Below are 57,525 nucleotides of genomic sequence, written 5' to 3'. Positions count from 1 at the left end.
GCCCGACAGCCCCAGCTTTACCCTTGACAGCACCGTGGTCATCCACCCCGAGAGTAATACCGCACTGGAGGGCCTGTACAAGTCCGGCAGCATGTTCTGCACTCAGTGCGAGGCCGAGGGCTTCCGCAAAATCACCTATTACCTCGACCGCCCGGACGTGATGAGCAAGTTCACCACCACGGTCAGCGCCGACAAGCAGGCCTATCCGATCCTGCTGTCCAACGGCAACCCGCTTGCCAGTGGCGAAGAAGATGATGGCCGTCACTGGGTGACCTGGGAAGACCCGTTCAAGAAGCCGGCCTATCTTTTCGCACTCGTGGCGGGCGACCTCTGGTGCGTCGAGGACAGCTTCACCACCATGAGCGGTCGCGACGTGGCGCTGCGCATTTACGTCGAACCGGAGAATATCGATAAATGCCAGCACGCCATGGACAGCTTGAAGAAGTCGATGAAGTGGGACGAGCAAGCCTATGGTCGCGAGTACGACCTAGACATCTTCATGATCGTTGCGGTGAACGATTTCAACATGGGCGCCATGGAGAACAAGGGCCTCAATATCTTCAACTCCAGCGCCGTGCTGGCGCGCGCCGAGACCGCCACTGATGCGGCTCATCAGCGCGTCGAGGCGATCGTCGCCCACGAGTATTTTCATAATTGGTCGGGCAATCGGGTCACCTGCCGCGACTGGTTCCAGCTGTCACTCAAGGAAGGCTTCACCGTGTTCCGCGACTCGCAGTTCAGCGCCGATATGAACTCGCCGACGGTCAAACGCATCGAGGACGTGTCCTATCTGCGCACCCACCAATTTGCCGAGGATGCCGGCCCGATGGCTCACTCGGTGCGCCCGGAATCCTTTATCGAGATCTCCAACTTTTACACCCTGACCGTGTATGAGAAGGGGGCCGAAGTGGTGCGCATGATCCAGACGCTGCTGGGTGAGGAGGGCTTCCGCAAGGGCAGCGACCTCTATTTCGAACGGCATGATGGGCAGGCGGTGACCGTCGACGATTTCGTCAAGGCCATGGAAGACGCCAACGGCGCTGACCTGACCCAGTTCAAGCACTGGTATAGCCAGGCCGGCACGCCGCGTCTGGCCGTTAGCGAGCAGCACGACGCAACGACAAAGACCTACACGTTGACCTTCCGCCAGAGCTGCCCGCCGACCCCTGGGCAGAGCGAGAAGCAGCCATTCGTGATTCCGGTAGCGCTTGGCTTGCTCGATGATGCTGGCGAGGAGATCCCGCTACGTCTGCAAGGTGAGGACACTGCCCTCGGAACGACGCGCGTGCTGGCGGTGAGTGAGGCCGAGCAGGCCTTTACCTTCGTGGATGTCGCCGAGCAGCCGCTGCCGTCGCTGCTGCGTGGCTTTTCCGCTCCGGTGAAGCTGGAATTCCCGTATAACCGCGATCAGCTGATGTTTCTCATGCAGCATGACGCCGATGGCTTCAACCGTTGGGAGGCGGGACAACAGCTGTCCGTGCAGGTGTTGCAGGAACTGGTCGGCCAGCATCAGCGTGGCGAAGCGCTGCAGCTGGATCAACGTCTGCTTGAGGCGCTGCGCAGCCTGTTGCAGGACGAGTCCCTTGATCCGGCCATGGTTTCCGAGATGCTCGCGCTGCCCAGTGAAGCCTACCTCACTGAAATCAGCGATGTGGCTGATGTCGATGCCATCCACGCGGCACGCGATTTTGCCCGAGAGCGCATCGCCACGGAGTTGTTCGATCTGCTCTGGAAGCGCTATCAGGCTAATCGCGACGTTTCGCGGCAGACGCCTTATGTCGCCGAGGCCGGCCACTTCGCCCGGCGTGCGCTGCAAAATATCGCGCTGTCCTACCTGATGCTCAGCGGCAAGCCGGACGTGGTCACCGCCTGCGTCGAACAGTTCGAGCAGGCCGACAACATGACCGAGCGTCTGACGGCGCTGGCCGTGCTGGTCAACTCCGGTTTCGAAGCCGAGCGCGACAAGGCACTCGAAGCCTTTGCCGAGCATTTCAAGGACAACCCACTGGTGATGGATCAGTGGTTCAGCGTGCAGGCTGGCAATACGCAACCGGGCGGGCTGGAGCGTGTCCGGCACCTGATGCAGCATCCGGCATTCACGCTGAAGAACCCGAACAAGGTGCGCGCATTGATTGGCGCCTTTGCCAACCAGAACCTAATCAACTTCCATCGCGCGGACGGTGCTGGCTATCACTTCCTGGCTGATCAGGTGATCGTGCTGAATACCCTCAATCCGCAAATCGCCTCGCGCCTGCTGGCACCGCTGACCCGCTGGCGCAAGTACGATGCCAGCCGCCAAGGCCTGATGAAGGCTGAGCTGGAGCGGATCCTGGCCTCGGGTGAGCTGTCCAGCGATGTTTACGAAGTGGTTAGCAAGAGCCTGGCCTAACCTTCGATTCGCTTTTCAACCCGGCCAATCGGCCCCAAACGATTCCCGCGCCCAGCCGCGGGAATTGTGTTTTGCTTACTGGTCGGTGAGGGGGGCTTTTGAGGTGCTACCCATGGTGCTGCGAAGTGCTATGCCATAAGGCTTGTTTATGGCCTGACATCAGTCGGCGCGGCTTAACAAAACATAACGTCCCGCTAATTGCGGCCGCTTTCGAAAGCCCTATAGCATGGCCCAGCCTGGTACCAAACGCAGGCCTTACCTAATAAGAATAAAGGGGGTATGTATGAGTGAGCCCGTTATGTGGCGCACCCAATTCGGCTGTGCGGCCAAAACGCTCCGCAAACCGAGATTCAGCCATTCGCCACTGGCCAGAACGCTCTCGCTCTGCAGTGTTCTCTCCATCCTGTTTCTCGCTGTTGCTCCTGCTCATGCCCAAAGCGCTGGCGAGCCAGCTATCCGCTATTCAATTGAATCGAATAAGGCCGCGTCCACGCTCATGCTCGATGTCGCGCATGCTGGCAAGCGCCTGGTCGTGGTCGGGGATCGCGGACATATCCTTTACTCCGACGATGATGGCAATACGTGGGTTCAGGCCAAGGTACCGACTCGCCAGTTGCTTACTGCCGTGTATTTCGTCGATGACAAGCATGGCTGGGCGGTTGGTCACGACGCACTGATCCTGGCCACGAACGACGGCGGCGAGACCTGGACGCGTCAGTACGAAAATCGCGAAGGCGAAGTACCGCTGCTCGACGTCTGGTTCGAGAATCCGCAGCACGGCTTCGCCACCGGCGCCTACGGGGTGCTGTTGGAAACCACTGATGGGCAGAACTGGGAAGACGTTGCTGATCGACTCGACAACGAAGACGGCTCCCACCTGAACGCCATTGCCGAGATCAAAGGCTCCGGCCTGTTTGTCGTCGGCGAGATGGGCGGCATGTTCCGTTCCGCCGACATGGGCGAGACCTGGGAGCGAGTCGAATCGCCCTATCAAGGATCGTTCTTTGGCGTCGTGGGTGGTAGCGACCCCGGCGTTGTGGTGGCGTTCGGCCTGCGTGGCAACCTGTTTCGCTCTACCGATTTCGGCGACAGCTGGCAGCCGATCGAGCTGCTCGACGATGGCGACGCCCTCGAAACGGGTCTGGCTGATGGCAACCTGCTACCGGATGGTCGTATCGTCGTGGTCGGCCATGGCGGTACCGTACTCAGCAGCGACGACAAGGGGCGGAGTTTCAAACTGTTCAGCCGCCCGGATAGGCGCTCGCTTTCAGGCGTCGTCACCAACCAGGACGGCAATCTGGTACTGGTCGGACAGAGCGGCGTCAGGGTCGTTTCGCCGAGCGGCGCGAACCTGCCTGTAAAACAACAATAAGCCGGAGCCAACATGAGCAAGCATCAACAGAAACCGGCGTCCTTCCTCGAGCGCCTGATATTCAATAATCGACCGGCAGTGATCCTCGTTTGCCTGTTGATCAGCGTATTTCTTTTCTACCAGGCTGCCCAGGTTCGTCCTTCGACCAGTTTCGAAAAGATGATCCCGCTGGGGCACCCTTACATTCAGAACATGCTTGAGCACCGTGACGATCTTGCCAACCTGGGCAACACGGTGCGGATCTCCGTGGCGGCGAAGGATGGCGACATCTTCTCCAAGGAGTACATGGAAACGCTGCGCCAGATCCATGACGAAGTGTTCTATATCCAGGGCGTCGACCGCTCCAACATGAAATCGCTGTGGAGCCCGAGCGTCCGCTGGACCGAAGTGACGGAGCAGGGCTTCGCCGGCGGTGAGGTGATTCCCCAGACCTATGACGGGTCGCCAGAAAGCCTCGACGACCTGCGTAACAATATCCTCAAATCCGGCCAGATCGGACGTCTGGTGGCGAACGATTTCAAGTCGAGCATCATTGACGTGCCGCTGATGGAGTCCTATTCGGATCCGGATGACCGCAGCAAACAGATCACCCTCGATTACCAGCAGTTTTCCCATGAGCTCGAAGAGAAGATTCGCGACAAGTACGAGGCCCAGAATCCGAATGTGGAGATCCACATCATCGGCTTCGCCAAGAAGGTCGGTGACCTGATTGATGGTCTGGTCGGGGTTGCGCTGTTCTTCTTCGTCGCTATTGGCATCACCCTGGCGCTGCTGCTGTGGTTCACACGCTGCTTCAAGAGCACCATCGCAGTGGTGGTCACCACGCTAATCGCCGTCGTCTGGCAGCTCGGTCTGTTGCATACCCTGGGCTTCGGACTCGATCCGTACTCGATGCTGGTGCCGTTCCTGGTGTTCGCCATCGGTATTTCCCACGGCGTGCAGAAGATCAATGGCATCGCCATGGCCTCGGGCGAAACCGATGATCCGCTGGCGGCGGCGCGCATGGCGTTCCGTCAGCTATTCATCCCCGGCATGGTGGCGCTGGCCTCTGACGCTGTCGGTTTCGTGACCCTGCTGCTGATCGATATCGGGGTAATCCGTGAGCTGGCCATCGGCGCGTCGCTGGGCGTGGCGGTGATCATCCTGACCAACCTGATTCTGCTGCCGGTGGCGATTTCCTATATGGGTATCAGCCAGCGCGCGGTCAAGCAGGCCCGCGAAGAAGCGGCTCGCAACCATCCGTTCTGGCGCCTGCTGTCTAATTTCGCCAACCCGGTGGTTGCACCAATCTCCATCGTCATCGCGTTGCTGGCGGTGGGTGGCGGCCTCTGGTACGGCCAGAATCTGAAGATCGGCGATCTCGATCAGGGCGCTCCCGAACTGCATCCTGACTCGCGTTATAACCTCGACAACGATTTCGTGATCCGCAACTACTCAACCAGCTCCGACGTGCTGGTGGTGATGGTCAAGACCGCGCCTGAAGGTTGTGCCCACTACGACACGCTCGCCGCCATGGACGAGCTGATGTGGAAGATGGAAAACACCGAGGGCGTGCAATCGGCAGTTTCCATGGTCACCGTCGCCCGCCAGAGCATCAAGGGCATGAACGAGGGCAGCCTGAAGTGGGAAACGCTGTCGCGTAACCAGTTCGTGCTCAACAGCTCCATCGCCCGTGCCGAAGGCATGTACAACAGTGATTGTTCGCTGGCACCTGTGCTCGTGTTCCTTAACGATCACAAGGCCGAGACGCTGGAGCACGTGGTATCCGCGGCGCGTGAATTCGCTGAGGAAAACAACCGCGAAGGGCTAGAGTTCGTTTTGGCCGCCGGCAATGCCGGTATCGAAGCGGCGACCAACGAAGTCATCGGTGCGTCCGAAACCACCATGCTCATTGCGGTCTATGCCGCGGTGAGTTTCATGTGCCTGCTGACCTTCCGCTCCGTCGCGGCGACGCTCTGCGTGATACTGCCGCTGGTACTGACGTCCATCCTTGGCAACGCGTTGATGGCCTTCATGGGCATCGGCGTGAAAGTGGCGACGCTGCCGGTGATCGCATTGGGTGTGGGCATCGGTGTCGATTACGGCATTTACATCTACAGCCGTCTGGAATCCTTCCTGCGCCAGGGCCTGACGCTGCAGGAAGCCTACTACCAGACCCTGAAGACGACTGGCAAGGCGGTGATTTTCACCGGTGTCTGCCTGGCGATCGGCGTGTTCACCTGGGTGTTCTCGGCGATCAAGTTCCAGGCGGATATGGGGCTGATGCTGACCTTCATGTTCCTCTGGAACATGGTCGGTGCGATCTGGCTGCTGCCGGCTCTGGCTCGCTTCCTGATCAAGCCGGAGAAGCTGAGTCAGAAGGCGTGAGGTCCAGGCATTAGAGAAGAAGCCGCGGCCCTTGGGTCGCGGTTTTTTTTAGGGTTCGGCCCCTCGCGGACCCAGTAGGCGGCGCGACCTCGCAGCGAATTGATTGGCCCTTGTCAGGCCGTCTGGCTCAGTTGTGTGACGGCCTGTGCCGCCACTTCACCGATCACCAGGACCGCCGGGCTCTTGAGCTTGAAGCTGGTGGCATCAATACACATCGCGCCAAGCCGCGAGCGGCATTCGCGTTGTCCGGGCAGGGAGGCGCTCTCGATCATCGCGACGGGGGTATTTGCTGGCAAACCTCCTTCGATCAACCCGGTCTGTATCTGCTGCAGGCTGCCGACACCCATGTAGACGACCAGCGTGGTGCCGGTTTTCGCCAGCGAGTTCCACTCGGGGCTGCTGCCATCGAGCGTATGCGCGGTAATCAGCGTCACGCCGCGGGCGACGCCACGTTGGGTCAGCGAAATACCGCATTGGGTAGCGGCGGCCAGGCCTGCGGTGATGCCGTTGACCATTTCCGCTTCAATGCCGCGATTGGTGAGCCATTCGGCTTCTTCGCCGCCGCGGCCGAAGATGCATGGGTCGCCTCCCTTCAGACGTACCACGCACTTGCCCTGACGCGCGTAGCGCAGCATCAAGCGGTGGATGAAGGCTTGCGGTGTGGAACGGCAGCCGCCGCGCTTGCCCACTGGAATCACCCGCGCGTTCGGGCAGTGTTCGAGCACGGCAGGATTGACCAGATCGTCGATCAGCACCACCTGCGCCTCGCTCATGGCTCGCACCGCCTTCAAGGTCAGCAGTTCCGGGTCGCCGGGGCCAGCGCCTACCAGCCAGACTTTTGCGCTCATGTTGCACCTCTCGTCGCTATAGCTGTTCGTTTGGTGATCCGCCATCAGGCCACCGCTAACCGTTTCACCAGTAGACGCTTGATCTCGGGTACGCATGATCCGCAGCGGGTGGCGCAACCCAGTTCATTCTTCAAACCATTCAGATCCAGCCCGCGATCGATGCCTGAGCAGATCGCCTTCTCGCTGACGTTCATGCAGTTACACAAGGTCTTGCTTGCCTTGGATTCGCTCTTTCCGGGCGGTGTGCTCACGGGCGCGAGCATCCAGCGGCGCAGAGCCGCGTCGGCTTTGCCATCATGCCAGAGCGTTTTCAGCCAATGGCGGGCAGCGGTTTCGCCGGAAAGGCTAAGGGCAACGATGCGCCCATCCTCGATCCGGACCCGCTTGCCGACTGCACGCTGTGGATCGTCGTAGGTCACCACCGGGCCTTGGTCGAGCCCGAGCATCTGAACGATCCGAGCCAGCTGCGCAGCACCTGGGGCTTCCATACAGGCCGCTCGGATCACCAACGCCGGTCGCTCACGACCGGCCAGGCTGAAGCTGGCGTAGGCGAACCCTTCGAACAGCGGGCGCAAGGCTTCGAAGCGTCGTTGTACCGGCCCTTCGGTCAGGGCAAAGAATTGCCAGGGCAGATCGACATGCTCCACCTCGATACAGGCATGCTTCAGCTCGGGTTGTTTCGAGAGCGGATCGCAGACGGGGAGGGTGAGCGCATTGATGCCTAGTCCTTTCAGGAAGCGATCGCCCCAGTGCATCGGCATGAATGTATGGCCGACCCGCAGGCTGTTGTCCTTTTGCACCGGCACTACGAGACTGCCTCGGCGGCTCTGGATGCTCACCAGCTGGCCATCGAGCAGGCGACGGCGGCGCATGTCATCGGCGCTCATGCTGAGCACCGCTTCTTCCACATGACCGAACAGCCGCGCCGCCGTGCCGGTGCGGCTCATACCGTGCCAGTGGTCGCGCAGCCGGCCTGTGTTGAGGATGAGCGGAAAGCGTGCTTCGCATTTTTCCTGCGGTGCTTGGTAATGTTCGGCGAGGAAGCGTGCCCGACCGGTTTCGGTAGGGAAGATGCCATCATCGTAAAGCCGCGGTGTGCCACGTGTGCTGCCGACTGGGAACGGCCATTGCTGCGGACCGAGTTGATCGATCAATGCGTGGCTGAGGCCGGACAGATCCAGATCTCGGCCCTGGGTAAGCAGCTTGTATTCCTCGAACAGCGCGGCTGGCGTGTCGAAGGCGAACAAGCTGGATAAACCCGGACGCATCAGCTTTTCCAACCGGCAGGCGAAATCGCAGGTGATCGACCAGTCCGCGCGCGCTTCGCCCGGTGCAGCAATCGCTGGGCGTACATGACTGATGCGACGCTCGGAGTTGGTCACGGTGCCTTCCTTTTCACCCCAGCTGGCGGCGGGCAGGAGCAGGTCAGCGTAGCGGCAGGTTTCGGTGGTGAAAAAGGCTTCCTGTACCACCACGAAGGGGCAGGCCGCGAGGGTTTCGTGAATTCTCTGCTGATCCGGCATGGACTGCGCAGGATTGGTACAGGCGATCCACAGCGCCTTCACCTCGCCGCTGCGCACGGCCTCGAAAAGTTCGATAGCGGACAGGCCTGGAGAGTCCGGTAATACCGGGATACCCCAATAGTCGGCCACCTCGGCTCGATGCGCCGCGTTGCCTGCCTCGCGATGACCGGGTAACAGATTGGACAGGCTGCCGGTTTCGCGACCGCCCATGGCGTTGGGTTGACCGGTCAGCGAGAACGGCCCGGCGCCGGGTTTGCCGATCTGGCCGGTGGCGAGGTGCAGGTTGATTAGCGCGCTGTTCTTGGCGCTGCCGGCGGTGGACTGATTGACGCCCATACACCACAGGGACAGGAAGCTGGGCGCGTTGCCAATCATCCGCGCGCAGTTCTGCAATTCGTTAACGCTTATGCCGCACAGGTCCGCCACCATCGACGGGTTGTAGTCGCGCACAAGGTTTTTCAGCTCATCGAAGCCATCGGTGTGAGCATCGATGAATGCGCGGTCGACCCAGCCTTCCCACAGCAGCAGATGCAGGATGCCGTGGAATAGCGCGACGTCAGTACCCGGCAGGGTCGCCAGATGCAGGTCCGCCAGGTCGCAGGTGTCGGTACGTCGTGGGTCGACGACAATGACCCGCATGTCCGGGCGCTTCGCCTTGGCCTCTTCCAGGCGGCGGAACAGCACCGGGTGTGCGTAAGCCATGTTGCTGCCGACGATAAGCAGGCATTCGCTCTGCTCGATGTCTTCGTAGCTGCAGGGCGGTGCGTCCGCACCGAGGCTGCGCTTGTAGCCAACCACGGCCGAAGACATGCACAGGCGCGAATTCGAGTCGATGTTATTGGTGCCGACCAGCGCGCGGGCAAGTTTGTTGAACGCGTAGTAGTCCTCGGTCAGCAGCTGGCCGGATATGTAGAAAGCGACGCTGTCCGGGCCGTGTTCGGCAATGGTATCGGCAAATACGGTGGCGGCATGGTCCAGTGCGCTGTCCCAATCGGTGCGAGTGCGGGCCAGGCCTTTGCCCAGGCGGAGCTCGGGGTAGAGCGCACGCGCGTCCAGGTCGCCGGTCAGGTGAAGGGTCGAGCCCTTGCTGCACAGCTTGCCGAAGTTGGCGGGGTGATTCGGGTCGCCGGCAACATCGAGGATGCGCTCGCCGTCGTGCTCGATCAGCACGCCACAGCCTACGCCGCAGTAGCAGCAGGTCGAGGCGGTTGTCTGGGTCGGCCGTGTCATGCAGTCGCTCCATGTCGTGACGCGGGTGACGTCCTGCCCATCCAGCTCGCCGGCGATGGCAAACGTTGCGCGGTTTTGTCCCGGTACTGCGGGCCGGCATCGACGATGGCCTGCTCCCCGTAACTAGCGGGGTCGAACATCAGATGGTCGCGAATCCGCGACACGTTGCGATGCTCGCAGATCTGCCGGAAGTACCAGCCGGCGTCCGCCGTGTCGCCGTAGAGGCAGGCGCCGACGAGGATGTCATCCTTGATCACCAGTTTCTTGTGCACACCGCCGATGGGGTCGGAGAGGGTGATGGTTTCGGTGCCTTCGCCGCCCATGAAATCGCCGGTGGAAAACAGATCGATACCCGTGACCTTGAGCTTGGTTGAAGTGACCGAGCCGAGGTAACGCGAGAAACCGAGCATTGCCAGATGGTTGGCACAGACCTCGGCCTGTTCGAACAGGGGCGCTACCAAGCCATAGGCCGTACCGCGATGGTTGGCGCACTCGCCGACGGCGTAGATGCGCGGGTCGTAGGTCTGCAACGTATCGTTGACCAGAATGCCGCGATCACAGGGAATTCCGGCGTTCGCCGCCAGCTCGCTGTTGGGACGAATACCGGCGGCCATAACTACCAGATCGGCGTCGATCACCTCGTTATTGGCGAAGCGCACCGCCTGGACGCGGCCTTGCCCGCCGCCAATCAGCTCGGCGGTCTGCTTCTTCATCCTGAAGTTCAGGCCGCGCGCTTCCAACGCCCTCTGCAGCAGGATGCCCGCGGCCTTGTCGAGCTGGCGCTCCATCGGCCACTCACCGACGTGCACCACGGTGACGTCCATGCCGCGCGCCTTCAGGCCGTTGGCCGCTTCCAACCCGAGCAACCCGCCGCCGATGACCACCGCGCGCTTGTGCGTCCTGGCGGCGTTCATCATCGTCTGGGTGTCTGCGATATCACGGTAGCCGATCACCCCATCGAGCTGAGTACCCGGTATCGGCAGGATGAAGGGATTCGAACCGGTGGCAATGAGTAGGCGGTCATATTCGGCTTCGCTACCGTCCGCTGCGGTCACTCGGCGCTTGCCCCGGTCAATCTCGACCACCGTTCGGTTGAGCATCAGGCGGATGTTGCGTTCGGCATACCAGTCGAGATCGTTTAGCACGATTTCATCAAATTGCTGCTCACCCGCGAGGACGGGGGACAGCAGAATGCGGTTGTAATTTGGGTGGGGCTCGGCACCAAACACGGTGATGTCGTAGAGCTCAGGGGCGAGCTTGAGCAGCTCTTCCAGGGTACGGACCCCAGCCATGCCGTTGCCAATCATCACCAGCTTGAGTTTCTTCATGCCGTTCTCCGTGCTGGGTCAGGCTGCCCATGACGGCCAGCCATGCCTTAGAAAATGCCAACAACAAAAAAGGCGTCCCACCGGTTACCCGGTGAGGACGCCTTTGTCCCTGTTCCCGCTATCGCGAGCCGGACCCTCTACGTTGAAGGTGCGGCTTATGTTGAGGATGTCTTTTGCAGAGGTTATGCCAAGTTCGTTAATAGTCGATATTTCAAGCGCTTGCAGAGCCCCATCGATCTTCGTATTGGACTGTTCTCGCACCCATATGAGGCAGCTCGCGCAGCGCTGGTGCAGCCGAGCAGCACGGCTTGCTGGAATTGGGCGTTGACAGCGCCCGTGCCGCTTTCCTATTGTTTAGCCCATGCGCCGATTTAGTCAGCTACTTGCGGGGCGCCTGGAGCCGAGGCTTCGAAATACCGCTAAAGCGCTGGTTCGGTGTCGCCTCCCACCGCTGCCCAGCGGAATTCTCGAGGCGGGATCTCCCACATGAATGCATTACCGCGTACCCCTATACGGCTGGCCCCGATCACCAGCGGGCTGGTTCGCAGCAACCCTAAAATTCTCCTGGCCGGCAACCATCAGCCTTCATTGTTGCGTTATCTCGACGGCTGGGCGAAGCGTTGCGGCCGACCGCGCGCTTTTCTCGTTCAGTTCACTGGCGCCGATGAATCACTGGCTCACTTTGCTGCGGACAGCTTCGACCTTGCTGTTATCCAGGCGCCGACAGCTGAACGCCTCGATGATTGCGTACGCGAACTGACGCGTGTCGCGCGCCAGGGCCTGATTGTTCGACGCTGAGCGAGTGTGGCTTGAGTGTTAGCCGGCTTTACCTAGCCACACCAGGAGCCCCAGATTTAGCAGCAGCGAGAGCAGGGCCAGGGTTCGCCAGAGCTTTAGCGGCTCGCGCTCTAACAGGGGGCGTACGGGTATGTTCGCTACCAGGCGCTCCCCCTGTTCCAGGGTCAACAGCCATTCTTCTGCTGTTTCGAGGCGCTGCGCGGGGTCAGCTGCGACGGCGCGCTTGAGCATTTCATCCAGCCACTGGGGCAGATCGGGTCGATAACGGCTGGCCGGCATCGGTGTGCCGAAACGGGGCCGCTGAAAGGCCTCGATTTCGCCATAGGGGTAGCGCCCGCTGAGCAGGTAATAGAGCGTGACACCTGCTGCATAAAGGTCTTGTTCACGGCTCGGTGATATGCCGCTATAGGCCTCGGGCGCGATATAGCTCGGCGTTCCTGGAAGATGGTGCGGCAGGTCTCGGGACAAGCCCGGACAGTAGGCGAGGCCGAAATCCAGCAGTCGCAGCTCGCCGTCATCGCCCTGATGAAGGTTTTCCGGCTTGATATCGCGGTGCAGGAGGTTGCGCCGGTGCAACATACCCAGCGCCCGGATCAGGCTTGGGGCCAGCTGCAGCCAGTCGGTCAGTGCCATTGGGCCCTGCTGGCTGTACTGCTGCGCAAGGGTCTGGCCGCTGTACTCCCGCTGGACGTAATACAAATGTTGTCGCTGTGGCAGCCCGTGAATCTCGGGAAAGTGGCGCCCGGCGACGCGGCGCAGAAACCATTCTTCCTGCAGCAGGGTCGGCCCGGCTTCGGGTTCATCGTTGCGGTTGGCCGGCAATGTTTTCAGCAGCCAGGGCTGACCGGATTGGTCACGCACGCGGTAGACGAGTGACTGGCGCGATTCGGCCAGCAGCGCCTCGACGGTCCAGCCTTCGAACGCCTGGCCGGGGCGCAATTTCGGTGGCAGTGGCCACGCCGCCAGTTGCGCGAACGAGTCGGCAGGAGCCGCTTCCGGCAGTTCTTCGACCCGCAGCAGCAGAGCGCTGGCGTTGTCCTGGCTACCGGTCTGGTGGGCGAGGTTGACCAGCGTCCTGGCCGCGTTGGGCAGATCAGGCTCGGCACTCAGCACGTTCCGGATATCGCCCTCGGTGATGCTGGCCCAGACGCCGTCGCTGAGCAGCAGGAAGGATTCGCCGAGACGGAGCTCGCCGTCGAGATAATCCACCACCAAATGCTGGTCCAGGCCCATGGCACGCTTGAGCACGTGCTGCATGTACGGCTGTTCCCAGACGTGGTCTTCGCTCAGCCGCTGCAGCTCGCCGTCGAGCCAGCGGTAGGCGCGACAGTCACCGACATGGGCGAGGGTGAAGCGGCGGCCGCGCAGCACGAGCGCCGTCAGTGTGGTCAGCAGAGGCTGCCCGCCGCCGTTGGCCTGCAACCAACGATTATGGGCGACCAACAACCGATCGAGGGACTGCGCGACGGTCCAGGTTTCTGGCGTGGCGTAATAATCGGTGGCCAACGCCTGCAAGGTGGCCCGTGCCGCGAGGCCGCCATCGGCGCATTGACTGACGCCGTCGGCGATGGCAAACAGCGCGCCTTTGCTCGACGCAAGCCCCGGTGTCGGCGTGACGATCCGCAGCGCGTCCTGGTTCTCCTTACGTGGGCCGGTTGCGGTGGCCTCGCCAAACGACAGCTGCAAAGGCATGGCGGCAACACTCCGGATCGCACTAGGGGAATGAGCGGTAAAGGCAGGCCCCATGGCCTGCCTTGGTTAGCATATTCGAGCTCAGACGCGCGCGGCGGTCATCGCGACAGAGCCCCAGGTGGTTCTCCAGCGCCGCTTGACGCCATAAAGGCCGAACCAGGCCAGCGCACCCAGGCTGGCGAACAGCCAGAGGCCCATCTGGTAGTCGCCGGTTGCCTGCTTGACCGCGCCCAGGCCTGCGGTGAGCAGAAACCCCCCTATGCCGCCGGCCATGCCGACCAGCCCGGTCATCACGCCGATCTCCTTGTTGAAGCGCTGCGGCACTAGCTGGAACACCGCACCGTTGCCCGCCCCAAGGCTGAGCATGGCGACGACAAACAGCGCCAGCGCGGCCGTTGAGCTTGGCAGATTGAAGCCGACTATGAACAGGCAGGCGGCGGCGACCGTGTACATCACCAGCAGCGAACGGATGCCGCCAATGCGGTCAGCCAGCGCACCACCGAGCGGGCGCAGTAAACTGCCGGCGAATACGCAGGCGGCGGTGTAGTAGCCGGCTTTGACCGGATCGAAGGCGTACTGGTCGTGGAAGTAGCCGGGCAGGGTGCTGGCCAGGCCGAGGAAGCCGCCAAAGGTCACGCTGTAGAAAAACATGAACCACCAGCTGTCGCGATCGCCCAGCGCTTTCATGTAATCGGCAAAGGACTTCGGCGCGGGACGGTTCGGTGCGTTCTTGGCCACACTGGCGAAGATGACGAGTGTCAGCACCAGGGGGATGAGCGCCAGGCCGAACACATTGCTCCAGCCGAACATGGTTGCCAATACCGGTGCGAACAAGGCCGCTAGCACCGTGCCGGAATTGCCCGCACCGGCGATGCCCATGGCCTTGCCCTGATGCTGCGGCGGGTACCACTGTGACGCCAGCGGCAACGCGACGGCGAAGGAGGCACCAGCCATGCCGAGGAACAGACCAAGTAGCAGCACCTGCTCGTAGCTGTGCACACCGTGGAGCCAGGCCACGAACAATGCGGCGATTACCACAATCTGGCCGAACAGCCCGGCGGTCTTTGGTGAGCTGTGATCGGCCAGCATCCCCAGAACGAGGCGGAGCACCGCGCCGGAGAGAATCGGGGTGGCGACCATGAAGGCCCGCTGTTGCGTGGTCAGACCGAGGCCGGCGGCGATCTGTACGCTCATCGGGCCGAGCACGTACCAGACCATGAAGCTCAGATCGAAATAGAGAAAGGCGCAGAGCAGCGTCGGCGCATGGCCGGCTTTCCAGAAACTCGTATTCATGGACACCTCACTAGACAAGGGCACGCGCCAATTTGCGCGATGGGGATGCGGTGGCCGCCAACCGGTTCGGTATGGCGGAGCAAAAAGACTGCTGCGAGCCGCGGTCGCTGCCGCTCGCGCCCCGGTCCGTGGGGCAAAAAAAAGCGCCGCGAAACCACCGCCATTTCGAGCGGGGCAACGCGACGCCTTTGTCATGTCTGTGAGTAACCGCCTTTGGCTACCTATAAGCACTTAGCAGAAGCTGTGCCAAGAGAAGAAGCCGCGTGGTTATGCGGCTCTGGTGGATGCTTGCGGTGCTGTAAGGGTAAAACGGCGTACGTCTGGTGCAGTGTGCGTCGAAGCGGGGCGTTTCAAACGATGCGGTTGACCTTGGGAAACTTTGCGTCGAACTCGCTGGGCATCGGCACGACGCGCTTGTCCAGGTAGTTGTAGAAAACGAAGCCAGACTTGGCCATGGCGATGAGCGTGTCGTCAGCGGGACGGGTGATGCGGAACGTAATGTCACCACCGTAGCGATTGAAATCCATCACGCCGACTTCAAATAGCAGCACGTCACGCGAGTGGGCTTCGGCCTTGTAGGTAGTGGCGAGGTCGGTGACGATGATTCCCGTGCCGTCCTTGCTGGTTTCGGCGATGCCATAGGCAAACAGGAACCGTGCGCGGGCTTCGGAAATCATCGAGATCATCGAGTCGTTGGCCAGGTGATTGCCGGCATTAATGTCAGTAATGCGTACGGTCAGCTGAGTGGTGAAGCAAAACTGGTCTTCAGGGAATGTCAGGGTCAGGCGGGCCATGGTGCTCTCGTTGCTGGGTTCACTACGCGACATGCGGCCGGCGATTTTACAGACTGGCGCAGCACCGAGGTGTGTTCAGCTGGCTGACGCCGTCGTTGAGGGTGTCGGACCCGGGCGCAGCCGAGGTGCCGGATCGATCGGCGCCAGGCAATGTTGCCGCGCACTCCCTATCAGTGCGCCAGAGCAAAGCATCTTCGCTGTTCTGGTTCGTTGTTACGGGTTCGTAAATGACAGACTCGCCAAGGGCTGCGTGTGGCATATGGGCACTACTGCCCGAGCAGCTCATTCATGGCGATGATTTGTTCAGCCACCTGGATCAGCTTCTGCTGACGGCTCATGGCCTGGCGGCGCATCAGCGTGTAAGCCTCTTGCTCGTTGCAACTGCGCATTCTTATCAGCATGCCCTTGGCCAACTCGATTCGCTTGCGTTCGACCAATTGCTGGTCGCGCGCCTGCAGCTGTGCCCGGATCGCCTGGTCACTTTCGAAACGGGCCATGGCTACATCGAGGATCGGTTTGAGGCGCTGCGCCTGAATGCCTTCAACGATATAGGCGCTGACGCCGGCGCGGATCGCCTGGCGCATGGCGTCTGGATTGTTGTCATCGGTGAACATGACGATTGGCCGCGGTTGATCGCGACTGACCACCACAACCTGTTCCATCACGTCTCGGCTGGGGGAGTCGGTGTCGATCAGGATCACATCGGGGCGAATCACCTCGACCCGCTCGGGCAGGTCGATGGTCAAGCCCGATTCTTCGATCACCTCCAAGCCTGCTTCTATCAGGGCGGCGCGTAGACGGCCAACCTTGCGTGGGGTGTCGTCAATCAGGAGGACGCGGAGCATGGCAGTCTCCCTCAGCAAGGTACGTGGCGCACGGCGGAATCCGCCAAGGCATGCAGGGCAAAACTACGGGCGTAGGCGGCCGGATCGCTCCCGTCCCAACGGCTGCCATCCATGAGCAGGGTGTTGCGCATGAGTGAATCCGGCAACGGGATGTTCAGCGCTGTTGCCGCATCGCGATAGAGGCTGGCCTGTTGCACGCTCTGCGCAACGGCCTGGTAGTCCGGGTCTTCACGCAGCAGGCCCCAGCGGCGCAGTTGGGTCATGAACCAGAGGCCGTCGGAATGGTAGGGCGCGTTGACTTCGCCATCACCGAAGAAGCGTAGCGGGTGGTGGTCCTGCCAAGTGTGGCCCAGCCCGTCCTCGTATTGGCCGAGGAAACGCGGCTCGATGGCCGCCACTGGTGCGTCGACATAGTCGCCGCCGGCGATCAGGCGTGCAGTGCTGCGGCGGTTTTCCTGGCTTTCATCGATGAAGCGGCTGGCCTCGAGGACGGCCATGACCAACGCGCGGGCGGTGTTGGGATACTCCTCGACAAAGCCACGAGTACAGCCCAGCACCTTTTCCGGATGGTCTGGCCAGATCGACTGGCTGGTGGCCAGCGTGAATCCCATGTCCTCTTGGATCGCCTGGGCCCCCCAGGGTTCGCCGGCACAGAAGCCGTCGATGCGTCGTGCTCGCATGTGCGCAACCATCTGAGAGGGTGGCACCACCAGGGTACGTACGTCGCTCAGCGGATGGATGCCGTGTGCTGCCAGCCAGTAATAGAGCCAGAGCGCATGGGTACCGGTGGGAAACGTCTGTGCCAGGACCAACTTTGCACCGCTTTTGCGCACGCGGCTGCTGAGTGCCTCCGGATCGGTCACGCCAGCAGCCTTGAGCGAGCTGGACAGGTTGATGCTCTGACCGTTCTGGGCCAGCGCCATAAGCACCGCCATGTCGACCGGTGCGCTGCCGCCGATGCCCAAGTGCACGGCATAAACCAGTCCGTACAGCGCATGGGCTGCATCGAGCTCACCCTCGATCAGCTTGTCGCGCAGGTTCGACCAGGATGTCTGCCGTTGCAGATTGAGCGTCAGGCCATAGGGTTGAGCGAAGCCTTGGGTGGCGGCGACGATCAGCGAGGCGGCATCGGTCAGGGGCATGAAGCCAAGGTTGACCACACGCTTTTCCGGTGCATCGCTGCCTGCGACCCAGGCCAGCGAATCGGATCGTAATGGGGTTCTGGAATAAATCATGCGGACGGGGCCCTTGACATAGGCGCCATCGCTGCGGGGAAGCAGCGGCTAGCGCGCTTTGAAATCATATGATTGCCAAAGCAAGCCATATGCCAAAGGAGGGCGCGCCAGCCCCATCAGTATCCAGATGGTGGCCGTAACTCACCATTCAACTGGTGAGCTTCATGTCGCCTGCGTGCAGCCCGCAGTTGCAGTTCGCTTCAGCGCGGGTACAGCGGCGGCAAGGCGCCTGTTTCCTGCTCGGTGGTTGCTGGGTGTGCAGTCGGCAGGTTCTGGATGGCCTGCCATAGCGCTTCGCCTTGCCAGCGCTGGCCGGTCTCGCTGTAGAGCGCGCCATTCAGCCCGTCAAGGGCATCGGAGAGCGGGATAAAGCGTGCGGCCATGTCCGCCAACGTTTCCGGTTGCTGGCGTGCCCAGGCATCAAGCGCGTGGCGGGTCGCCTGCGTGTCGTTGGCCAGACAGGCGCGTTTCAGGTCATCGAGCAGGCTGCGCGGGGTGGGACCGCTCTGTACCGTGCGGATCACCGCCGGCTGGCTGCGTGCGCGTAGCCACAGGCCGAATCCGAGCAGGGTGGTCAGAGCCAGCGCAGCGCTGCTTAGCTGCCACGGCCACAACAGGCGTGCTGGGAGCTGCGGCTGAGCGGCAGCGGAGTCTTCGATCGATGGTTGCTGGAGTTCGGGGTTTTCTGCCACTTGGAGTGGTCGTTCGGGCAGCGTGGTGCGCTCCAGCCGGTCCTCGGTTGTGTTCCACCAGACCAGTTGCACGGCAGGAAGCACGAAATCGCCGGCTCGCGTCGCCACGAGTGCCTCGCGTTGCTCGCGGCTGCCACTGACTCCGTTGTCGGTGACGGCATCGTTCAGGCTCGGTTGATCGGGATAGCGACGCAGGCCGGGCACGGACGGCGTCTCGATCGGCGGCAGTTGGGCGCTGGACAGACCGTCGGCCTTCACCAGCAGGCTGCGTGTCAGCGCCTCACCCAGCTGCGCGTCTTGCGGCTGCGGGCTCCAGGCTTCCACCAGTGTCAGGCTGGTTGCCGGAAGCCAGGGGGCGTCAGCGGGATAATCGGCCGGTTTCGGTTTGACGTGCAGCGGGATTTCGGGTGATTTGACCTGGGTGGATTTACCGAAGCGAGAGCCGTAGTAGTCACCGGTGGCGGCAACCGTGGTGGCGCTGAACAGCTGCGCGGGGATGGTCAGCGCTCCGCTCTGCTGGGGGAACAGTGCATAGCGGATCTCGATCACACCGTGGCGAATGCCGTTGATATCTTTTTCATAGGTGCGCGGTTCGCCGAGGCGTTCGACCAGCGCATTGTTCATCTGTAACGGCGAGAGCGTGCTGTCATCGTAGAGCGAAACGGAATGGTAGATGCGCAGCGTCAGCACCACCTGCGCTTGGACATAGACGCTGTCCTGATCGAGGCTGGCGTCGATGAATATCGGGGCCAGCTTGTCGCCGCCCTCGGCGCTGGATTCGCTGACGTTTAGGGTGATGGGTTCACTGCGCCAGTTGCCCAACTGCAGCGGTGGGATGATCACGTAGCCAGTCTGGCGAGGCTGAAGGGTGATCAGCCATTGGGTAACGGCTCGCGCCTCGCCGTTGCTGCCTGAGAGCTGGCTGACCTGGCGGGTGCCGAATACCTTGAAAAGGCTGTCGAGTGGTTGGAGGTCCGGTTTGCCGAACACCGTGGTGTCACCGGTCTCGAGGGTAAGCTCGACGGTTTCGTCCAGGCTCAGCTGAGTGCGGTCGACCCTGGCGATGAGTGACGTGGCGCTCGCCTGGCAAGCGAGCAGGAGCAGGAACACCAGTGTTGTTAGCCGCGTCATCGATTCATTCCTGGCGCTTGCGTTGTTCATAGAGAAACTTGCGGCGCAGCAATTCACCGGGATTGTCGGGAATCTTGCGTAGCCACTGATTCATCGCCTGTTCTTGCTCGGGATCGAGCGCCGCTTCGCCCGCCTGGGCAAGGGTCTCGCCGGTCTCGTTCTGCTCACCCGAATCGGTCGGCGTTTCGGCCGTTGCCTTGCTCGTGCCTTCATTGCTCTGGCCGGGCTCATCTTGCGTGGGGGGCTCGGTTGCTTGTGGTTGGGTGGCCGCCGAGTCTCCTGTCGACGGCCTCTGCTCGGTTTGCCCGGCATCGGGTGGCGCATCCTGAGAGGACTGGTCGTCCGCGCTCTGCTCCTGCTGCGCTTTTTGCTGGCGCAGGATCTCCTCGACGGTGGCCTTGTTGCGACGGGCCGACTCCAGCTCCGGGTCAAGCTCCAAGGCCTGATCATAGGCTTCGATGGCCGCTTCCAATTCTTGGTTGCGGGCCAGCGCGTTGCCGCGATTGTAGTGGTCCGCCGCGGTATCACCTTTGGCGAACTGCTCAGCGGCGCCAGCATAATCACCGGCTTGGTAACGGGCGTAGCCTTGCCACTGCGGATTGTCGAAACGTGCCGCCGCTTCGGCCGGGCGCTGGGATTCCAGCAGGCGCATGCCCTGTTGGTCCGGACGTAACCATAGATCCTGCATGCTCAGCGCGCTGGCCGGCTGCGGCATGAAGACAATGAGCGGCAGGCAGAATAGCCAGCCACGTCGCCCGGCGCACGCGGCGAGCAACAGCAGCGGTAACAACAGCCAGTGCCCCTGATCCAGCCAGGCGTTGAGTCGGGTAATGTCGTCCTTGGATACCTGTTCGCCGTTGCGTGCCAGCAGCCCCAGGGCATCGAAATCCGCGTCATCGAGTCGCGCCTGCTGATAGCGCCCCCCGACCTCGGCGGCAAAACGACGCAAGACGCCGTCATCCAATCTCGGGATCAGGATGGCGCCCTTATCGTCTTTCAGAAAGCGGCCATCCTCCTGGGCGATTGGAGCGCCTTGCTCGGTGCCTATACCGAGTATCAGCAATTGCATAGGGCTGTCGTCGAAAAGCGTGCCAATCGCGGTGCGCTCCTGTTCGCTCAGGCTGCTGCCGATCAGGAGTAACCGGCCGCGCCCGTTTGCGCCTCGTTCAAGGAGCTCGATGCCGTGCGCCACCGCCAGGTCCGCGCGGTGTCCGGGTTCGGGCATCAGGTCAGGCTGAAGCACGTCCAAAAGGTTCTGCGTCGTGGCGATATCGTTTGATAGCGGCACCAGGGTATGAGCGCTACCGGCGAACGCCACGACTGCCGTTTGGGCGTCCTGACGGGCTTGCAGCAGATCGAGAACCTTATGTTTGGCCTGCTCTAAGCGATTGGGACGCACATCGGTCGCCAGCATAGTGGACGTTGTATCCAGCAGTACCACCAGCGGGTCGGCACGTGACAGGCTCGGTTGTTCGACGTGCTGCCAACTCGGTCCCAGCAGCGCCAGGCAGGCGAGCATCCAGGCTGAGCCAAGCACCAGCCAGGGTCGTCTGCTGTTGCGCAGTTTGCCGCGGGTCAGCAATGCAGCATGGAAAGCCTCGGGTAACAGGCGCTGCCAGCGGCCGATCTGCCGTTGCCGATGCCAGAGCCGCCACAACAGCCAGATCGGCAGCGGCACGATCAACAGCCAGAACGGCCGGAGCAGGTGAGGCAGAAGTTCGATCATGGCTGTTTCCGGCGCCTGAAGAGGCGGGGCAGCGCGGCGTGCCAGAGATTGTTTGCGACCAGCATCAGGCTAATCAGCAACGCGGCCGATAGAGGCCAGACATAGAGCGCATCGGCAACGCGAGCCTGCGTCGGTTGCTGCGCAACCGGTTCGAGCTGGTCGAGCGTGGCACCGATGGCTTCTAGTTCGTTGCTCGAGCGTGCCCTGAAATATTCGCCACCGGTTTGCTCGGCGATCGCCCTCAGGGTCGGCTCGTCCAACTCTGCGCCGGTGTTGAAGCCAAAACGCTGGAGCACGCCGCCGGCTTCCGCATCGGCGCCAATGCCGATGGTATGTATCTTTATGCCTTCTCTTGCAGCCAGGCGGGCGGCTAGCAGGGGTTCTATTTCACCGCCATTGTTGGCGCCGTCAGTGATCAGCACCAGCACCCGGCTTTCTGCAGGTCGCTCACGCAGACGCTTCACCGCCAGGCCGATGGCGTCGCCGATGGCCGTGTTGCCGCCGGCGATGCCGATGACGGCCTCGTCGAGCCAGGTGCGCACGGTCTGCCGATCGAACGTCAGCGGTGCCTGCAGGTAGGCCTTGCTGCCAAATAGGATCAACCCGACGCGGTCGCCGCGGCGCTCTAGGATGAAGTCGCCAAGCAGATGCTTGACCAGCTCCAAGCGACTGACTTCGTCGCCCTGCCATTGCATGTCCGGATAATCCATAGATCCGGATACATCCACCGCCAACAGCAGATCGCGACCACTGGTGGGCAGCGGCAGGGGCTCGCCGAGCCATTGTGGCCGGGCGGCGGCGAACAGCAATAGAAGCCAGACCACCAGATACGGAAGCTGCTGGCGCCACGCGGGGAGGGCGACAGCGGCGCGGCGCCCGGCTAGCGATTCCAGTTCACCGAGAAAGCTGACCTTCAGGGCCGCGTCACCGCTGTCTGCAGCCGGCAACAGCCAGCGCAACACCCAGGGCAGCGGTAGCAGCAGAAAGATCCACGGCCAGGCCAGCTCAAACATGCTTGCGAATCCAGGTCTGCACTGCGTGCTCCAGACCCTGAATGGCCTTGTCATCCAGTCGGCATTCGGCGCGGTAGACCCCTTCGACAAGCACCATCCAGCGTGTCAAGCCGGCTGCCGGACAGCGGTTGTCGAGAAACGCCAGCCAGGCGCGGCCGCTGAGCGTGTGCGGATGATCGTCTGGATAGCGGGTGCGACAGAGGCGCTTGAGCACCGCATTGAGTTGTTGCAGCCACTGGTTGGCCGGTTGCCCCCCGTAGGGTCTGTTTAGCCGGGCGACTTCGTCCAGTGCGGTCTGTCGCTGAGGGTCGATCGCCACTTCGGTTTCGATTCTGGCTCGCTGTCGCTGCCAGGGACGCAAACGCAGCAGTAGAAAAATGCTGAGAATCAGCGCGGCCAGGAACCACCAGCCGGGCGCTGGCGGCCATCCGCTTATGGGGGCGGGGGCGATGAGGGGCTCGAGCTGATCGAGGGAGCTCATCGGTGCGCTCCGGGATGCTGCACGCTGAGGTGTTCACGCAGCTGGTCGATCAGATCCCGTTGGGTATCCAGTGGCATCAGCGGCAATCGCAGGCGATCGGCCAACCGCCGCCACCGAACCGTGCGGGCTTCTCCCTGGAGGCGGTAGGCCTTGCGGATGGCTGCATCGTGGCTGTCCAGCTCCAGTCGCGCGCCGAACTGGGCAAAGCGCAGCAGACCGGCAGCAGGCAAGGCGTGATCGAGGGGGTCGAAAACCGGGACCAGTAACAGGTCGACGTGGCGGGCAAGCAGGGTTAGCTGCTGTTCGGCTGCATCGCTCAGCGCGCGCTCGTCACAGATGATTACTGCCAGGCTGCCGGGGCGCAGCACTTCGCGGGCGCGTCTCAAGGCCAGGCCGAAGGCATCCGGATCGTTGTTCTGATCGGCGTTCAGCCCGGCATTGGCGCGGGTCAGGCGGTCAAGCAACTGCAGCAAGCTTTGCTTGCTGCGGCGGGGTTTGATCTCGTGATGTTCACCGTGTCCGAAGACCAGGCCGCCGACGCGGTCGTTGTGGCTCAGCGAGGCCCAGCCGACCAAGCTGGCAGCCTGAGCGGCAAGCACGGATTTGAAGGCCAGTCCACTGCCGAAGAACAGCCGCGGGCTTTGCTCTACGAGAATATAGATGGGACGTTCGCGCTCCTCGTGGAACAGCTTGGTGTGGGGTTCCTGGGTACGCGCCGTCACCCGCCAGTCGATGGTGCGGACGTCATCGCCGGCCTGGTAAATCCGTACCTGATCGAAATCCACTCCGCGCCCGCGAAGCTTGGAGTGATGCAGGCCAACCAACGGGCTGCGACGGTGCGGACTGGAGAACAAGGGCACCTCTCTGACCCGATGACGGATGTCGATCAGTTCGGCCAGGCTCACGTGAATCCCTGCGCCCGGCGAGGAGGGCTCATGGCCGCTGGCCGATGGGGAGGGTTGCATCAGGCCACCGCCACCACGTCGAGGATGCGTTGCAGCACTCGGTCTTGATCAATGCCAGCGGCTTCCGCTTCGAACGAAAGAATCAGGCGATGACGCAGCACGTCGAACAGCATGGCCTGAATGTCCTCCGGGCTCACGAAATCTCGCCCCGCCAACCAGGCGTGGGCGCGGGCACAGCGGTCCAGCGAGATCGAACCACGAGGACTGGCGCCGTAGGCGATCCAGCCGGCCAGCTCGGCATCAAACTTGGCCGGTGTGCGGGTCGCCATGACCAGCTGCACCAAGTATTCCTCTACTGCATCGGCCATGTACAGACCGAGGATTTCCTTGCGCGCAGCGAAGATGGCTTGCTGTGAGACGCGATGATCCGGCGGGGTCTCGCCGTGGATGGCCTCGCCACGGGCCTGCTGAAGAATGCGCCGCTCCACGGAGGCATCGGGGAACCCCAGCTTTACGTGCAACAGAAAGCGATCGAGCTGTGCTTCGGGCAAGGGGTAGGTGCCTTCTTGCTCGATGGGGTTCTGGGTGGCCATCACCAGAAACAGCGGCGACAGGTCATAAGTGCTGCGACCGACGCTGACCTGGCGCTCAGCCATGGCTTCGAGCAGCGCCGATTGGACTTTCGCTGGGGCGCGGTTGATCTCGTCGGCTAACACCAGGTTATGAAAGATTGGGCCCTGCTGAAAGACGAAGCTGCCGGTTTCCGGGCGGTAGATCTCCGTGCCAGTAATATCGGCCGGCAGCAGGTCTGGCGTGAACTGGATGCGGTGGAATTCGGCCTCGATGCCACCGGCCAGCTCCTTGATCGCTCGGGTCTTAGCCAGGCCCGGGGCGCCTTCAACGAGCAAATGACCGTCGGCCAGCAACGCAATCAGCAGTCGCTCGATCAGCCGTTCCTGGCCAAGAATCTGGGTTGAAAGAAACTGTCGCAACGCGACTATTGCTTCACGGTGGTCCATCGCTGAGCTCTTCTGAGGGGCGTGTCTGGGCGGGCGCTCGACAGTCACGACTTTAATTCATTTGCCGAGCGACAGGCTATGCGCGGTTCGGCAACTTCATCACGCCGAAGGGATGCTGATGACGCATCAGAGCGGGGTGGATGCGTCGCCGTCACGTTGCAAGAATTTAAATGTGACGGCTCAGTAACTGGCGTCGCCAGACAAGGGTAGGGCCGCGTTGATGCAATCCCTGCCTGCTGAACTAACGTTGAACTTAAACGTTGCGGGGCCGGTCAGGTCCCCCGACTGCCCTAGTCGAATCCCAAGCCAGAATGGAGCGAACAAATGGCGTTCTTTACAGCTGCCAGCAAAGCCGACTTTCAGCAACAACTGCAAGTGGCCCTGGCGCAGCATGTCGACGAGAAACTCCTGCCACAAGTGGGACTTTTCGCCGAGCAATTCTTCGGAATTGTCGCGCTACCCGAGCTTACCCAGCGACGCATGACCGATCTGGTCGGCTCGACACTGGCCAGTTGGCGCCTGCTGGAGCGTTTCGATCCGGGCAGTCCGGAAGTTCACGTATTCAATCCTGACTATGAGAAGCACGGGTGGCAATCGACCCATAGCGTGGTCGAGGTGTTGCATCCGGATATGCCGTTCCTGGTCGATTCGGTCCGGATGGAGCTGACCCGTCGCGGCTACGCGATCCACACGTTGCAGAACAGTGTATTGCAAGTTCGCCGGGACGCCGATGGCAGCCTGCTCGAGCTCCTGCCTAAAGGAATCGCCGCGGAGGATAGCAGCGCCGAGTCGTTGATTTTCGTCGAGATAGACCGCTGCGCCAGTGCCGCTGCCTTGCGCGAGCTGGAGCTGTCGCTGCATGGCGTGCTCGCCGATGTGCGAATCACCGTGAATGATTTCCCATCGATGAAAGCCAAGGCCGAGGAGCATCATGCTCGGCTGAGCGCTTCACAGCAGCACGCCCAAGCCAGTGAGGGGCAACTGGCTGAAATCATGGATTTCATGCGTTGGCTCGCCGACGATCACTTCACGTTCCTCGGCTATGAGGAATTCACGGTGGTGGATCAAGGTGAGGGTGGCCGCATCGTCTATGACGAGTCATCACTGCTGGGGTTATCGCGCACGTTGCGTACCGGGCTCGAAGAAAGTGACCAGCTGATCATGCCGCCGGCACTGGCCTACCTGCGTCAGCCTCTGCTGCTGTCGTTCGCCAAGGCGGCGACACCCAGTAGGGTTCATCGGCCGGCCTATCCCGATTTCGTCTCCATCCGCGAATTCGACGAACAGGGGCATGTGGTCAAGGAATGTCGCTTTCTCGGTCTGTTCACATCCTCCGTCTATACCCAGAGCGTGCGTCGAATCCCGTACATCCGCAGCAAGGTTGCGGAGGTTGTGGAACGCTCCCATTTCGAAGACTCGGCGCACCTGGCCAAGGAACTGATTCAGGTGCTCGAAGTGCTGCCGCGCGACGAGTTGTTCCAGATGACGATCGATCAGCTTTTCGATACCGCGATCGCCATTGTGCAAATCCAGGAGCGCAACAAGCTGCGGCTGTTTCTGCGCATCGATCCTTATGGCCGCTTCTGCTATTGCTTGGCCTACGTCCCGCGCGACAGCTATTCGACCGAGACGCGGTTGCGGATTCAGCAGGTCTTGGTCGATCGGCTGGAAGCCAGCGACTGCGAGTTTTCCACTTACTTCTCCGAATCCGTACTGATTCGCGTGCAGTTCCTGTTGCGTCTGGATCCGAACAAGCAGGTGCAATTCGATCCGGTGCAGCTGGAGCGGGAAGTCGTGCAGGCTTGTCGAACTTGGCAGGATGACTATTCCAGCGTAGTAATCGAACGCTTTGGTGAAGCCCAGGGCACCGGCATCCTCGCCGACTTCCCCAAGGGGTTCCCGGCCGGCTACCGCGAACGTTTCGCCCCGCATTCGGCCGCGGTGGACATGCAACATGTGCTCAGCCTGAGCGAAGATCGGCCGTTGGTGATGAGTTTTTATCAGCCGATCACGGCGGCTGAAAATCGCCTGCACTGCAAGCTGTATCACTTGAATACGCCGCTGCCCTTATCGGACATGCTGCCTATCCTGGAGAACCTCGGCTTGCGCGTGCTCGGGGAGTTTCCGTTCCACCTGCGGCACAAGGACGGGCGCGAATACTGGATTCATGATTTCGCCTTCACCTATGCCGAAGGTCTCGAAATCGATCTGATGGAAATCAACGAGCCGTTGCAGGATGCGTTTATTCACATCCATAACGGTCAGGCGGAAAACGACGCCTTCAACCGATTGGTATTGACCGCAGGACTGACCTGGCGCGAAGTAGCGTTATTGAGGGCGTACGGTCGCTATCTCAAGCAGATTCGTGTGGGCTTCGACCTGGGCTACATCGCCAGCGCACTGCTCAACCACACCGATATTGCCCGCGAGCTGGTGCGCCTGTTTAAAACGCGCTTCTATCTGGCGCGCAAGCTCGGCGAAGAAGATTTGGCGGACAAGCAGGCGCGGCTCGAGCAGGCGATCATTGCGGCTCTGGATGATGTCGCAGTGCTCAACGAGGACCGCATCCTGCGGCGCTATCTCGCGCTGATCAAGGCGACGCTGCGGACCAACTTCTACCAGGCCGACGCCAGCGGCAAACCGAAGAGTTATTTCAGCTTCAAGCTCGATCCGCGGTCGATCCCGGAAATGCCGCGCCCGGCCCCTAAGTTTGAGATTTTCGTCTACTCACCTCGGGTCGAAGGCGTGCATTTGCGTGGCGGCAAGGTGGCGCGCGGCGGGCTGCGCTGGTCTGATCGTGAAGAGGATTACCGCACCGAAGTGCTGGGCCTGGTGAAGGCTCAGCAAGTGAAAAACGCCATCATCGTACCCGGCGGTGCCAAGGGCGGCTTCGTACCGCGTCGGCTGCCGACCAGCGGTTCGCGTGATGAGGTACTGGCCGAGGGCATCGCGTGCTACCGGATATTCATCAGCGGGTTGCTGGATATCACCGATAACCTGAAGGATGGCAAGGTCGTTCCGCCGGTCAATGTGCTGCGCTACGACGAAGACGATCCTTACCTTGTGGTGGCCGCCGACAAGGGCACCGCGACCTTCTCCGACATCGCCAACGGCATCGCCGCCGAGTACGACTTTTGGTTGGGTGATGCGTTTGCCTCCGGTGGCTCTGCGGGTTACGACCATAAGAAGATGGGCATTACCGCCAAGGGCGCCTGGGTCTCGGTGCAGCGCCACTTCCGCGAACGCGGCATAGACGTTCAGCGCGACCATGTCAGCGTGATCGGCATCGGTGACATGGCCGGTGATGTCTTCGGTAATGGCTTGCTGATGTCCGAAACCCTTCAGCTGGTGGCCGCGTTTAACCACTTGCACATTTTCATCGACCCTGACCCGGATGCAGCGCGCAGCTTCATCGAGCGTAAACGTTTATTCGATCTGCCGCGCTCATCCTGGGCCGACTACGATGCTTCTCTGATCTCCGCCGGTGGTGGAGTCTTCTCTCGCTCGGCCAAACGCATCGAGATCACCCCGCAGATGAAGGCTCGGTTCGATATCGAAGCGGACCAGCTCACCCCAGCCGAGCTGATCCATGCGTTGCTCAAGGCTCCGGTGGATTTGCTCTGGAACGGCGGCATCGGCACCTACGTCAAGAGCAGCCTGGAGAGCCATGCGGATGCGGGAGATAAGGCCAACGACGTGCTGCGCGTCAATGGCAACGAAGTACGGGCGAAGGTAATCGGCGAGGGCGGTAATCTTGGGATCACCCAGCTGGGCCGGGTCGAATACTGTCTGCATGGCGGTGCGGCGAATACCGATTTCATCGATAACGCCGGCGGGGTCAACTGCTCCGATCATGAAGTGAACATCAAGATCCTGCTCAACGAGATCGTGGGTGCCGGCGACATGACGGGCAAGCAGCGCAATCAGTTGCTGTTTGAGATGACCGACGCGGTAGCCGAGCTGGTGCTGCATGACAACTACAAGCAGACCCAGGCGCTGTCGCAGGCGGAGCACCGAGCTCGCGAGGGCGGAGGGGAGTACAAGCGCCTGATTAACGCGCTCGAGTCCGATGGGCTGCTGGATCGCGCCCTCGAGTTCCTGCCCAGCGACGAAGCCTTGGCCGAGCGCGCGAACCTGGGCAAGGGCCTGACGCGCGCAGAGCTATCGGTTTTGATCTCGTACAGCAAGATCGATCTGAAAGAAGCGCTGCTGCAATCCCGCGTGCCGGACGATGCCTACCTCGCGCGGGAAATGGAAAGCGCGTTCCCACAGCTGTTGGCCGAGCAGTATCGCGAGGCGATGCTGCAACATCGCCTCAAGCGCGAGATCGTCAGTACGCAGATTGCCAACGACCTGATCAACAACATGGGCCTGACCTTCGTCCAGCGGCTCCGAGAGGCCACAGGCGTGAGCGCTGCGAACGTTGCCGGCGCCTATGTGATCGTTCGCGATGTGTTCCACCTGCCGCATTGGTTCCGCCAGATCGAGGCGCTGGATTACAAAGTGCCGGCGCAATTGCAGCTCAATCTCATGGAAGAGCTTATGAGGCTGGGCCGCCGCGCGACTCGCTGGTTCCTGCGTAACCGACGTAACGAACTGGACGCGGCGCGTGATGTCGGGCATTTCGGGCCGCGTGTTGCGGCACTTGGTTTGAAACTCGATGCGCTGCTGCAAGGTGGTACGCGGGAGCTCTGGCAGGCCCGTTACGAACGTTACACCGAGGCAGGCGTTCCCGAGCTGCTGGCGCGAATGGTGGCGGGCACCAATCACCTGTACACGCTGTTGCCGATTCTCGAAGCGGCAGATGAAACCGGTCAGCCACCGGCTGAAGTGGCCGCGGCTTATTTCGCCGTTGGCGGGGCGCTGGAGCTGCCTTGGTATCTGCAACTGATCACCGGGCTTCCGGTCGAGAATAACTGGCAGGCGCTGGCGCGGGAGAGCTTCCGTGACGACCTCGACGGCCAGCAGCGTGCTATCACCGTGTCGGTGCTGCAGATGAGCGACGCACCTGAAGATCTGGATGCTCGGGTTCAGCTTTGGCTGGAACAACGGGAATATCAGGTCGAGCGGTGGCGTCGGATGCTGGTCGAGTTGCGCAGTGCCAGCAGCGTCGATTATGCGATGTACGCCGTCGCCGGGCGCGAGCTCCAGGATCTGGCGCTGGACAGCGCACGGCGTTAGTGCGGGATCGGCCGCCGGGTAACTCTGGCGGCTGCGGATTGAAAAACGCCGGTGCTTTTGCACCGGCGTTTTTCATTCAGCTGTCGGTTATGCTGCTAGGCATGCGCACCGTTGGCCGTTGGTATGCGAGCTGGCAGATCCGAATCAATCCGCGCAGGCCATCCGGTTACCGAGGCGGAATCGGGTGATCTGTGGCAGGTCGTGCAGGTAGCGAACCATGTCCGGTGCACCGGCGAACTTGAGACCTTCGCCAAGGGCGTTGGCAGCGGGCTGTCGCTTGTCCAGCAGGAGCAGTTCGGAGTTGTTGGCGTTGCGCAATAGCGTCAAGCGCGCGTAAGGAATCTTCGCATCGAGCAGTAAACTCATGAATTCACGATCATCCCAGGCCTGTGCCGGCATGGTTACGGCGTGGTATTCATTATCGAGAGCATGCAATCCACCTGCGTCGAGTCGATAGTCGATCAGCTCGCAGGGCAGGTTTACTTCAAGCCCACGCAGTCGGGCATAAGCGATGGCGCAGGCGAAGGCTTCTGCATGGTGCTCGCCCGACCAGTAAATGCGTTCGCCGAGCCAGCTGGCCTGGCGAAGCTCGATGAGTGCCTGGCTCTGGAAATCGGGCAGGGCTGCAGTGATGGTCCGCACGAAATCGTTGTAGCTGATTACGCGTAACTGACGGCAGGCCTGGGTGGCGGCAAAGGCTTCGAATGTCGGATAGGTCGTTCCATCGGCGCTCTGGCCTCCGAGGCCGTCGATCTGCCGTAGATCGAGCGCTGAGTGGTTGCTTTGCTCCTGGCGCACAAGCCGGGTCAGGGCGGCGCGAGCTCTGGCTTTGTCTTCCTGAATCGGACCGGAAAGCGCGCTTCTGGGCAGGTCGACGAATCGCTGCAGGCAGGGCCCGTCGTGCCAGAAGATGCTTGGCGTCGACTCGGAGAGCGGAGCGAAGGGCAAGCGGATCTGACTGGCGCGCTCAAGAATCTGGCGCGGCGATCTGCCGCTCAATCCAAGGCGTTGGGCAAATCTGGCGATTCGGGAAGTCACGGGCGGCATCGGCTCGGGCAAGCTCATCATTGTGGATGAACGCGTAGGGCAAGGGTCGAAGTGTGGCAGAGCCGACGGTGCTGTGCACCGAGTTTGCCGAGCTTTTGTTCATAGATGACAGTTTTTGACACCTTCGGTGTGCCATTGGAAGAGTGTCGGTATGGCAAAATCGCTGTGCTGATCATTGAGGAGCCTCCATGCCAAGCCTCGTGCTGGATATCGTGCTGCCCGCCGAAAAACTGCTGGCGGTTTATCAAGGGCGCGCCAATCGTATCCTGATCAAGAGCCGGGAAGGGACGAGCGTCAGCTTGCCGGCACATCATCTGCGACCCTTTCTGACAATGGCCGGCGTGTTTGGTTCATTCGAATTGGAGTTTTCTCAAGAGGGCAAGCTAATTCGATTGCGCCGGCTCGATTAGGGGTTTCGATCCGTAGTGATACGACAACAAGGTTTGGCTCTACCCTCTGAGCATACCGCCTGCCTGCTATACTCCCGCGCCACACTTTCCAGGATTTAGGCTGCGTATGTATAACCTGGCCCGCCAGTTGCTGTTCAAGTTCACGCCCGAGACTTCCCATGAGCTGTCGCTCGATCTAATCGGCGCGGGCGGCCGTCTGGGACTTAACGCCATGTTGAATAAGGCCCCAGCCAATTTGCCGGTGCGGGTGATGGGGCTGGATTTCGCCAACCCGGTGGGCTTGGCAGCCGGACTGGATAAGAACGGCGAGGCGATCTGCGGCATGTCTCAGTTGGGTTTCGGCTTTGTTGAAGTAGGCACAGTGACCCCCAGGCCACAGCCAGGTAATCCGAAACCGCGCATCTTCCGCCTTCCCGAAGCCCAAGCCATCATCAACCGCATGGGATTCAACAACCATGGCGTGGATGCGCTGCTGGAGCGGGTCGATGCGGCTCGTTTCAAAGGCATTCTGGGCATCAATATTGGTAAGAACTTCGACACGCCGGTCGAGCGTGCTCAAGATGACTATCTATTGTGCCTGGACAAGGTCTATCACCAAGCGAGCTATGTCACCGTAAACGTCAGCTCGCCGAATACCCCAGGGCTGCGCAGTCTGCAATTCGGCGACTCGCTCAAGCAGTTGCTCGGCGCGCTCGGTCAGCGCCGTGAAGATCTAGAAGTGCTGCATGGCAAGCGTGTGCCGTTGGCAATCAAGATCGCGCCGGACATGACTGATGAGGAAATCGTGTTAGTTGCTGAGGCGGTCTTCCAGGCCGGGATGGACGCCATCATCGCGACCAACACGACGCTGGGGCGAGAAGGCGTTGCGGGGCTTGCTCATGCCGACGAAACTGGAGGGCTTTCAGGTGCTCCGGTGCGCGAGAAGAGTACTCATACCGTCAGGATACTGGCTGAAACGCTGTCCGGTCGCCTGCCCATCATCGCCGTTGGCGGCATCACGGAAGGGCGAAATGCGGCGGAAAAGATCGAGGCAGGGGCGAGTCTGGTGCAGCTGTATACCGGTTTCATTTATAAGGGGCCGGCATTGATCCGTGAGGCGGTGGATGCCATCGCTGCGTTGCAGTCTCGGAAGGATATGAATCGCTGATCTGTTTCCCGGTGGGGCTCCCTGAGGGAGCCCCGGGCTTCAAGCCCGCCGCCCGGGTGGGGCGTGCCAGTTGAAGTCGGTGTGATCGTATCAGCCGACCGCGTGAAGTTCGTTCAGTCGATGAAGACCGGCCGCGCCAGTCAGACCATCCCAGTTGTCGCCGCGACCCTCCCGCCAGCCGTTAATCCAGGCTTGGCGCACCTCCGGATGAGAAAAGGGACATAGATCGCGAGATTTACCGTGTATGCCATGCTGATAACCGCGTAGAAATGCTCGTTCCATCGGATCACGCTTGAGTCTTCTCATTGGGTATTGCCCTCAGTGGTTGACTGGTGTTCCTGTTGACCTCATGGCGAGATCGGCAGATAGACTGCCAGCGAAGCCCGCTGCCGGCGTGGCGGGGTTCTACCAGCATCGTTGCGATGCCGGACTGAGTCGAGTTCTAACCCAATGGCTCCGAGGCGGGAATGATCGTTTTGTCATAAGCAAGTAATCAAACCGTAGTGCTGCCCATAAGGCACGCGAGACGCGCTCTCGCGGTGTCTATCACCCGCTCTGTTGCGTCTGCTTCTCGACGAGAACAGTCGAGCCGCGCAAATATCGAAACGAGATCCGAAATGGCACGCCCAAACGGATCGAACAATTCTGGACATGCCATGACTGATCGCCACGAACTTATCCTCACCTGCCCCAAGGGGCTCGAAGGCCTGTTGCTTGAAGAAGCCGTCGGGCTCGGCCTCGAGGAGGCCCGTGAGCAAACCGCCGCGATCCGCGGGTTCGCCGGCATGGAGGTCGCCTATCGGCTGTGCCTGTGGTCGCGTCTGGCCAATCGGGTGCTTCTGGTGATCAATCGTTTCGCTACGGTAAATGCCGAAACGCTATATGAGGGGGTTCAGCAGGTCGATTGGTCGGAACACCTCGAGGCGACTGGCAGTCTGGCAGTCGAATTCAGCGGTCACGGATCGGGTATCGACAATACTCACTTCGGCGCGCTCAAGGTCAAGGATGCGATCGTCGATCGCCTCCGCACGGCCACAGGCGAGCGGCCCAGTGTCGACAAGCTTAATCCGGACCTTCGTGTTCACCTGCGTCTGGACCGCGGGCAGGCGGTCCTGTCCCTGGATCTCTCGGGTCACAGCCTGCACCAACGCGGCTACCGTCTTCAACAGGGCGCGGCGCCGTTGAAGGAGAACCTCGCAGCGGCCGTGCTGATTCGTGCTGGCTGGCCTCGCATCGCTGCTGCGGGTGGCGCGCTGACGGACCCTATGTGCGGCGTGGGCACCTTCCTCGTCGAAGGCGCCATGATCGCGGCCGACATCGCACCCAATTTGCGCCGTGAGCGCTGGGGCTTCAGCGCCTGGCTCGGGCACGTTCCGGCATTGTGGAATCGACTACATGCTGAAGCGCAGGCGCGTGCCGAGGCGGGGCTGGCCCGGCAGCCCCTATGGATACGGGGTTACGAGGCGGACCCGCGATTGATCCAGCCGGCCAAGAACAATATCGAACGTGCCGGCTTGGCGAGCTGGATCCGTGTGTATCAGGGCGACGTTGCGACCTTCGAGCCGCGGCCCGACCAGAACCAGAAGGGACTGGTGATTTGCAACCCACCTTACGGCGAGCGTCTGGGCGATGAGGCGAGCCTGGTCTATCTGTACCAGAACCTGGGTGAGCGCCTGCGGCAGGCCTGCCTCGGTTGGGAGGCGGCGGTTCTAACCTCCGCACCCGACCTCGGCAAGCGCATGGGCATCCGCAGCCACAAGCAATACGCCTTCTGGAACGGCGCGCTGCCGTGCAAGCTGCTGCTTATCAAGGTCGAACTGGATCAGTTCGTCACAGGCCAACGCACGGCGCCCGCTGAGCGCCAGTCCGAAGAGAAGCCCGCCGTAGAGCTGGCGCGCCTCAGTGAAGGCGGACAAATGTTTGCCAACCGGCTGCGGAAGAATCTGAAGCTGCTCGGCAAATGGGCTCGCAAGGAAGATATCCAGTGCTATCGGCTATACGACGCCGACATGCCTGAATATGCCTTGGCCATCGACCTGTATGGCGACTGGGTGCATGTTCAGGAGTACGCTCCGCCACGCTCGATCGATCCGGAAAAGGCCCAGGCGCGCCTGTACGATGCCTTGGGTGCGATTCCCCAGGCGTTGGGCATCGCGCGCGAGCGCGTGGTAGTCAAGCGGCGCGAGCGCCAGAGCGGAACGCGCCAGTATGAGCGCCAGGCCAGTCAGGGCGAGTTTCTTGAGGTCAGGGAGGGTGACGTCAAGCTTCTGGTAAACCTCACCGATTATCTCGACACCGGGCTGTTTCTCGACCATCGCGCGATGCGCCTGCGCATCGCGCGGGAAGCGGCCGGCAAGCGCTTTCTGAACCTGTATTGCTACACCGCGACCGCCACGGTGCATGCGGCCAAGGGCGGCGCTCGCAGCACAACCAGCGTTGACCTATCGAAAACCTACCTGGACTGGGCTCGGCGAAATCTGGCGCTGAATGGCCTGTCCGATCGGCAACGTCTGGAACAGGCCGATGTGATGACCTGGCTGGAAGAGGACCGGGGCGAATACGACCTGATTTTCATCGACCCGCCGACGTTCTCAAACTCGAAGCGCATGGAGGGCGTTTTCGACGTCCAGCGTGATCATATTGCCTTGCTCGACCTGGCAATGGCGCGATTGGCCGCGGGCGGTACGCTGTATTTTTCCAACAACTTCCGCAAGTTCGTGCTGGACCTTGGCATCGCCGAACGCTACGCCGTCGAGGAAATCACCGGTGCCACACTGGACGAGGACTTCCGGCGCAACAGCAAGATTCATCGCGCCTGGAAACTGCAAGCGCGCTGATGGCGGTCCGGTGGAGGGCGCGGTTGATACGTCGTGCTGTGGCGATAAGCAGCGGGGCGGCGCGCTCCCGGTAGAGGAGCGGCTGGCTAACCGGTGCCGACGCCTCCCAGTCATCGGCACCTTTAAAAGCTAGCGTTGTGCCGTGCTTTCGTTCCCTGGGCGGTTGTAGAGGCTTACCAGCACCTGATCCAACACCGAGGAGGCGCCCCACGGACGCGGATGGTTGAGAATTGCAACGACTGCCCAGGTGTTGCCATCGTTATCACGGCTATAACCGGCAATTGCCCGCACTGTGTTCAGGGTCCCGGTCTTGATATGCGCCTTACCGGCAACACCGGTGTTGCGTAGACGCTTGCGCATGGTGCCGTCCACCGCTGCGAGCGGCATCGATGAAATGAACTCCGCCGCGTAGGGGCTCTGCCAGGCCGCCTGCAGCAAGCTGGCCAATTCCCGCGCGCTGACGCGTTCGGCGCGCGACAGGCCCGAACCGTTCTCGATAACTAGATGCGGTGATATCAATCCTTTTTTCGCCAGCCATTGGCGAATCACTCGCTGCGCGGCCATGGAGTCGTCGGCATCCGCTTCGTTGCGAAACTCTGCTCCCAGGCTGAGGAAGAGCTGCCGCGCCATGGTGTTGTTGCTGTACTTGTTGATGTCGCGAATGATCTCGACCAGGTCCGGCGAATAGGCGCGAGCGATCATTCGCGCTTCCTTGGGCACCGGGGCGACTCGATCGTTGCCGAGAATACTACCGCCCAGCTCTTTCCAGATTGCGCGGACGGCGCCAGCGGCATAGCGCTGATGGTCGAGAAGGGATAGGTAGGTTTGGCCGCTGCATCCGGCCGCCAGCTTGCCGCTCACCACAACGGTAACGCCTTCTGCGTCCTCGATCGGGTTGTAGCGTATGTCAGGCCAGCCCGGGCATTTGGCTTTTGGCAAGGCCTGGATGCGATTGTCGACGCGAACCGTGGCGATTGGCGGCTCGACCACTACGTTCACCTTGCCGTTATCGTTGCGGGCGATGAAGCGAAGCGCCTTGAGGTTGACCAGCAGAGAATCGGGGCCGACCAGGAAGGGCTTGTTTTTATCATTGCCGTCATCATCGAATATTGGCAGCGACGGTTGCACGAAGTGGCTGCGGTCGAGAATCAGGTCACCGGTTACGGTCTGAACGCCATTGGCGCGCAGATCGCGCAGCAACAGCCAGAGCTTTTCCATGTTGAGCTTGGGATCACCGCCCCCTTTAAGGTAGAGGTTGCCATTCAGCGTGCCATTCTCGATGGGTCCGTCAGCATGGAATTCCGTTTTCCATTGATGATTAGGGCCAAGCAACTCCAGCGCCGCATAGGTGGTGACCAGCTTCATGGTCGAGGCAGGATTCACCGACACGTCGGCGTTCACGAAGGTCGGCGACGCGCTGCTGTTAAGTGGCAACATGACGACGGACAATGCGCTGCTCTCAATCTTGTTCGCCTTAAGCGCCTGTGCAACGCGGGGTGGTAGGGTCTGATTGACCGTTTCAGCAAAGGTCGAAAATGCCAGCGGCAATGTCAGCGTGGCGATGGCGACACGGCCAATGAATGTGCGGATGACTCTGCCCTGATCGGTTGCGGCAGACAGACTGAAAATCAATGACATGAAAGTTCCCTACAGCGTTCAGGGAAGAATGGCGGGCCATTATGCCCACGTCCGAGAAGTGACGTACTTCTCATCCGACAAGCGTAGTCGGCGAATCCGATACCCTGCAAAAGAACCCGACAGTTGCCGTTGTTTTCAACGGATCGGCCAACAGACCGACGCCTGTAATCGCACAAGCGCGGCGTTGCTGTTAGAGTGCGCGCCGTTATCACGTTAGAAAAAGGACCGATTCAATGGCTACCAATCGCTCGCGTCGCTTGCGCAAGAAACTCTGTGTCGACGAATTCCAAGAATTGGGCTTCGAAGTCAACTTGACCTACCGTGACGGTCTTGATGCCAAGGCAGTGGACGAGTTCCTCGAGGCCTTTCTGAACGAGGCCATCGAAGCCAACGGTTTGGGCTACATCGGTGGTGAGGATTACGGTTTCGTATGCCTGGCCAGCCGTGGTTCGGTCAACGACGAGCAGCGCGGTCAGGTCGAGGCGTGGCTCAATGGGCGCAACGAGCTTGCCGAGTTCAACGTAAGCCCGTTGATGGACGTCTGGTATCCGGAAAACGAGATCAACGCTAAGGCGTGATCGAGTCGTTCCTGTCCTGATCGGTTGCGGCTGTTTGTCCGGATTTGCGCGATGCAATCCGGGCGATCAGCCGACGTAGCAAATGCATTAGCAACGTGACGGTCAGCGCCACGCCCACGCCGATAGCCGCGTTGATCAGGCGTAATTGCGGTAATTCCCAATCTTGCGCCAGGGTCTCGGCCAGCAGCACGAAGCTCAGCGTTGTCTGCAGGACGAAAAGCCCGTAGTGATGTGCCTGGAATGCCCGACTGAGCATCACTAGCGGCAGCATGATCATCACCATCACCGGCGGATCGGCCAGGCTATGGCCCATGTAGATCAACATCGCCGCTGCACAGAAAATACCGATGCCGGCTTGCAGGGCGCGGACGAGGCTAAGTTGTAGGTCCATCTGCAACGTGGTGAATACCGCTAATGTCAGCCAATAACCTCGTGGGAGCCCGGCCAGGTTTACGATCAGGCCGCCGGCCGCAGCGGCCAACATGTAAGCCAATGCGTGCAGACGCCATTGACGGATTGGCGTACGCCGCGCGCGACGACGCAATACTTTGACCAGGCTGAGCACTCGAGGCATGTATGGCCACATGCGCAAGCCATGCATGCCGCGTAACCCGAAGGCCAGCAAGGTGACCCACAGGCCCCCCAGCGCAAACAGCGCGGCAATCGCCTGCGGATTATTGAAGTCGCCTATGCCATGCTGACCCTGGCCAAGGCACAAGCAAATGGCCAGGCCGATTCCGAGCTTGCCCGCCTCGCTGCCATAGCGTTGCAGCCATGCCAGTAACAGGCCATAGAAAGCGAATAGGCCTAGGCTGATCAAGGGGTGGGTCGCTGACCAGAAGCCGAGGCCGGCGCTACCGGCACCAAGACCTATCAGCAACAACATTCGCAGCATGCCGAGGCGGTGAAGCGGGTTGGCCTTGGCCGCCTGGAATGCGCCGACCGTCGCCCAGAGAAAGCCGGCATGGCCACTGAAAAGCCCGAGCAGAAGCGGTAACGCACAGCCCAGGCCGGCGACGGTCGCCGCGCCCCAAGCCGGGCGGCCAGGTTGCCAACCGATGAGCTTCCACAACGGCTTCTTCATCTGGATCACGTCGGGCTCGAGCGTCCGGTCATTTCACCAGCCATCTCGGTCGCGTAGCTGTCGGTCATGCCGGCGATGAAGTCGATCATTCGCACAAAGGATTGATACAGTGGCCAGTCGGGATTCGGCGCATTGCTGCCGAGCAGGTCGAGTATGCGGCGGTTCTTGAATGACGGTGTACGTCCGCCGTGTTGCTCCAGCGCAGCACCACAGAAAGCGTTGAGTAATATCTCAAGTGTGGTGTAGGCGCCGATTTCGTGCAGCGTCTTGCGTTTGTCCTGAAAGATTTTCTCCCGCGCCATAGCCTTGGCTTGCACCACGCATTGTTTGGCTGGGCCATGCATATGCTCGACCAGATCTCCGGCCAGGTTGCCCGCCAATAATGCCTGCTGCTGCTCAACGAAGGCGCGCGCAGCTGCATTGGTGAGATGCTCGATGGCCTTTCCTCTGAGAATCGCCAGTTTGCGTCGGCGCGAATCCCGGGGGCCGAGCTGCCGATAGGTTTCTGGTAGGTCGTCGCCCACGAGGTTCAGCAGGAGGGCCTCGACTTCGGAATAATCGAGCAGATCCATCTCAAGACCGTCCTCAAGATCGATGAGGCCGTAGCAGATATCGTCAGCTGCTTCCATCAGATAGACCAAGGGATGGCGCGCCCAGCGTTGCTCGTCCAGCTTTGGCAGTCCGAGTTTGGAGGCGATCTGTTCAAGCAGCGATAGCTCGCTCTGGTAACAGCCGAACTTGTGCTTCTTGTAGCCGAGCGCCTCAGCATGACGCGACGTCCACGGATATTTCAGGTAGGTGCCAAGCGTTGCATAGGTAAGCCGGGTGCCGCCGTCGAACTGGTGGTATTCGAGCTGCGTAAGTACTCTGAATCCTTGAGCGTTACCCTCGAAATTAAGAAAGTCGGCTCGCTCGGCATCGCTCATGTCATCTAGCCAGCCACGCCCGGCAGCCTGTTGAAACCAATGGCGAATGGCGTCCTCACCCGAATGCCCGAACGGCGGATTACCGATGTCATGGGCGAGGCAGGCGGACTGAATGATCATTCCAAGGTCGGCCGGATTGCACCATTCCGGCATATCGTCGCGCAGCACTTCGCCCACGCGCATGCCGAGCGAGCGCCCGACGCAACTGACCTCCAATGAGTGGGTGAGGCGTGTGTGGATGTGATCGTTGCTGGAAACCGGATGTACCTGGGTCTTGCGTCCAAGCCGGCGAAAAGCACCGGAAAAGATGATTCTGTCGTGGTCCTTGTGGAAAGGACTTCGACCGAGTTCTTCATTGCTGTGAACAGATTTTCCGAGCCGTTCGCGGTTTAGCAGGGTATGCCAATCCAAAGAGCAATCTCCTGATGTCGCCAGTTGCGGCCGGTTTGCCGGTTCAGTAGCGTGGCCGACAGCGGACGCGGCGGCGAGTCCTTTTTACGCTTCGTGCGCATAATGTCAGCCTACAGCACCTGCTGATCATTAGGCATGCACAATGTCGCATGGACTGGCCGTCAGCTGCGTCCGCTACATGTCGGCTTATCGTAGGCTAGTGGCGAAGCCTGCGAACAACCGGGTACAGCAGGAGGCCTAGCCGGGCGAGTTTGCCTACCTTGCCGAGGCGACGACCGAAGAAGGTCAGTGCCAGGGTTGTCGCGATCATCAGCGGTCCCTTCGGCACATGATGCTCGGAAGCGGCACTGCGATTCGCGACCATCCCCTTGATCCGCTGGAATGGATGGGCGAGCGGCTGCGAATGATAAAGCAGTTGTTGGCGATTCATCTCCATGCGCAACCGGACCAGGTCCTTGCGCATGGCTAAATCGCTGGAGCTACTAAGGGGAAGGCTCATGGCAATAAACGCTCCCTATTGCGGGCCAGTTCTTCTACTGTCGCCTGGAAAGGCGAAGCACTCTCCTTGGCGAGGCGGATTGCGCGGCTGATGCATACCGCAAGGACAGCGCCGTATAGCACACAGAGCACCAGAATTGCCGCGATAGGGTTGCTGTCCCAGAAGGCAATCACAATCGCGGCTGAGAGTCCTACCAGAATCAACAGCCCGAGTATCAGGCTGATACTGGCGAGTAGAAAGAGCTTGAACACCCGCGCTCGTTCTTCCTGAATTTCGATTCCGACCAGTTCCAGATGCCCTTGTACGAGGCCGGCAAGCGCACTACCCATCTTCTTGATGGAGGGCGCTGTGGCTTCGTCGGCGTGCTTGGTTTCCATTGGATCCATTCCCCACATCAGCGGCGGGTGATCAAGCCGAAGAGAAAACCGACACCTGCTGCGATACCGATCGATTGCCATGGATGCGTATGAACGTACTCTTCAGTGCACTGAATAGCCGCCTGGCTTTGCTCGCGCAACGAGCCTTCCTGCTCCTTGAGCATTTGACGAGCGCGGCTCAGATTGGCGTTGATCTTGCCGCGTAGCTCTTCAGTCTGGGTACCGGCGGTGTCCTGCGTATGTTTGAGCAGGCGCTCGGTATCGCCGATCAGCGTATGGAACTCTTCGATGAGCGCATTCTGCGCGGCCTGAAGGTTGCGGCGATGTGCTGATTTATCGAACAGTGGTGCGGTGGTTCCCGTCGTTCCCGTCGTTGCGTCGGGAATCGGGGTGTTGTCGCTGGTGCCGAAAGTCGATTCGGTAGACATCTGCAGCTCCTCTTGAATTCTCCAGGGACGACAGGTCCCAGTGCCTAGAGTTTCGAGCATGCTGTTAGCACAAGGTTCCCGCTTCGTTTGAGTCGATTTGCTGACCCTAACGTTTATCTCGTGCGCCAGCCTTCGTATGGCTTCGCGAAATGGTAATGCGCAGAAAAGAAAAAACCCGCCGAAGCGGGCTTTCTCATCTACTGCACTTGCATGCCGTAGCCGCTATTACATCAGCGGGATCGTGTAGCTGACGATGAAACGAGTCTGATCGACCTCGCGACCTTCGCCACGGTAGGTACCGTTACGCAGTTTGACACCCAGGTTCTTCAGGGCGCCGCTCTGCATGACATAACCGATGTCGGTGTCGCGCTCCCACTCGCTGCCGTTGCCGGCGCCGGTGCCGGTGTCCGTGCCTTTCAGGTAACGCGTCATGAAGGTCAGACCTGGAACGCCCATAGCGGCGAAGTTGTAGTCGTAGCGGAGCTGCCACGACGTTTCGTCCGGATCGGCGAAGGTCGGGTCGATCATTACATAGTTGACCAGGAACGCGTCGCCGCCAGCGATGTAGGGGTAGCCGGTGTTACCGCTCATGTCCTGATAGGCTGCACCGAATGCATGGCCACCCAGGCTGTAGGTGAACATGGCACCGAAGGCTTTGTTGTCGACATTGGTGTTGCCGTCGTCAGTGGAATGGGCGTAACGGATGTCGCTCTTGAACGATTGCTTTTCGCCCAGCGGCAGCACGTGAACCAAGTTGAAAATGTGCTGCTTGTAGTTCTTGTCGAGATTGCCGTAGTCGTAAGAAGTAGTCAGTTGCTTGTTCCACTGATACTTCAGACCGGCGAAATCGAACTTATCGGAGGCTACACCACCAGTACTACCCGCACTGGACATTCCAAGATCAGCAAAACCGGCTTCGCTGCGGGAGCTTGTTTCGGTCATCCGGCCAAGGTTGACGGTTAGGCCGTCAATTTCCTGAGAAGTTAACATGCCACCGCGGAAAGTCTGTGGCAGCAGACGTGAGTCGCTCGGCAGAATGGTCGGCAGCTTTGGAATCATCTCGCCGACTTTCAGCGTGCTCTTGGAGATACGCGCTTTTGCAGCACCGCCAATACGTCCGTAGTCGTCCGGTGCATAGCCATCATCATTGGTGGGCAGAAGGCCGGTGCCGGTGCGATCTGGGCTGGAGTCGAGCTTCAGACCCAACAGGCCGATCGCGTCGACGCCGAAACCGACGGAGCCCTCAGTAAAGCCCGATTCATACTTGAGGATAAAGCCCTGTCCCCACTCTTCGAGTTTGGACTGCGAGGCGCCGTCTTGACGGTTGTCACCGTTGAAGTAGAAGTTACGCAGTTCCAGGTTGGCTTTGCTGTCTTCGATAAATGCAGCCTGAGCCATGGTTGGAATGGCCAGTGTTGCTCCCAGAGTGGCTAGGGCCACGCCCCGGGCGATTGGGGTCTTGAGCATTTCTTATTTCTCCTCGTTGGATGATGCTCTGAAGTCGCTCTTACGGCGCCATGCAATTAAGCACTACATAGATATATAAGCCCTTAGACTTTAGTCTTTGAGGCTTATAGGGAAGCGTCAGCTGAATCGCTCGGCAGTTGTGTTTACTTCAATCCGATGCAGGCATCAAGTGTTGCTGCCGATGCGCGCGTACACATCCGGCCCGGCGGCTCTGTGACCGCTTGGGTTGGCGCATCCTAGCTGTTTGCCAGCGCCGCGTCGATTCCCTAAATCAAACTGTCGTTTGAGTGAGTTGAAGGTCACATTTTTTCTTTTTACTGCGCCGGAAAGGAATGATCGGCGACTGACAGCCGCATCATGACGAGCCTGCTAGAATTGCACGGCCAGTTTCGATGAGCCGTACTTATGCATCTTCCCGAATGCCAACTGTTTGGAACGCTGGGCTGCCACCTATGTGAGCAGGCTGAGGCGGTGGTTCTGCCATTGGTGGAGCGTGGGTTGTTAGTAGAGCTGCTGGATATAGCTGATAGGCCAGAATGGGTCGTTGATTATGGCTTGCGTATACCTGTATTGCGGCGAGTCGACACGGGCGCGGAGCTGGACTGGCCGTTTGAAGTAGAGCAGGTCGTATGGTTTTTGCGGCGCTAAGTGGGGTTGTCTGTTGCAATCGCCGCTGGCGATGACCTAACTGACATCGCTGGCACACGACATAGGATTGCGCGGTATTTGCGTATAGAGAGGTAGGCCTGGCTGTTCGGGCCCCGAATACTCTTGGCCCAGAAATAAAAAAACCGGCCAGTGGCCGGTTTTTTTGCATCAGACTTTTCAGTCCAATGCCGGGAGTTTGGTCGGAGCGACTGGATTCGAACCAGCGACCTTCTCGTCCCGAACGAGACGCGCTACCAAGCTGCGCTACGCTCCGAAGATGGCGCGCATTTTACATAAAAACGTTTGCTCCACAAGAGCTTAGAGAGCGCTTTTCACGGCGCCGGGCGAGGTGCCTGGAGCCGTTAGTGCGGGTTATCATAGTTCCTGAACAGTACGAACCTGATCCTTGTTGACCCTCCCTGGCTTGCCGTCGATGCCTTCGAACTCGTAGAAGCCGGCTTCATCGTCGTACTCGGGGTGGTCAAGCGTCTGAATTTCGCGACCATCGTTGAGCGTGATCACGCTGGGGTTTGAGCAGCCTGCAAGGAGGGCTAGGCCGGCCAATAATGCAAGGGCGGGTCCGGTTGCTGCGCGCATGGTGATTCTCCTCTGATGGTTGCGTCTGTGACGGTGGCCAGCAGCCCTAAGTTCCCGAGGGAGGCGCTTGCTGGGCAAGCAGTTCGGGGGAGTTCAGATTGGCTAGTCGGGGATCATCCATGGCGAGATCCAGGGCTCCCGCTTGTAGCGCGAGCAATATCTTGCGGTTGCTTCGCTCCCCGGATTGCCAGGCGTTCTCGATAGTATTCGCGAGCATGACCGGAATGATGCAGAAAAGCGGCTCCCATTGCGTGCCTCGTCGGGTCATTACGGGAATGTCCGGTTCCGCTCGAGCCTTCTCGTACAAGTCTGTTATCAATGCCTCGTCGATCAAAGGTGCGTCGCACGGCAATACTATGAGCCACCGATGACGCGCCACTGCCAGGCCGGCGCGTATACCGGCAAGTGGGCCCGGAAAGTCCGCTTCATCATCGGCAACCAACCGATCCGCGAAGGCTGCGTAAGACAGCTGATTGCGGTTGCAGGAAACGAGCAGATCATCCGTCAGCTGCCGTGCAATACGGTGTGGCCACGCCACGAGCGGCTTGCCGTGCCACTCGACCAAACCCTTGTCCTGTCCGCCCATCCGCTGCCCGCGCCCGCCGGCCAGTAGCAAAATCGAGCAATCCTTAAGCCTGCCTTGCTGCATCAAGTGCCCCATCAAAAGCCTGTGATATAACATTCGGCAACTAAGTCCAACAACCGGGAAACCCGAATGAGCCACCTCGCAGACCAATCCTTTGTTCCGTTGAATATCGCTGTCCTGACAGTCAGCGACACTCGCTCCGAGGAAACCGATACCTCGGGGCAACTGCTCGTCGATCGCGCGCTGGCTGCTGGACATCGGCTCGCGGCGAGGGTACTGCTCAAGGATGATCTATATCGGATCCGCGCGCAGGTCGCGAGCTGGATCGCTGAAGACACGGTGCAGGTGGTGTTGATTACGGGCGGGACGGGGTTCACCGCGCGGGACAGCACGCCGGAAGCGGTTGGTTGTCTGCTGGACAAGCAGGTCGACGGCTTCGGTGAGCTGTTTCGCCAGATCTCAGTAAGCGATATCGGCAGTTCCACCGTCCAGTCGCGAGCACTGGCCGGGTTATCGAACTCAACACTGGTGTGCTGCCTGCCTGGCTCGACCAATGCCTGTCGCACCGCATGGGATGGCATTCTTGCCGAGCAGCTCGACGCGCGCCATCGCCCCTGCAACTTCGTGCCTCATCTCAAGCAGGCCGCGCCCTGCGAGAGCCGTTCATGATGGCGGGGGAGTCGACGGTGCTGATGCCGATGGAGCAGGCGCTCGAGGCATTGCTCCGGCAAGCGGAAGCTGCACCGATCGAGGACGTCGAAAGCGTTTCGATAGACGATGCTGTTGGCCGAATACTGGCTGAACCGTTGGTCGCGCCGCTGGACCTGCCGCCATGGCCGAACAGCGCCATGGATGGTTATGCCATCCGTGAAGCTGATCTGCATGCGCAACCGCTACGCGTCAGCCAGAAGATCTTCGCCGGGACCCAGCCGGAGCCCCTGGAGCCTGGTAGCTGTGCACGCATATTCACCGGCGCGCCGATGCCGGAGGGTGCCGATAGCGTGGAGATGCAGGAAAACGCCGAGGTGCTCGACGATGGCCGAGTGCGCTTTGTCGAGTCGGTACGAAAGGGGCAGCATGTCAGACCTCAGGCTGGCGAGGCGCGGGCGGGGGAGCAGGTTTTAGCCGCCGGCGTGCGCCTGGGACCAATTGAATTAGGGCTCGCCGCTTCACTGGGAATGCCGCGACTGAAGGTGAGCCGCAAGCTCAGGGTCGCTCTGCTTTCGACCGGTGACGAGCTGGTCGAGCCGGGTGAAACGCCACAGCCAGGCCAGATCTATAACAGCAATCGCGTGCTGTTGCGTCATTGGCTTCAGCGCCTGGGGTGCGATGTAAAGGACGTCGGAATCGTACCCGATGATCTTTCTCAGGTTCGCCAATACCTGACGGGCCTGCATCAGATTGATCTGATTCTATCGACAGGAGGGGTGTCGGTTGGTGAGGCCGATTATCTCGGTCAGGTGCTTCGGGAAGAGGGCGAGTTGACGCTGTGGAAGTTGGCGATAAAGCCGGGCAAGCCGCTAACCTGCGGCAATTATCGTGGTGTTGCGGTCATCGGATTGCCTGGAAATCCTGCGTCTACGCTGGTCACCTTTGGTCTGCTGGCACGGCCTTATCTGCTGCGGCGAATGGGTGCTTCAGAGATCGAACCGTTGAGCTTCCTGGTCCCGGCGGGCTTCAGCTGGGCTAAGCCAGGCAAGCGCCGCGAATATCTGAGGGCGCGTCTCGAAGCCGGCAGGGCTGTTCTGTATGCCAACCAAAGTTCTTCCATTCTTCGCAGTGCCGCCTGGGCGGATGGGGTGGTTGAAGTGCGCGAGCATAGCCAGCTCGAGGAAGGCGAATCCGTGCGCTTTATTTCATTTGCCGAATTGCTCGGCTGAGCGCTCGCATCGTTCGCGTTTGAATCAGGCGCCGATGCATTACGTCGGTCAATACCGGCGGCTCGGCGTCGACAATAAACTGATCGCATTTTCCATTGTCTACCTTTCCCATCTGCGCCAGCTCTGGCTGCGGTGTGTCTGGTATTGCCCATAACAAGGAGAATGTGATGCAGGAGAGAAACGCCTGGGTCGATTACGCCAAAGCCATTGGGATCATTCTGGTGGTCTACGGACATGTCGCGCGCGGGGTATTCAATGCCGGCTTACCTATGGATGAGGGTACCTACCTTCTCGTCGACAGCATCATTTACAGTTTTCACATGCCGCTGTTTTTCTTTCTGTCGGGGTTGTTTTTCTACGACTCTTTGATGAAACGAGGAAAAGCCGGGCTAATCGTCAACAAGGTAGACACAGTCGTTTACCCCTTTATCGTATGGTCTTTGCTGCAGGGCCTAATCGAAGTGGCGCTATCGAATTACACGAATGGAGAGGTCACGTTAGGACAGGTGTTCTCACTGCTCTGGTCACCGCGTGCGCAGTTCTGGTTTCTCTATGCGTTGTTTCTGGTCTTTGTCGTCTGTTCTTTTGTCTACGCCAAGGCCGACCGCCGCTACTTCTTGCCGATATTGTTAGCGTTCGGTGCGCTTTACGTATTCAAGCAGGACCTGGCGATGGGCGATTTCGGCAGGTTCATTTTCGGTAACGCCGTGTTTTTTGCGCTCGGAATCTGGTTTAACGAGATCAGGACATTTTTTCTCGCCCGTTATGTTCCGCTCACCTTGCTGTTCGGCGCTTTGTTCGTGGCTGGCCAGTATCTGTTCCACATTACCTTTGGCTTGAACTGGGAAGTCGGAGGCTTGCCGGTGCTTGCGCTGGCGACCGCTTCGATCTTTTTCATGATCGCGCTATCAATGTGGCTGGGCAGGATCCGCATGCAATGGCTGCTATTCATCGGAGCCTCTTCGATGACTATTTACCTGATGCATATTCTCGCAGGGAGCGGAGTGCGGGTAATTCTCAGCAAATTCATGGGTATTGATTCGATTCCGGTCCATCTGCTGCTTGGGACGCTGATCGGGCTCGTTGCACCCCTGGTGGCCCAGGTCATCATCAAACGCTACGACCTCTACTTCTTGCTGTCCCCACCTAAGTGGTTCTCTGCGACGAGTCTGCGAACACGGAGGGCAGTGGCGCCCTGAGCCGTTTGTGGCCCATGCCAGCGAAGGAATGCTCCGCAGCTTCGACAGTCACAAGATGAGCTTGGCATCGGTGAAAAGCGCCCGCCAGCAGATCAGGAGGTTTCTTCTTTGGGATGCTCGCTTTCGACACGGCGGCGCCGCCGCTTACTGGACGATTTACGGCGCCGCTTCGACGGCTCCGGCTTCTGCCGCCTTAACTGGGTGGCGCCGAGCCCAGTCAGGATCCCGACTATATTGACCGTCATGTCAGCCAGCGAGGGGGTGCGAGATGGGGCAAGCGCCTGCAGTAACTCTATCGATGTGGCGCCGACGAATATCCAAATGAATAACGAGCCAAGCCGGGCGCGTGGGAACGCCAGGTGGGCGGCGTACGTCAGAACGCTAAAGCCAATCCAGTGATAGAGCTTATCCGCGCCCAGGTAGAGCTGTGAGGTTGGTGAGTCTTTCAAAGCCATGACGGCGAGAAATAGCAGGGCAAACCCAAATAGCGCCATGTTGCGTGCGTGTTGGTACTTCAATGCGGGCTCGCTCGTCATTCGGTCGTATGAGCTCGACACGACCTTCGCGAAAAGGGCTGCCATGGCTTCTGTCATGGCAATAGGCTTTCATTAGCCTACTAGCCGTTTCGCTTGAACTTCAACCTTAAACCGACTTTTATGATTGTTTATGCGACCAATGGCTGAGTGAATTACCCACAGTTAACTCGTTGAATTTCCAATGCTTCATTCGTCGTCAGTGTTAATCGTTGAGCGTTGTACTCAAGCGTGACGATGTCTCCGGGGCGAAGAATGCGAGCGACGGCAGCCCCACTTTGGCGACGTGCCTGGTCGAGAAGCGCAGGGCTTGCCCGCTCCCCGATAAGCTTCTGCAGAGCAGAGGCGTTGCATTGTCCTACTGACTCTCCTGGCGTTTGCACCGGTTCCGATGGTGATGATTGACAGCCGAACAGAATGGCGCTGTACAGCATCAACGCGGTTGAGCGAATGGCTTGCATATGGCTTTCCTTTGGCTAGGTGTATCGGGTACGAAATAGCCGTTGTCGGTAGGTGAACGGATTGATGACTTAAACCATAGCGCGCAAGGGAACTGGCGGAACAGCGGCACCGTCTTACTTCTGACGGCCCGTCGCAAATTGCGCTGGGCTACCGAACAAAAAGATAAGGAGTTCCGCCATGTTCAATTCGCCCATAATGAAGCGTGTGGCCAGCCTGTTGGCCGTGATGCATTTCATGCTGTTTGCACAGATCCCATTGGCCCAGGCGGCAATGATCGGCACCCCGGAAGTTATCGCCGAGCAACAGCAACAGGTAGATCGCCAGCAATTGCTGACAATGCTTGATGATGAAGATGTACAGAAGAAGCTGGTGGCGATGGGAGTCGAGCGTAATCAGGTCGAGCAGCGAATCAACAGCCTGACGCCGGCGGAGCTCGCTCAATTCAACCAGCAGTTGGATCAGGCGCCGGCTGGTGCGGGTGTAGTCGGTATCATCGTTCTGTTTTTGGTGATTTTCATCATCACCGACCTGCTTTGCGCCACTAACATCTTCAACTTCGTCAACTGTATCAACCGTTGATTCGGCGACTGGCCCTGCTGCTCGCGGTAATCCTCCTCGGGGCGTGCGCGCGGGCTCCGATCGTTCCGGTTGGGTCTGCGGGGCTCCCGGGGAGCGTTGAGCTGGATGCGGTTCCTTTCTTCCCTCAGGAAGACTATCAATGCGGGCCCGCTGCGCTTGCAACGATGCTGACCCAGCGGGGCGTCGACACCAGGCCGGAGCAGCTCGTCAAGCGCGTCTATCTTCCGCAGCGTAAGGGCAGTCTGCAGGTTGAAATGGTCGCTGCCGCCCGCGCCCACGATCTGCTGGTCTATCAGTTGGAGCCACGGCTAGAGGCTGTGCTGTCTGAAGTGGCGGCCGGAAACCCGGTGCTAGTACTGCAGAACCTTGCCTTCGATCGCTGGCCTCAGTGGCATTTCGCGGTTGTGGTGGGGTACGACCTGACGGCTCAGACCCTTGTGTTGCGGTCCGGAACCACACGACGCAGGACCGGGAGTTTTCGTCAGTTCGAGCGAAGCTGGGCCAAGGGAAATCGCTGGGCTGTGGTAACGGTTGCGCCCGATCAACTGCCCCGTACCGCCAAGGAAGCGGTGTGGCTGAAAGCTGCAAGTGATCTTGAACAAACCGGCCACGACGATACTGCTCTAAAGGCCTATGAAAAGGCTGCAGAACATTGGTCCAGCGGCTTGTCCTGGCTCGTGCTTGCCAATGCTCGGTACGCGCAAGGCGACAAGCTGGCGGCGGAGCGAGCCTTGCGAACCAGCATTCAGCGTGACAGTTCCTTCGCGGCAAGCTGGTTCAATCTATCGCAGGTGTTGGCGGAACGGGGTTGCCAAGCCCAATCATCCGCAGCGCTTGCATGTGCGGCCCAGCTCGCCCCTGACGACAAGCGATTCAAGGCAGAACTACCCTCGGGACGTGACGGGGCCAGCATGTGTGAGGCGTCTCCGGCGTGCCCGGTTCAGTGAGGCATCAGAACCCGACTTTGTCCCGCAGGCTGTAGTAGAGCGCGCCGAGGGCGCTCAGCGGCGCGCTGAGCTTCTGCCCGCCGGGAAACGGGTAATGCGGCAAGCTGGCAAAGGCGTCGAAGCGCTCGGCCTGTCCCCGCAACGCCTCAGCGATAACCTTCCCGGCGATATGGGTATAGGTAACGCCGTGGCCGCTGCACCCTTGCGAGTAGTAGAGGTTGTCATCAAGCCGGCCGACCTGCGGTAAGCGAGACAGTGTCATCAGGAAATTACCGGTCCAGGCGAACTCTGTCTTGATGCCCTGCAGCTGTGGAAATGTCTTGAGCATCTTCGGGCGGATGATCGACTCGATATCGGCCGGATCTCGCGCGCCGTAGACCACTCCGCCGCCATAGATCAAGCGCTTGTCTGCGGACAGGCGGAAGTAATCCAGCAAATAGTTGCAGTCCTCAACGCAGTAATCCTGCGGCAGCAACGTCGCCGCGAGCTCCGAGTCGAGGGGTTCCGTAGCGATCACCTGGGTGCCGCAAGGCATGGATTTGGCGGCCAGCTCCGGAACCAGGCCTCCGAGATAGGCATTTCCGGCAACAACCACAAACTTCGCGGTCACCTGGCCATGCTGGGTATGTACTCGCGGGATGTTTCCTCGGTCAATGCGGGTTGCCGCGCTTTGTTCGTAGATGACGCCGCCGAGCGATTCGACCGCGGCCGCTTCGCCTAGCGCAAGGTTGAGCGGGTGGATGTGACCGCCCCCGTGATCTAGCATTCCACCTATGTATCGCTCGCTCGCCACGACGTTTCGAATGCCGTCGTGATCGAGTATTTCCAACTGACCGTAGCCGTAACGCTCCCAAAGGGCCTTCTGCGCCTCAAGGTGGTGCATCTGCTTGGAATTGAAAGCGGCGAATACGCCTCCGTCCTTCAGGTCACAGTCGATGCCGTAACGCGCGACTAGCTCACGAATGATTTGCCCGCCCTCGAATGCCATCGCCCCAATCAGGCGTGCTTCATTGCTTCCGGTGCTGCGCTCGACCGTATCGATATCGCGGCTGTAGCTGTTGACGATTTGTCCGCCGTTGCGCCCGGAAGCGCCGAAGCCGACCTTGGCAGCTTCCAATATGACGACGCGAAAACCCTGCTCAAGAAGAAACAGTGCGGTTGATAGCCCGGTGTAGCCGGCGCCGATCACGCAGACGTCTGTCTCGACATTACTGCTCAGAGCGTCGCGAGCAGGTGCCGGGTTCGCTGACGCTGCGTAATAGGACGAGGGGTAGGGGGTGTGCGACATTCTGATTGCCCTGTTCCGAATATTTGACGAGATGCTATCTCGACAAGCCCCTACGATGCTATAGCGACGCCAGAGGCGTTCCCTCATCCAAAAATTACGAATATCAGTGGCTTAGCTAAAAAAGCGCTTGACTCTCTCAGGCGTATCTCTAAAATGCGCGTCCATCGGAGGCACATAGCTCAGTTGGTTAGAGCACCACCTTGACATGGTGGGGGTCGTTGGTTCGAATCCAATTGTGCCTACCAATTCGAAAGCCGCTTAGCGCGGTACATAGAGGGGAATCCTAGCGGGTTCCCCTTTTTGTTTGTCCCTAGAAAACCTTCACAATTTACAGCCCCTTTTCACACTGGGCAATGTGAACGTGTGAAGGGCATCCCCTCATTCACACCGATCTAGTGTGAACGTCAATACCTAAGTCTTTGTTCTGTATGGGAATATCCCCACCTAGTGAAGGTGGTCCTCACTTCGTTCGCCCCGGATTCGCTACGCTCAGGTGCTCTAACCAACTGAGCTATGTGCCTTCGATGGGGAGGCCCTACAAGCTCGTATACGAGGCGTTAGACCTGATGCCTAGGCGATGCCATAGGCGAGGCACCACCAGCCCTTATGCGTGATTTCTGGGGCTTGCCCTTGATGGCTGTCTAGGGATGTGGGGAGGGATTGTCGAGGGGGTAGGAGGGGGGATGGGGGGTGCTGCTCTATGTACATTGCAGCTTGAGAATTTCTAGCAAAAATGGCTAGATGCTTGTGATGCTTAAATGCTATCAGGCAAGGGAATGACAATGTTCAACCTCATCAAGTCTATGCTACTTGCCCGAAAGGGAAAGGCATTCGGTAACGAGGTGGCTGATTACATCGGGATGCATCGTAGCCTTTACCATGGGGCGATGGAGGAGGGAGGATGCCGGCTACACATGATTCAGCTAGCTTCGTATAAGGCCGGTGGGATGAGCGTTGGAGAGGTCGCGCACCTGTCAGTCCCATTTCTTCTTCCAGGGCTTCGTAATCTGGAAGAGAGGTTCGGATCACAAGAGCTGATTCTTGATGCTAGGCGTCACGTTTATGGGTTGATGAAAAACCACATGGTGAGTATCGTCTCTTAGCAAGAGGGAAACGGCCCTGTTAGCTCGGTGAGCTAGCGTCTGTATGTCTGGAGAGCAGGCGGGATGTGGTGAGTAGATGCAGAAGCGAACCTTAAATGCGTGTAGTGAATGCATGAAAGCCATAGCCACAATGTGAGGATGGTTGGTAGAACTCACCAGTGAGCCATTGACTAATAAATGGCGCCTTCATCCTGATGGGTTGGTTATCAGGACGGGAACCACTACCGAATAGCGGGCAATGTTGAGCTGATGTCTAAGCTCCCATTGAAGAACGGGACCATTGGTAACAGTGGTTCACCCTCACAGGGCAACCGGAATCCTTCCGGAATTTATCTAGGCGAATGTGGTGAGCATTGCTTAGGTGTAATGCATCTCTATTGCCTAAATAAATAATTATGCTTGCTTAGCATAAGAGGCAAGCCTAGCAATATCAGCAGAGAATTCTTGTTCTATCTTAGCTTCGATAGCTATCTGCTTTGTCACTTCTGTTTTACTAGGTCTGCCTACTGGTCTACTAATGCCCATAGCCTTAAGAAGCTCCCTCACTGCTGTGATGTTATCTTCACAAGCTGCATTCTTAAGCATCTCAATAGCCTTGTCTTGCCAATAGAGTTTGTGCTCTCTATCCCATCCTTGTTCGTTAGCATACGCTTCTAGCGTTACTAAAGAGACATCCCATTCTTTAGCTAAAGCTACAAGCGACTTAGCTTCTATGTATCTCTGTTTTCCATTATCTGGAATATTCATAAATTATCCTTGTATTGTGGTAGAGCAGAAGCATATGCCTGCCGGCGGCAGAAGCATGCATTAAAGATAAGAAGCAAGAAGCGACTGATGTCTAAGTATGTATAGGTGCTGTCGCTTTTGATCTTCTTTTAAATGCATGCTCTTAAACGCCGTAGGCATGCTTTTGCTTTTAAGTATTGCTAGTAGTATATATACATTCCTTTAAGGGGGATGCTCTACAACCCGCATGGTTGCTGGGCTAAATCTAATTCACGCACCAAAAAACAGCAAAAGTTGGTGCGTAAATTATTCTGCTAGTTTTCTAGCCATTTCTCTAAGAGTGATTTCATCCTAAGGCTAGTGATAAGAAGATGCATTTCTTCGTGCTTTCTGATTGATCCTCGGAAGATAAATTGAATTAAATGTCCTAGCGCATACCTATCGGTGTCTATCTCAATACCTAGATTCTTGTAGTGATTTAGAATGGATGTATTGGGGAAGACGTTGTATGCATAGAAGCAATTCGTTCTGTCTGCATAGTCATTAGTGGCTCTAGTATTCCAAGCTATGAAGGTTCGATGCTTGTTGCTGTCTAAGCCTTCAAGGTCAGTTTGCCATCTACGATTAGCCATCACCTTAAGCTGCTTATAAGGATCGGAGCCAATAGGAGCAGTCCAGAAGAAATCTCCTTTAGGCATTTTGGTCCGCTTAGTATTTTCTAAGCTATGACCTAGTGCTTTAAGCTCATCATCCTTGGCATTCTCAAACCATGTATAAGAGAAAGTATGTGGTGTATACAATCCCCGGTCATCAGTTTGTAGCTCTAGGATTTTCTTAGGAATAGGCAGTAGGTGTAGCTTATCCCTAATAATTGCTTTGATCTCTTGTTCTGAGCGTAGACCTTCGGGGTAGTGATAGGAATAGCTCAGCTTGTTAACTTTAAACCATGCTGCCATTAAGCTCCCTTCGAACTGGTAGGTAAGAACGGTAGTGGTCTTGGCTGCATTGATAACATTAGGTGGTGTTCGAGCAATGAATATGTTTCCTCCGTAAAGCCACAAGCTACCAGCATCACACTTGTTCTTTACTGAGACATCACGTCCATTATAGTTGGGATATTTAATGTGGTCCCATTCCACCTTTCCATTATTCGCTATGCTAATCATGCCTGCTGCTTCTAGAGCAGTGATGTCTTGATGGTGGTATTCCTTCCAGACTTCAATCATGTCTAGCGTCTCATCAATGATTAGATGGTAGTCATTCTCATAGATGAGTTGGATGGTCTCTCGATCAATGTCTTCAAACAGTGCATGGGTGCATGCGATGTTGTGACCCGCTGAGAGGAGGGTTTTGAGGTGGGATGATTTGGTCTGTGAGTTGGTGCCTGGGGCCTTGAAAGCAAGGTCAGGTAGCTCCGTTTGTATCCTTCCTTTGGTCCTCCCGTCTCCCACCTCCGTTAGGTAAGGAGACACGAACAACCAACGCTTGTCGCTATTCTTCTTTATGTGGTCAAAGACCCAAGTTGTCTTTCCCGCCCCACATATGGCGTCAACTATTCTTATCAATACTTTCCTTTATGCATAAGTTATCGGCCTCCTAGCTGGAGCTAGAAAGATGGATGCTGATAGGTAGAATTACAATAGGTGTTTCAGGAGGGAGGTGAGCAGGTAGGCTATTGAAACTAATAGAGCTAGCGTAGCTGGAAGTAGTAGATGCTTAAGCATTCTTGCTCTTCACATTGTGAGCAGGCTTACCGCGAGCTTCCAGCTTGTCGATGATGGAATGTAGAATGCTAGCGGAGGTAAACACACCATTGAGAGGTGATGTGGTATTGATGTTAATGCATTCATACAGTCCCCTTTGATTCATCGAGTAGGTGATTCCTTTGTATTCCTTAGGCTCATCCACTAAGGCACTATTCCTTTTAGCAATGTGCTTATCAAGCTGCTCCGTCTGAATGCGTTTCTCTTCTAGCATTTCTTTCTCTGCATCAGATAGATAGCTGCTCATGCTCGACTCCCTACACCATATTTCTTATAGATGTTATCCTTAATGGCTTTCATCAGCTCAATCTGATTGGCTTCGGTTGCTTTAATGCCAGACACAACAGATGCCTTGATACTTTCAATGTTTCCCTGCTCATCGTATTGAATGTTAGAGGGCTTGGTCTTGGTGCGTCTGGAGGCTTCAATAGCAATCTGAGCATCAATGCCTTCTCTGATGTAAGGATCATTCTTGTACAGCTTCTTGATGTTGTCTTCCTTAAGCTGCCGCATCAGTTCGATGGCTCCCTTAGGATCATGCATGACAGACTTGCGTTCTGTCTTCTGTGTAGGCATAGGAGGAGCATCCTCTACAATCTCCCATCCTTCCTGTTGAGCAATGTTATAAATGTCAGAGGGGCTGCGTCCTGTAGAGCGAGCAATCTCGAAGATATCTGTAGGGTTAATTTGCTTAGTCATTATGGTTCCTTAGGTTAGCGATCAATAACACGATATTGATTGACATCGTTACATTTAGATTTGTTAGGGTTCTTCTCGATCAGTCCTGCTGACTGAAGACGAGCTAGGATTCTCACGACAGAACGTCTAGCCATGCCGGTAGCTTCTGAGAATTTGTTAAGGCTAATAGATGACCAGCCTTCTTCATCTGCTCCATTCCTAATCATTAGGTAGATGAGCTTGGATGTAAGCGTTGCTAGGTGTTTATGCTGTACTGCTACAATTTCTTTCATTGTGATCATGTTGTTTCCTTTTGTTATGGATTCCCCCTACATCCCCCATTGATGGGACAGCACAGGGGAAGGTGCTGGCCTGCTGGTTAGTGTGGTTGAGGGTATGTGCTTTGCAGGTGATATAGGGACAGAAGTACACCTGATATTTATATATACTGAAAATCTAGTATAAAGGGGACATGTATAGGTAGGGGTGGGTGTCACTATCTTGGCTGTCTATAGCTTAAGATAGGATGCTAAAGTCTTGTTCGGGAATGAGTGTCAATACTGTCGATGCTCTGTCTACCTGTGCCAATGCCTAAGTCCAAAGCAAGTGGGGTAGAGGTTGGAACCTATTGCTTGGTTGTGCGGCTAGCTCCTGTAAGCTTCTGTGCTGGGTGATGGCTATAGTATCCTGCTCTTTACATTGCTCATAAAAGAAAGGCCCCTTGCGGAGCCTTATAGGAGCTTATAGCTATGGTTGCAGATGCTAGTCTATTAGATGTAATACATCCTTAGCATTTAGATGTGAATATCTAGCCACTGATCTTGTGTCTCTATGTCCAGACACTATCATTATCTGTGCATTGTTAAATCCCTTCTTGGCTACGTTAGTTATCCTTGTGTGTCGTAGCTGATGCAGCCTTACGGAGCTGTCTAGCTTAGCTTTCTGTCTAGCCCTCCTGACGGCAGTAGAGACGCTGTGAGGGGTGATATTGAATAGCCTTCCCGTTGCTGTGCGTTTAGATTTAGCAAGGCGTATAGCGTCTTGTAGAAGCTCTACAGCTCTCAGTGTAAGAGGAACAGACCTTGTTCCATTTTTACCATCAACAACATCTGCTATCCGTTCTTCTAGGTGCACATGCTCAATGGTTAGCTTTACTATCTCTGACCTACGCATAGCGGTTTCATAAGCAAGCTCTGTTATCAACCTCATGGCTGGGCTTAGATGCTCAAGCACCAGAAACAATTCTCCCTTGCTCACCACCTTGTCACTGGACTTAGATGCTTGGGGGAGGGCTATGTCTGCTAAGGGATTGGCTATGTCTATCAGCAGCTCACGCTTAGCCCATCGGTAGAGACGGGACATGAAGGCTAGCTGTGTTCTGCATGTAGCAGGCTTAACGGTCTTGAGACGTTCAAGCTTGTATGCATTGATCTGCTGAGGGGTGATGTCTTGGATGGGCTGAGGGAAGGCTACGGACAGATGCTCCACCATCTGTAGAGCATGGTGATAGCTTCCCCTTCCTAGGAGGCGGGCTTGGCAATAAGACATACCAAGGGAATAGATGGTGTGGGACTTGTGTTCCTTCGTTAGGGCTTCCTGCTGCTTAGCCCAATGCTGGGCTGCTTCCTCTGTCGGGAAGGTCTTAGACTGAGCAGGCTTCCCCTTCACCCTTACCTGTGCGTTCCAGTTTCCTGAGGAAAGCTGACGTATCGTTGCCATTTAGAAACCTCCTGTGTGAATGGATGGTTCCTAGGGGCTGCGCCGTGTATAGTGCGCGTCGCTTTAAGCAGCCTGCTTGACATGGTGGGGGTCGTTGGTTCGAATC

The 57,525-nt window shown here is 58.9% G+C and carries 48 protein-coding genes, 2 tRNA genes and 1 pseudogene (1 of these 51 only partly in view); 16 read left to right on the top strand and 35 right to left on the bottom strand.

Going from position 1 to position 57,525, the window contains the following annotated elements:
* The 3 genes from pepN to H3028_RS18870 form a co-directional block, all read left to right on the top strand.
* Positions 1-2,389 carry the 3' portion of an aminopeptidase N gene (gene pepN / locus H3028_RS18880; RefSeq protein WP_181298761.1) on the top strand. 269 nt of this gene lie to the left of the window's left edge, so 2,389 of the gene's 2,658 nt are visible here — the last part of the coding sequence; the start codon falls outside the window, past its left edge; it ends in the stop codon at positions 2,387-2,389.
* Between the two features lie 283 nt (positions 2,390-2,672).
* A complete protein-coding gene (locus tag H3028_RS18875; RefSeq protein WP_181298760.1) occupies positions 2,673-3,761 on the top strand; it encodes a YCF48-related protein in 1,089 nt (362 codons plus the stop codon).
* Positions 3,762-3,773: 12 nt separating this feature from the next.
* A complete protein-coding gene (locus H3028_RS18870; RefSeq protein ID WP_181298759.1) occupies positions 3,774-6,128 on the top strand; it encodes an RND family transporter in 2,355 nt (784 codons plus the stop codon).
* A gap of 113 nt (positions 6,129-6,241) precedes the next feature.
* Here the strand turns inward: H3028_RS18870 and cobA are convergent, their stop codons facing one another.
* The 3 genes and pseudogenes from cobA to H3028_RS18855 all read right to left on the bottom strand — a co-directional run.
* The gene (cobA, locus tag H3028_RS18865) at positions 6,242-6,976 is read right to left on the bottom strand and encodes a uroporphyrinogen-III C-methyltransferase (RefSeq protein ID WP_181298758.1); all 735 of its coding nucleotides are present in this window, start codon (positions 6,974-6,976) and stop codon (positions 6,242-6,244) included.
* 44 nt (positions 6,977-7,020) lie between these two features.
* Positions 7,021-9,729 carry a nitrate reductase gene (locus tag H3028_RS18860; protein ID WP_181298757.1) on the bottom strand — a complete coding sequence of 903 codons (2,709 nt, stop codon included), beginning with the start codon at positions 9,727-9,729 and terminating at the stop codon, positions 7,021-7,023.
* A gap of 35 nt (positions 9,730-9,764) precedes the next feature.
* A pseudogene (locus H3028_RS18855) lies at positions 9,765-11,057 on the bottom strand (NAD(P)/FAD-dependent oxidoreductase); the annotation flags it as partial.
* Positions 11,058-11,543: 486 nt separating this feature from the next.
* On the opposite strand from H3028_RS18855, the gene H3028_RS18850 reads away from it, so the two are divergent.
* Positions 11,544-11,855, top strand: coding sequence for a class I SAM-dependent methyltransferase (locus H3028_RS18850; protein WP_181298755.1), 312 nt, complete (start codon positions 11,544-11,546; stop codon positions 11,853-11,855).
* 18 nt (positions 11,856-11,873) lie between these two features.
* Here the strand turns inward: H3028_RS18850 and H3028_RS18845 are convergent, their stop codons facing one another.
* The 11 genes from H3028_RS18845 to H3028_RS18795 all read right to left on the bottom strand — a co-directional run bounded on the left by H3028_RS18845 (position 11,874) and on the right by H3028_RS18795 (position 24,681).
* Positions 11,874-13,547, bottom strand: coding sequence for a bifunctional protein-serine/threonine kinase/phosphatase (locus H3028_RS18845; protein ID WP_181298754.1), 1,674 nt, complete (start codon positions 13,545-13,547; stop codon positions 11,874-11,876).
* An 81-nt stretch (positions 13,548-13,628) separates the two neighbouring features.
* Positions 13,629-14,840, bottom strand: coding sequence for a nitrate/nitrite transporter (locus tag H3028_RS18840; RefSeq protein WP_181298753.1), 1,212 nt, complete (start codon positions 14,838-14,840; stop codon positions 13,629-13,631).
* Between the two features lie 350 nt (positions 14,841-15,190).
* Positions 15,191-15,634 (bottom strand): thioesterase family protein, encoded by a 444-nt coding sequence (locus tag H3028_RS18835; protein ID WP_181298752.1) that lies wholly within the window; start codon positions 15,632-15,634, stop codon positions 15,191-15,193.
* A gap of 266 nt (positions 15,635-15,900) precedes the next feature.
* Positions 15,901-16,479 carry an ANTAR domain-containing response regulator gene (locus H3028_RS18830; protein ID WP_181298751.1) on the bottom strand — a complete coding sequence of 193 codons (579 nt, stop codon included), beginning with the start codon at positions 16,477-16,479 and terminating at the stop codon, positions 15,901-15,903.
* 11 nt (positions 16,480-16,490) lie between these two features.
* Positions 16,491-17,714: a CmpA/NrtA family ABC transporter substrate-binding protein gene (locus H3028_RS18825; protein ID WP_181298750.1), complete on the bottom strand. Its 1,224-nt coding sequence runs from the start codon at positions 17,712-17,714 to the stop codon at positions 16,491-16,493.
* Positions 17,715-17,914: 200 nt separating this feature from the next.
* Positions 17,915-19,537, bottom strand: a complete 1,623-nt coding sequence (locus tag H3028_RS18820) for a BatD family protein (RefSeq protein ID WP_181298749.1) — start codon at positions 19,535-19,537, stop codon at positions 17,915-17,917.
* A 4-nt stretch (positions 19,538-19,541) separates the two neighbouring features.
* On the bottom strand, positions 19,542-21,263 hold the full coding sequence (locus H3028_RS18815; RefSeq protein ID WP_181298748.1) for a VWA domain-containing protein: 1,722 nt from the start codon (positions 21,261-21,263) through the stop codon (positions 19,542-19,544).
* The gene (locus tag H3028_RS18810; protein ID WP_181298747.1) at positions 21,260-22,276 is read right to left on the bottom strand and encodes a VWA domain-containing protein; all 1,017 of its coding nucleotides are present in this window, start codon (positions 22,274-22,276) and stop codon (positions 21,260-21,262) included. Before H3028_RS18810 ends, H3028_RS18815 begins: the two co-directional genes overlap by 4 nt.
* Positions 22,269-22,757, bottom strand: coding sequence for a DUF4381 domain-containing protein (locus H3028_RS18805; RefSeq protein WP_181298746.1), 489 nt, complete (start codon positions 22,755-22,757; stop codon positions 22,269-22,271). The genes H3028_RS18810 and H3028_RS18805 overlap by 8 nt, the downstream gene beginning before the upstream one ends.
* Positions 22,754-23,722, bottom strand: a complete 969-nt coding sequence (locus H3028_RS18800; protein WP_181298745.1) for a DUF58 domain-containing protein — start codon at positions 23,720-23,722, stop codon at positions 22,754-22,756. Before H3028_RS18800 ends, H3028_RS18805 begins: the two co-directional genes overlap by 4 nt.
* Positions 23,722-24,681 carry a MoxR family ATPase gene (locus H3028_RS18795; protein WP_181298744.1) on the bottom strand — a complete coding sequence of 320 codons (960 nt, stop codon included), beginning with the start codon at positions 24,679-24,681 and terminating at the stop codon, positions 23,722-23,724. Before H3028_RS18795 ends, H3028_RS18800 begins: the two co-directional genes overlap by 1 nt.
* A gap of 324 nt (positions 24,682-25,005) precedes the next feature.
* On the opposite strand from H3028_RS18795, the gene H3028_RS18790 reads away from it, so the two are divergent.
* Positions 25,006-29,862 carry an NAD-glutamate dehydrogenase gene (locus H3028_RS18790; protein ID WP_181298743.1) on the top strand — a complete coding sequence of 1,619 codons (4,857 nt, stop codon included), beginning with the start codon at positions 25,006-25,008 and terminating at the stop codon, positions 29,860-29,862.
* A gap of 144 nt (positions 29,863-30,006) precedes the next feature.
* Here the strand turns inward: H3028_RS18790 and H3028_RS18785 are convergent, their stop codons facing one another.
* Positions 30,007-30,930 (bottom strand): DUF6685 family protein, encoded by a 924-nt coding sequence (locus tag H3028_RS18785; RefSeq protein WP_181298742.1) that lies wholly within the window; start codon positions 30,928-30,930, stop codon positions 30,007-30,009.
* A gap of 167 nt (positions 30,931-31,097) precedes the next feature.
* Here H3028_RS18785 and H3028_RS18780 point away from each other — a divergent pair, with 167 nt between their 5' ends.
* Together H3028_RS18780 and H3028_RS18775 are read left to right on the top strand one after the other, a co-directional pair.
* Positions 31,098-31,319, top strand: a complete 222-nt coding sequence (locus H3028_RS18780; RefSeq protein WP_181298741.1) for a DUF2835 domain-containing protein — start codon at positions 31,098-31,100, stop codon at positions 31,317-31,319.
* A 106-nt stretch (positions 31,320-31,425) separates the two neighbouring features.
* The gene (locus H3028_RS18775; protein ID WP_181298740.1) at positions 31,426-32,466 is read left to right on the top strand and encodes a quinone-dependent dihydroorotate dehydrogenase; all 1,041 of its coding nucleotides are present in this window, start codon (positions 31,426-31,428) and stop codon (positions 32,464-32,466) included.
* A gap of 90 nt (positions 32,467-32,556) precedes the next feature.
* Here H3028_RS18775 and rmf read toward each other — a convergent pair whose 3' ends face one another.
* Positions 32,557-32,772 (bottom strand): ribosome modulation factor, encoded by a 216-nt coding sequence (rmf, locus tag H3028_RS18770; RefSeq protein ID WP_021207445.1) that lies wholly within the window; start codon positions 32,770-32,772, stop codon positions 32,557-32,559.
* Positions 32,773-33,122: 350 nt separating this feature from the next.
* Between rmf and rlmKL the strand changes: the two genes are divergently transcribed.
* The gene (gene rlmKL, locus H3028_RS18765; RefSeq protein ID WP_181298739.1) at positions 33,123-35,303 is read left to right on the top strand and encodes a bifunctional 23S rRNA (guanine(2069)-N(7))-methyltransferase RlmK/23S rRNA (guanine(2445)-N(2))-methyltransferase RlmL; all 2,181 of its coding nucleotides are present in this window, start codon (positions 33,123-33,125) and stop codon (positions 35,301-35,303) included.
* A 129-nt stretch (positions 35,304-35,432) separates the two neighbouring features.
* On the opposite strand, the gene dacB is transcribed toward rlmKL, so the two are convergent.
* Entirely contained in the window at positions 35,433-36,941 is a 1,509-nt protein-coding gene (gene dacB, locus H3028_RS18760; RefSeq protein ID WP_181298738.1) for a D-alanyl-D-alanine carboxypeptidase/D-alanyl-D-alanine-endopeptidase, read from the bottom strand.
* 233 nt (positions 36,942-37,174) lie between these two features.
* Between dacB and H3028_RS18755 the strand changes: the two genes are divergently transcribed.
* Positions 37,175-37,519, top strand: coding sequence for a YggL family protein (locus H3028_RS18755; protein ID WP_181298737.1), 345 nt, complete (start codon positions 37,175-37,177; stop codon positions 37,517-37,519).
* On the opposite strand, the gene H3028_RS18750 is transcribed toward H3028_RS18755, so the two are convergent.
* The 6 genes from H3028_RS18750 to H3028_RS18725 form a co-directional block, all read right to left on the bottom strand.
* Positions 37,509-38,603 carry an FUSC family protein gene (locus tag H3028_RS18750; protein ID WP_181298801.1) on the bottom strand — a complete coding sequence of 365 codons (1,095 nt, stop codon included), beginning with the start codon at positions 38,601-38,603 and terminating at the stop codon, positions 37,509-37,511. The genes H3028_RS18755 and H3028_RS18750 overlap by 11 nt on opposite strands.
* A gap of 5 nt (positions 38,604-38,608) precedes the next feature.
* Positions 38,609-39,940: a deoxyguanosinetriphosphate triphosphohydrolase gene (locus tag H3028_RS18745; protein ID WP_168424806.1), complete on the bottom strand. Its 1,332-nt coding sequence runs from the start codon at positions 39,938-39,940 to the stop codon at positions 38,609-38,611.
* Between the two features lie 196 nt (positions 39,941-40,136).
* Positions 40,137-40,439, bottom strand: coding sequence for a hypothetical protein (locus tag H3028_RS18740; RefSeq protein WP_181298736.1), 303 nt, complete (start codon positions 40,437-40,439; stop codon positions 40,137-40,139).
* Positions 40,436-40,816, bottom strand: a complete 381-nt coding sequence (locus H3028_RS18735) for a phage holin family protein (protein WP_181298735.1) — start codon at positions 40,814-40,816, stop codon at positions 40,436-40,438. The genes H3028_RS18740 and H3028_RS18735 overlap by 4 nt, the downstream gene beginning before the upstream one ends.
* 17 nt (positions 40,817-40,833) lie before the next feature.
* On the bottom strand, positions 40,834-41,244 hold the full coding sequence (locus H3028_RS18730; protein WP_181298734.1) for a YqjD family protein: 411 nt from the start codon (positions 41,242-41,244) through the stop codon (positions 40,834-40,836).
* Between the two features lie 225 nt (positions 41,245-41,469).
* Positions 41,470-42,711, bottom strand: coding sequence for an OprD family porin (locus H3028_RS18725; RefSeq protein WP_181298733.1), 1,242 nt, complete (start codon positions 42,709-42,711; stop codon positions 41,470-41,472).
* A 405-nt stretch (positions 42,712-43,116) separates the two neighbouring features.
* Here H3028_RS18725 and H3028_RS18720 point away from each other — a divergent pair, with 405 nt between their 5' ends.
* Positions 43,117-43,359: a glutaredoxin family protein gene (locus tag H3028_RS18720; RefSeq protein WP_181298732.1), complete on the top strand. Its 243-nt coding sequence runs from the start codon at positions 43,117-43,119 to the stop codon at positions 43,357-43,359.
* Between the two features lie 197 nt (positions 43,360-43,556).
* Here the strand turns inward: H3028_RS18720 and H3028_RS18715 are convergent.
* The 3 genes from H3028_RS18715 to mobA all read right to left on the bottom strand — a co-directional run bounded on the left by H3028_RS18715 (position 43,557) and on the right by mobA (position 44,605).
* A tRNA-Pro gene (locus H3028_RS18715) sits at positions 43,557-43,633 on the bottom strand.
* Between the two features lie 101 nt (positions 43,634-43,734).
* On the bottom strand, positions 43,735-43,956 hold the full coding sequence (locus H3028_RS18710; protein ID WP_168424811.1) for a YgdI/YgdR family lipoprotein: 222 nt from the start codon (positions 43,954-43,956) through the stop codon (positions 43,735-43,737).
* Between the two features lie 46 nt (positions 43,957-44,002).
* Positions 44,003-44,605, bottom strand: coding sequence for a molybdenum cofactor guanylyltransferase MobA (mobA, locus tag H3028_RS18705; protein ID WP_181298731.1), 603 nt, complete (start codon positions 44,603-44,605; stop codon positions 44,003-44,005).
* 66 nt (positions 44,606-44,671) lie between these two features.
* Between mobA and moaB the strand changes: the two genes are divergently transcribed.
* From moaB to H3028_RS18690, 3 genes are all read left to right on the top strand, one after another.
* Positions 44,672-45,211: a molybdenum cofactor biosynthesis protein B gene (gene moaB / locus H3028_RS18700; RefSeq protein WP_181298730.1), complete on the top strand. Its 540-nt coding sequence runs from the start codon at positions 44,672-44,674 to the stop codon at positions 45,209-45,211.
* A complete protein-coding gene (glp, locus tag H3028_RS18695; protein WP_181298800.1) occupies positions 45,211-46,422 on the top strand; it encodes a gephyrin-like molybdotransferase Glp in 1,212 nt (403 codons plus the stop codon). The genes moaB and glp overlap by 1 nt, the downstream gene beginning before the upstream one ends.
* Before the next feature lie 167 nt (positions 46,423-46,589).
* Positions 46,590-47,621 carry an acyltransferase family protein gene (locus H3028_RS18690; RefSeq protein ID WP_168424884.1) on the top strand — a complete coding sequence of 344 codons (1,032 nt, stop codon included), beginning with the start codon at positions 46,590-46,592 and terminating at the stop codon, positions 47,619-47,621.
* A gap of 92 nt (positions 47,622-47,713) precedes the next feature.
* On the opposite strand, the gene H3028_RS18685 is transcribed toward H3028_RS18690, so the two are convergent.
* Together H3028_RS18685 and H3028_RS18680 are read right to left on the bottom strand one after the other, a co-directional pair.
* Complete coding sequence (locus H3028_RS18685) at positions 47,714-48,214, bottom strand: VanZ family protein (RefSeq protein ID WP_181298729.1); 501 nt, start codon at positions 48,212-48,214, stop codon at positions 47,714-47,716.
* Positions 48,215-48,309: 95 nt separating this feature from the next.
* Positions 48,310-48,615, bottom strand: a complete 306-nt coding sequence (locus H3028_RS18680; protein ID WP_181298728.1) for an I78 family peptidase inhibitor — start codon at positions 48,613-48,615, stop codon at positions 48,310-48,312.
* A 178-nt stretch (positions 48,616-48,793) separates the two neighbouring features.
* On the opposite strand from H3028_RS18680, the gene H3028_RS18675 reads away from it, so the two are divergent.
* Complete coding sequence (locus H3028_RS18675; protein ID WP_181298727.1) at positions 48,794-49,195, top strand: PA2779 family protein; 402 nt, start codon at positions 48,794-48,796, stop codon at positions 49,193-49,195.
* Positions 49,192-50,142, top strand: coding sequence for a PA2778 family cysteine peptidase (locus H3028_RS18670; RefSeq protein WP_181298726.1), 951 nt, complete (start codon positions 49,192-49,194; stop codon positions 50,140-50,142). The genes H3028_RS18675 and H3028_RS18670 overlap by 4 nt, the downstream gene beginning before the upstream one ends.
* A 4-nt stretch (positions 50,143-50,146) precedes the next feature.
* On the opposite strand, the gene H3028_RS18665 is transcribed toward H3028_RS18670, so the two are convergent.
* Positions 50,147-51,430 (bottom strand): FAD-binding oxidoreductase, encoded by a 1,284-nt coding sequence (locus tag H3028_RS18665; RefSeq protein ID WP_181298725.1) that lies wholly within the window; start codon positions 51,428-51,430, stop codon positions 50,147-50,149.
* A 168-nt stretch (positions 51,431-51,598) separates the two neighbouring features.
* On the opposite strand from H3028_RS18665, the gene H3028_RS18660 reads away from it, so the two are divergent.
* A tRNA-Val gene (locus H3028_RS18660) sits at positions 51,599-51,675 on the top strand.
* Between the two features lie 1,251 nt (positions 51,676-52,926).
* Here the strand turns inward: H3028_RS18660 and H3028_RS18655 are convergent.
* The 6 genes from H3028_RS18655 to H3028_RS21350 all read right to left on the bottom strand — a co-directional run bounded on the left by H3028_RS18655 (position 52,927) and on the right by H3028_RS21350 (position 57,419).
* A complete protein-coding gene (locus H3028_RS18655) occupies positions 52,927-53,280 on the bottom strand; it encodes a hypothetical protein (protein WP_181298724.1) in 354 nt (117 codons plus the stop codon).
* Positions 53,281-53,573: 293 nt separating this feature from the next.
* Positions 53,574-54,485 (bottom strand): hypothetical protein, encoded by a 912-nt coding sequence (locus H3028_RS18650; protein ID WP_181298723.1) that lies wholly within the window; start codon positions 54,483-54,485, stop codon positions 53,574-53,576.
* 490 nt (positions 54,486-54,975) lie between these two features.
* Positions 54,976-55,269 carry a hypothetical protein gene (locus tag H3028_RS18645; RefSeq protein ID WP_181298722.1) on the bottom strand — a complete coding sequence of 98 codons (294 nt, stop codon included), beginning with the start codon at positions 55,267-55,269 and terminating at the stop codon, positions 54,976-54,978.
* The gene (locus H3028_RS18640) at positions 55,266-55,721 is read right to left on the bottom strand and encodes a hypothetical protein (RefSeq protein ID WP_181298721.1); all 456 of its coding nucleotides are present in this window, start codon (positions 55,719-55,721) and stop codon (positions 55,266-55,268) included. Before H3028_RS18640 ends, H3028_RS18645 begins: the two co-directional genes overlap by 4 nt.
* 14 nt (positions 55,722-55,735) lie before the next feature.
* Positions 55,736-56,002 carry a helix-turn-helix domain-containing protein gene (locus H3028_RS18635; RefSeq protein WP_181298720.1) on the bottom strand — a complete coding sequence of 89 codons (267 nt, stop codon included), beginning with the start codon at positions 56,000-56,002 and terminating at the stop codon, positions 55,736-55,738.
* A 460-nt stretch (positions 56,003-56,462) separates the two neighbouring features.
* Positions 56,463-57,419, bottom strand: coding sequence for a site-specific integrase (locus tag H3028_RS21350; RefSeq protein ID WP_258237848.1), 957 nt, complete (start codon positions 57,417-57,419; stop codon positions 56,463-56,465).
* Positions 57,420-57,525 lie beyond the last annotated feature (106 nt).

Origin of the sequence: Pseudomonas sp. Q2-TVG4-2, from assembly GCF_013620795.1 — a bacterium.
In the GTDB taxonomy this organism is placed as follows: Bacteria; Pseudomonadota; Gammaproteobacteria; order Pseudomonadales; family Pseudomonadaceae; genus Stutzerimonas.
The sequence above is the reverse complement of the archived record's forward strand: the minus strand, read 5'-3'. Positions and strand labels throughout refer to the sequence as shown.

Coding starts and splice junctions, on each gene's coding strand:
- H3028_RS18875 (WP_181298760.1), top strand. CDS start 2,673: ATGAGTGAGCCCGTTATGTGGCGCACCCAATTCGGCTGTGCGGCCAAA.
- H3028_RS18870 (WP_181298759.1), top strand. CDS start 3,774: ATGAGCAAGCATCAACAGAAACCGGCGTCCTTCCTCGAGCGCCTGATA.
- cobA (WP_181298758.1), bottom strand. CDS start 6,976: ATGAGCGCAAAAGTCTGGCTGGTAGGCGCTGGCCCCGGCGACCCGGAA.
- H3028_RS18860 (WP_181298757.1), bottom strand. CDS start 9,729: ATGACACGGCCGACCCAGACAACCGCCTCGACCTGCTGCTACTGCGGC.
- H3028_RS18850 (WP_181298755.1), top strand. CDS start 11,544: ATGAATGCATTACCGCGTACCCCTATACGGCTGGCCCCGATCACCAGC.
- H3028_RS18845 (WP_181298754.1), bottom strand. CDS start 13,547: ATGCCTTTGCAGCTGTCGTTTGGCGAGGCCACCGCAACCGGCCCACGT.
- H3028_RS18840 (WP_181298753.1), bottom strand. CDS start 14,840: ATGAATACGAGTTTCTGGAAAGCCGGCCATGCGCCGACGCTGCTCTGC.
- H3028_RS18835 (WP_181298752.1), bottom strand. CDS start 15,634: ATGGCCCGCCTGACCCTGACATTCCCTGAAGACCAGTTTTGCTTCACC.
- H3028_RS18830 (WP_181298751.1), bottom strand. CDS start 16,479: ATGCTCCGCGTCCTCCTGATTGACGACACCCCACGCAAGGTTGGCCGT.
- H3028_RS18825 (WP_181298750.1), bottom strand. CDS start 17,714: ATGATTTATTCCAGAACCCCATTACGATCCGATTCGCTGGCCTGGGTC.
- H3028_RS18820 (WP_181298749.1), bottom strand. CDS start 19,537: ATGACGCGGCTAACAACACTGGTGTTCCTGCTCCTGCTCGCTTGCCAG.
- H3028_RS18815 (WP_181298748.1), bottom strand. CDS start 21,263: ATGATCGAACTTCTGCCTCACCTGCTCCGGCCGTTCTGGCTGTTGATC.
- H3028_RS18810 (WP_181298747.1), bottom strand. CDS start 22,276: ATGTTTGAGCTGGCCTGGCCGTGGATCTTTCTGCTGCTACCGCTGCCC.
- H3028_RS18805 (WP_181298746.1), bottom strand. CDS start 22,757: ATGAGCTCCCTCGATCAGCTCGAGCCCCTCATCGCCCCCGCCCCCATA.
- H3028_RS18800 (WP_181298745.1), bottom strand. CDS start 23,722: ATGCAACCCTCCCCATCGGCCAGCGGCCATGAGCCCTCCTCGCCGGGC.
- H3028_RS18795 (WP_181298744.1), bottom strand. CDS start 24,681: ATGGACCACCGTGAAGCAATAGTCGCGTTGCGACAGTTTCTTTCAACC.
- H3028_RS18790 (WP_181298743.1), top strand. CDS start 25,006: ATGGCGTTCTTTACAGCTGCCAGCAAAGCCGACTTTCAGCAACAACTG.
- H3028_RS18785 (WP_181298742.1), bottom strand. CDS start 30,930: ATGATGAGCTTGCCCGAGCCGATGCCGCCCGTGACTTCCCGAATCGCC.
- H3028_RS18780 (WP_181298741.1), top strand. CDS start 31,098: ATGCCAAGCCTCGTGCTGGATATCGTGCTGCCCGCCGAAAAACTGCTG.
- H3028_RS18775 (WP_181298740.1), top strand. CDS start 31,426: ATGTATAACCTGGCCCGCCAGTTGCTGTTCAAGTTCACGCCCGAGACT.
- rmf (WP_021207445.1), bottom strand. CDS start 32,772: ATGAGAAGACTCAAGCGTGATCCGATGGAACGAGCATTTCTACGCGGT.
- rlmKL (WP_181298739.1), top strand. CDS start 33,123: ATGACTGATCGCCACGAACTTATCCTCACCTGCCCCAAGGGGCTCGAA.
- dacB (WP_181298738.1), bottom strand. CDS start 36,941: ATGTCATTGATTTTCAGTCTGTCTGCCGCAACCGATCAGGGCAGAGTC.
- H3028_RS18755 (WP_181298737.1), top strand. CDS start 37,175: ATGGCTACCAATCGCTCGCGTCGCTTGCGCAAGAAACTCTGTGTCGAC.
- H3028_RS18750 (WP_181298801.1), bottom strand. CDS start 38,603: ATGAAGAAGCCGTTGTGGAAGCTCATCGGTTGGCAACCTGGCCGCCCG.
- H3028_RS18740 (WP_181298736.1), bottom strand. CDS start 40,439: ATGAGCCTTCCCCTTAGTAGCTCCAGCGATTTAGCCATGCGCAAGGAC.
- H3028_RS18735 (WP_181298735.1), bottom strand. CDS start 40,816: ATGGAAACCAAGCACGCCGACGAAGCCACAGCGCCCTCCATCAAGAAG.
- H3028_RS18730 (WP_181298734.1), bottom strand. CDS start 41,244: ATGTCTACCGAATCGACTTTCGGCACCAGCGACAACACCCCGATTCCC.
- H3028_RS18725 (WP_181298733.1), bottom strand. CDS start 42,711: ATGCTCAAGACCCCAATCGCCCGGGGCGTGGCCCTAGCCACTCTGGGA.
- H3028_RS18720 (WP_181298732.1), top strand. CDS start 43,117: ATGCATCTTCCCGAATGCCAACTGTTTGGAACGCTGGGCTGCCACCTA.
- H3028_RS18710 (WP_168424811.1), bottom strand. CDS start 43,956: ATGCGCGCAGCAACCGGACCCGCCCTTGCATTATTGGCCGGCCTAGCC.
- mobA (WP_181298731.1), bottom strand. CDS start 44,605: ATGCAGCAAGGCAGGCTTAAGGATTGCTCGATTTTGCTACTGGCCGGC.
- moaB (WP_181298730.1), top strand. CDS start 44,672: ATGAGCCACCTCGCAGACCAATCCTTTGTTCCGTTGAATATCGCTGTC.
- glp (WP_181298800.1), top strand. CDS start 45,211: ATGGCGGGGGAGTCGACGGTGCTGATGCCGATGGAGCAGGCGCTCGAG.
- H3028_RS18690 (WP_168424884.1), top strand. CDS start 46,590: ATGCAGGAGAGAAACGCCTGGGTCGATTACGCCAAAGCCATTGGGATC.
- H3028_RS18685 (WP_181298729.1), bottom strand. CDS start 48,214: ATGACAGAAGCCATGGCAGCCCTTTTCGCGAAGGTCGTGTCGAGCTCA.
- H3028_RS18680 (WP_181298728.1), bottom strand. CDS start 48,615: ATGCAAGCCATTCGCTCAACCGCGTTGATGCTGTACAGCGCCATTCTG.
- H3028_RS18675 (WP_181298727.1), top strand. CDS start 48,794: ATGTTCAATTCGCCCATAATGAAGCGTGTGGCCAGCCTGTTGGCCGTG.
- H3028_RS18665 (WP_181298725.1), bottom strand. CDS start 51,430: ATGTCGCACACCCCCTACCCCTCGTCCTATTACGCAGCGTCAGCGAAC.
- H3028_RS18655 (WP_181298724.1), bottom strand. CDS start 53,280: ATGAATATTCCAGATAATGGAAAACAGAGATACATAGAAGCTAAGTCG.
- H3028_RS18650 (WP_181298723.1), bottom strand. CDS start 54,485: ATGATTGAAGTCTGGAAGGAATACCACCATCAAGACATCACTGCTCTA.
- H3028_RS18645 (WP_181298722.1), bottom strand. CDS start 55,269: ATGAGCAGCTATCTATCTGATGCAGAGAAAGAAATGCTAGAAGAGAAA.
- H3028_RS18640 (WP_181298721.1), bottom strand. CDS start 55,721: ATGACTAAGCAAATTAACCCTACAGATATCTTCGAGATTGCTCGCTCT.
- H3028_RS18635 (WP_181298720.1), bottom strand. CDS start 56,002: ATGATCACAATGAAAGAAATTGTAGCAGTACAGCATAAACACCTAGCA.
- H3028_RS21350 (WP_258237848.1), bottom strand. CDS start 57,419: ATGGCAACGATACGTCAGCTTTCCTCAGGAAACTGGAACGCACAGGTA.